The organism is Caulobacter sp. CCH9-E1, from assembly GCF_001556515.1.
In the GTDB taxonomy this organism is placed as follows: Bacteria; Pseudomonadota; Alphaproteobacteria; order Caulobacterales; family Caulobacteraceae; genus Caulobacter.
Genome location: NZ_LSJA01000130.1, coordinates 1 through 55,614, shown reverse-complemented (window position 1 = coordinate 55,614; position 55,614 = coordinate 1). Strand labels below are relative to the sequence as shown.

Annotated in this window: 57 protein-coding genes, 1 tRNA gene and 1 pseudogene (1 of these 59 only partly in view); 46 read left to right on the top strand and 13 right to left on the bottom strand. The window is 68.5% G+C overall.

Annotated features, from left to right (window positions below; genetic code table 11):
* Positions 1-957: the 5' portion of a cytochrome P450 gene (locus AX690_RS09160; RefSeq protein ID WP_066682273.1), read on the bottom strand. It extends 312 nt beyond the left edge of the window; only the first 957 of its 1,269 coding nucleotides appear in the window; it begins with the start codon at positions 955-957; the stop codon falls past the left edge of the window.
* 120 nt (positions 958-1,077) lie between these two features.
* On the opposite strand from AX690_RS09160, the gene AX690_RS09155 reads away from it, so the two are divergent.
* The 14 genes from AX690_RS09155 (at position 1,078) to trmB (ending at position 12,725) form a co-directional block, all read left to right on the top strand.
* Positions 1,078-1,650: a NifU family protein gene (locus tag AX690_RS09155; RefSeq protein ID WP_066682276.1), complete on the top strand. Its 573-nt coding sequence runs from the start codon at positions 1,078-1,080 to the stop codon at positions 1,648-1,650.
* A gap of 75 nt (positions 1,651-1,725) precedes the next feature.
* The gene (locus tag AX690_RS09150; protein WP_066682280.1) at positions 1,726-2,313 is read left to right on the top strand and encodes a malonic semialdehyde reductase; all 588 of its coding nucleotides are present in this window, start codon (positions 1,726-1,728) and stop codon (positions 2,311-2,313) included.
* Positions 2,314-2,389: 76 nt separating this feature from the next.
* On the top strand, positions 2,390-3,019 hold the full coding sequence (locus AX690_RS09145) for a DUF1131 family protein (RefSeq protein WP_066682282.1): 630 nt from the start codon (positions 2,390-2,392) through the stop codon (positions 3,017-3,019).
* A gap of 3 nt (positions 3,020-3,022) precedes the next feature.
* Positions 3,023-3,658, top strand: coding sequence for a tRNA (adenosine(37)-N6)-threonylcarbamoyltransferase complex dimerization subunit type 1 TsaB (gene tsaB, locus AX690_RS09140; protein ID WP_066682285.1), 636 nt, complete (start codon positions 3,023-3,025; stop codon positions 3,656-3,658).
* A gap of 5 nt (positions 3,659-3,663) precedes the next feature.
* A complete protein-coding gene (locus AX690_RS09135; protein WP_066682288.1) occupies positions 3,664-4,116 on the top strand; it encodes a GNAT family N-acetyltransferase in 453 nt (150 codons plus the stop codon).
* Positions 4,117-4,160: 44 nt separating this feature from the next.
* A complete protein-coding gene (locus AX690_RS09130; protein ID WP_013077224.1) occupies positions 4,161-4,568 on the top strand; it encodes a Fur family transcriptional regulator in 408 nt (135 codons plus the stop codon).
* 177 nt (positions 4,569-4,745) lie between these two features.
* Positions 4,746-6,092 carry a tRNA (N6-isopentenyl adenosine(37)-C2)-methylthiotransferase MiaB gene (miaB, locus tag AX690_RS09125; RefSeq protein WP_066682291.1) on the top strand — a complete coding sequence of 449 codons (1,347 nt, stop codon included), beginning with the start codon at positions 4,746-4,748 and terminating at the stop codon, positions 6,090-6,092.
* On the top strand, positions 6,089-7,033 hold the full coding sequence (locus AX690_RS09120; RefSeq protein WP_066682293.1) for a PhoH family protein: 945 nt from the start codon (positions 6,089-6,091) through the stop codon (positions 7,031-7,033). The genes miaB and AX690_RS09120 overlap by 4 nt, the downstream gene beginning before the upstream one ends.
* Before the next feature lie 31 nt (positions 7,034-7,064).
* Positions 7,065-7,532, top strand: a complete 468-nt coding sequence (gene ybeY, locus AX690_RS09115; RefSeq protein ID WP_197426818.1) for an rRNA maturation RNase YbeY — start codon at positions 7,065-7,067, stop codon at positions 7,530-7,532.
* 8 nt (positions 7,533-7,540) lie between these two features.
* Positions 7,541-8,461: a hemolysin family protein gene (locus AX690_RS09110; RefSeq protein WP_066682300.1), complete on the top strand. Its 921-nt coding sequence runs from the start codon at positions 7,541-7,543 to the stop codon at positions 8,459-8,461.
* Entirely contained in the window at positions 8,458-10,050 is a 1,593-nt protein-coding gene (lnt, locus tag AX690_RS09105) for an apolipoprotein N-acyltransferase (protein WP_066682303.1), read from the top strand. The genes AX690_RS09110 and lnt overlap by 4 nt, the downstream gene beginning before the upstream one ends.
* A gap of 34 nt (positions 10,051-10,084) precedes the next feature.
* Positions 10,085-10,504 (top strand): helix-turn-helix transcriptional regulator, encoded by a 420-nt coding sequence (locus AX690_RS09100; protein ID WP_066682308.1) that lies wholly within the window; start codon positions 10,085-10,087, stop codon positions 10,502-10,504.
* A 108-nt stretch (positions 10,505-10,612) separates the two neighbouring features.
* Positions 10,613-11,836, top strand: coding sequence for a methionine adenosyltransferase (gene metK, locus AX690_RS09095; RefSeq protein ID WP_066682317.1), 1,224 nt, complete (start codon positions 10,613-10,615; stop codon positions 11,834-11,836).
* Positions 11,837-12,044: 208 nt separating this feature from the next.
* Entirely contained in the window at positions 12,045-12,725 is a 681-nt protein-coding gene (gene trmB / locus AX690_RS09090; RefSeq protein WP_066682319.1) for a tRNA (guanosine(46)-N7)-methyltransferase TrmB, read from the top strand.
* 37 nt (positions 12,726-12,762) lie between these two features.
* Here the strand turns inward: trmB and ppa are convergent, their stop codons facing one another.
* Positions 12,763-13,296, bottom strand: coding sequence for an inorganic diphosphatase (gene ppa, locus AX690_RS09085; RefSeq protein ID WP_066682321.1), 534 nt, complete (start codon positions 13,294-13,296; stop codon positions 12,763-12,765).
* Between the two features lie 246 nt (positions 13,297-13,542).
* On the opposite strand from ppa, the gene rimP reads away from it, so the two are divergent.
* From rimP to pnp, 13 genes are all read left to right on the top strand, one after another.
* A complete protein-coding gene (rimP, locus tag AX690_RS09080; protein WP_066682324.1) occupies positions 13,543-14,118 on the top strand; it encodes a ribosome maturation factor RimP in 576 nt (191 codons plus the stop codon).
* 2 nt (positions 14,119-14,120) lie between these two features.
* A complete protein-coding gene (nusA, locus tag AX690_RS09075) occupies positions 14,121-15,773 on the top strand; it encodes a transcription termination factor NusA (RefSeq protein WP_066682326.1) in 1,653 nt (550 codons plus the stop codon).
* Between the two features lie 69 nt (positions 15,774-15,842).
* Positions 15,843-16,526 carry an RNA-binding protein gene (locus AX690_RS09070; RefSeq protein ID WP_066682329.1) on the top strand — a complete coding sequence of 228 codons (684 nt, stop codon included), beginning with the start codon at positions 15,843-15,845 and terminating at the stop codon, positions 16,524-16,526.
* Between the two features lie 257 nt (positions 16,527-16,783).
* Entirely contained in the window at positions 16,784-19,819 is a 3,036-nt protein-coding gene (infB, locus tag AX690_RS09065; RefSeq protein ID WP_197426816.1) for a translation initiation factor IF-2, read from the top strand.
* Between the two features lie 124 nt (positions 19,820-19,943).
* On the top strand, positions 19,944-20,207 hold the full coding sequence (locus tag AX690_RS09060) for an AbrB/MazE/SpoVT family DNA-binding domain-containing protein (protein ID WP_066682333.1): 264 nt from the start codon (positions 19,944-19,946) through the stop codon (positions 20,205-20,207).
* Entirely contained in the window at positions 20,204-20,617 is a 414-nt protein-coding gene (locus tag AX690_RS09055; protein ID WP_066682342.1) for a type II toxin-antitoxin system VapC family toxin, read from the top strand. Before AX690_RS09060 ends, AX690_RS09055 begins: the two co-directional genes overlap by 4 nt.
* A 45-nt stretch (positions 20,618-20,662) precedes the next feature.
* The gene (locus AX690_RS09050) at positions 20,663-21,178 is read left to right on the top strand and encodes a DUF2939 domain-containing protein (RefSeq protein ID WP_066682343.1); all 516 of its coding nucleotides are present in this window, start codon (positions 20,663-20,665) and stop codon (positions 21,176-21,178) included.
* Positions 21,175-21,741 (top strand): hypothetical protein, encoded by a 567-nt coding sequence (locus tag AX690_RS09045; RefSeq protein WP_066682345.1) that lies wholly within the window; start codon positions 21,175-21,177, stop codon positions 21,739-21,741. Before AX690_RS09050 ends, AX690_RS09045 begins: the two co-directional genes overlap by 4 nt.
* 57 nt (positions 21,742-21,798) lie before the next feature.
* A complete protein-coding gene (locus AX690_RS09040; RefSeq protein ID WP_066682347.1) occupies positions 21,799-22,584 on the top strand; it encodes a dienelactone hydrolase family protein in 786 nt (261 codons plus the stop codon).
* 240 nt (positions 22,585-22,824) lie between these two features.
* Complete coding sequence (gene rbfA / locus AX690_RS09035; protein ID WP_066682350.1) at positions 22,825-23,271, top strand: 30S ribosome-binding factor RbfA; 447 nt, start codon at positions 22,825-22,827, stop codon at positions 23,269-23,271.
* Between the two features lie 2 nt (positions 23,272-23,273).
* Positions 23,274-24,206: a tRNA pseudouridine(55) synthase TruB gene (truB, locus tag AX690_RS09030; protein WP_066682353.1), complete on the top strand. Its 933-nt coding sequence runs from the start codon at positions 23,274-23,276 to the stop codon at positions 24,204-24,206.
* Between the two features lie 14 nt (positions 24,207-24,220).
* Positions 24,221-24,490, top strand: coding sequence for a 30S ribosomal protein S15 (rpsO, locus tag AX690_RS09025; RefSeq protein ID WP_013077242.1), 270 nt, complete (start codon positions 24,221-24,223; stop codon positions 24,488-24,490).
* A 247-nt stretch (positions 24,491-24,737) separates the two neighbouring features.
* Positions 24,738-26,879: a polyribonucleotide nucleotidyltransferase gene (pnp, locus tag AX690_RS09020; RefSeq protein WP_066682355.1), complete on the top strand. Its 2,142-nt coding sequence runs from the start codon at positions 24,738-24,740 to the stop codon at positions 26,877-26,879.
* A gap of 75 nt (positions 26,880-26,954) precedes the next feature.
* On the opposite strand, the gene AX690_RS09015 is transcribed toward pnp, so the two are convergent.
* Positions 26,955-27,320 carry a hypothetical protein gene (locus AX690_RS09015; RefSeq protein ID WP_066682357.1) on the bottom strand — a complete coding sequence of 122 codons (366 nt, stop codon included), beginning with the start codon at positions 27,318-27,320 and terminating at the stop codon, positions 26,955-26,957.
* Positions 27,321-27,519: 199 nt separating this feature from the next.
* Between AX690_RS09015 and AX690_RS09010 the strand changes: the two genes are divergently transcribed.
* Entirely contained in the window at positions 27,520-28,356 is an 837-nt protein-coding gene (locus tag AX690_RS09010; protein ID WP_066682359.1) for an alpha/beta fold hydrolase, read from the top strand.
* Here the strand turns inward: AX690_RS09010 and AX690_RS23620 are convergent.
* Positions 28,343-28,482, bottom strand: a pseudogene (locus AX690_RS23620) (hypothetical protein). The gene AX690_RS09010 and the pseudogene AX690_RS23620 overlap by 14 nt on opposite strands.
* A 13-nt stretch (positions 28,483-28,495) precedes the next feature.
* A complete protein-coding gene (locus AX690_RS09005; RefSeq protein ID WP_066682422.1) occupies positions 28,496-29,209 on the bottom strand; it encodes a ribonuclease T2 in 714 nt (237 codons plus the stop codon).
* Positions 29,210-29,388: 179 nt separating this feature from the next.
* On the opposite strand from AX690_RS09005, the gene AX690_RS09000 reads away from it, so the two are divergent.
* From AX690_RS09000 to AX690_RS08985, 4 genes are all read left to right on the top strand, one after another.
* A complete protein-coding gene (locus AX690_RS09000) occupies positions 29,389-31,695 on the top strand; it encodes a TonB-dependent siderophore receptor (RefSeq protein WP_066682362.1) in 2,307 nt (768 codons plus the stop codon).
* Between the two features lie 150 nt (positions 31,696-31,845).
* Positions 31,846-32,529, top strand: coding sequence for a Fe2+-dependent dioxygenase (locus tag AX690_RS08995; protein ID WP_066682424.1), 684 nt, complete (start codon positions 31,846-31,848; stop codon positions 32,527-32,529).
* Positions 32,530-32,619: 90 nt separating this feature from the next.
* Entirely contained in the window at positions 32,620-35,352 is a 2,733-nt protein-coding gene (locus AX690_RS08990) for a PAS domain S-box protein (RefSeq protein ID WP_082769580.1), read from the top strand.
* Between the two features lie 65 nt (positions 35,353-35,417).
* Positions 35,418-37,070: an MFS transporter gene (locus AX690_RS08985; protein WP_066682365.1), complete on the top strand. Its 1,653-nt coding sequence runs from the start codon at positions 35,418-35,420 to the stop codon at positions 37,068-37,070.
* A 107-nt stretch (positions 37,071-37,177) separates the two neighbouring features.
* Here AX690_RS08985 and AX690_RS08980 read toward each other — a convergent pair whose 3' ends face one another.
* Together AX690_RS08980 and AX690_RS08975 are read right to left on the bottom strand one after the other, a co-directional pair.
* Positions 37,178-38,074 carry an NAD(P)-dependent oxidoreductase gene (locus tag AX690_RS08980; protein ID WP_066682367.1) on the bottom strand — a complete coding sequence of 299 codons (897 nt, stop codon included), beginning with the start codon at positions 38,072-38,074 and terminating at the stop codon, positions 37,178-37,180.
* 12 nt (positions 38,075-38,086) lie between these two features.
* Complete coding sequence (locus AX690_RS08975; RefSeq protein ID WP_066682370.1) at positions 38,087-38,398, bottom strand: MliC family protein; 312 nt, start codon at positions 38,396-38,398, stop codon at positions 38,087-38,089.
* A gap of 153 nt (positions 38,399-38,551) precedes the next feature.
* Here AX690_RS08975 and AX690_RS08970 point away from each other — a divergent pair, with 153 nt between their 5' ends.
* The 3 genes from AX690_RS08970 to AX690_RS08960 all read left to right on the top strand — a co-directional run bounded on the left by AX690_RS08970 (position 38,552) and on the right by AX690_RS08960 (position 41,468).
* Positions 38,552-39,007: a (2Fe-2S)-binding protein gene (locus AX690_RS08970; RefSeq protein WP_066682379.1), complete on the top strand. Its 456-nt coding sequence runs from the start codon at positions 38,552-38,554 to the stop codon at positions 39,005-39,007.
* Complete coding sequence (locus AX690_RS08965) at positions 39,004-41,178, top strand: xanthine dehydrogenase family protein molybdopterin-binding subunit (RefSeq protein ID WP_066682382.1); 2,175 nt, start codon at positions 39,004-39,006, stop codon at positions 41,176-41,178. Before AX690_RS08970 ends, AX690_RS08965 begins: the two co-directional genes overlap by 4 nt.
* Positions 41,179-41,249: 71 nt before the next feature.
* Complete coding sequence (locus AX690_RS08960; RefSeq protein ID WP_066682429.1) at positions 41,250-41,468, top strand: hypothetical protein; 219 nt, start codon at positions 41,250-41,252, stop codon at positions 41,466-41,468.
* On the opposite strand, the gene AX690_RS08955 is transcribed toward AX690_RS08960, so the two are convergent.
* Positions 41,440-42,060 (bottom strand): NTP transferase domain-containing protein, encoded by a 621-nt coding sequence (locus AX690_RS08955; protein WP_369798189.1) that lies wholly within the window; start codon positions 42,058-42,060, stop codon positions 41,440-41,442. The genes AX690_RS08960 and AX690_RS08955 overlap by 29 nt on opposite strands.
* A gap of 53 nt (positions 42,061-42,113) precedes the next feature.
* Here AX690_RS08955 and moaA point away from each other — a divergent pair, with 53 nt between their 5' ends.
* From moaA to moaC, 5 genes are read left to right on the top strand one after another with little or no spacing between them, the layout of a single operon-like run.
* Entirely contained in the window at positions 42,114-43,157 is a 1,044-nt protein-coding gene (gene moaA / locus AX690_RS08950; RefSeq protein WP_066682386.1) for a GTP 3',8-cyclase MoaA, read from the top strand.
* A gap of 2 nt (positions 43,158-43,159) precedes the next feature.
* Complete coding sequence (locus AX690_RS08945; RefSeq protein ID WP_066682388.1) at positions 43,160-43,399, top strand: MoaD/ThiS family protein; 240 nt, start codon at positions 43,160-43,162, stop codon at positions 43,397-43,399.
* Positions 43,396-43,839 carry a molybdenum cofactor biosynthesis protein MoaE gene (locus tag AX690_RS08940; protein ID WP_066682390.1) on the top strand — a complete coding sequence of 148 codons (444 nt, stop codon included), beginning with the start codon at positions 43,396-43,398 and terminating at the stop codon, positions 43,837-43,839. The genes AX690_RS08945 and AX690_RS08940 overlap by 4 nt, the downstream gene beginning before the upstream one ends.
* Positions 43,840-43,851: 12 nt before the next feature.
* Entirely contained in the window at positions 43,852-44,406 is a 555-nt protein-coding gene (gene moaB / locus AX690_RS08935) for a molybdenum cofactor biosynthesis protein B (RefSeq protein ID WP_066682400.1), read from the top strand.
* Positions 44,407-44,419: 13 nt separating this feature from the next.
* A complete protein-coding gene (gene moaC, locus AX690_RS08930) occupies positions 44,420-44,890 on the top strand; it encodes a cyclic pyranopterin monophosphate synthase MoaC (protein WP_066682402.1) in 471 nt (156 codons plus the stop codon).
* 7 nt (positions 44,891-44,897) lie between these two features.
* On the opposite strand, the gene AX690_RS08925 is transcribed toward moaC, so the two are convergent.
* From AX690_RS08925 to tsaD, 5 genes are all read right to left on the bottom strand, one after another.
* A complete protein-coding gene (locus tag AX690_RS08925) occupies positions 44,898-46,697 on the bottom strand; it encodes a methyl-accepting chemotaxis protein (protein WP_066682403.1) in 1,800 nt (599 codons plus the stop codon).
* Between the two features lie 122 nt (positions 46,698-46,819).
* Complete coding sequence (locus AX690_RS08920; protein ID WP_066682405.1) at positions 46,820-47,185, bottom strand: Rieske (2Fe-2S) protein; 366 nt, start codon at positions 47,183-47,185, stop codon at positions 46,820-46,822.
* 4 nt (positions 47,186-47,189) lie between these two features.
* A complete protein-coding gene (locus AX690_RS08915; RefSeq protein ID WP_066682407.1) occupies positions 47,190-47,471 on the bottom strand; it encodes a YciI family protein in 282 nt (93 codons plus the stop codon).
* Positions 47,472-47,486: 15 nt separating this feature from the next.
* Positions 47,487-48,485 (bottom strand): NAD(P)H-dependent glycerol-3-phosphate dehydrogenase, encoded by a 999-nt coding sequence (locus AX690_RS08910; protein WP_066682408.1) that lies wholly within the window; start codon positions 48,483-48,485, stop codon positions 47,487-47,489.
* A complete protein-coding gene (tsaD, locus tag AX690_RS08905; RefSeq protein ID WP_066682410.1) occupies positions 48,482-49,585 on the bottom strand; it encodes a tRNA (adenosine(37)-N6)-threonylcarbamoyltransferase complex transferase subunit TsaD in 1,104 nt (367 codons plus the stop codon). Before tsaD ends, AX690_RS08910 begins: the two co-directional genes overlap by 4 nt.
* Before the next feature lie 71 nt (positions 49,586-49,656).
* On the opposite strand from tsaD, the gene hemC reads away from it, so the two are divergent.
* The 6 genes from hemC to AX690_RS08875 all read left to right on the top strand — a co-directional run bounded on the left by hemC (position 49,657) and on the right by AX690_RS08875 (position 55,433).
* Positions 49,657-50,625, top strand: coding sequence for a hydroxymethylbilane synthase (gene hemC / locus AX690_RS08900; RefSeq protein ID WP_066682412.1), 969 nt, complete (start codon positions 49,657-49,659; stop codon positions 50,623-50,625).
* A gap of 3 nt (positions 50,626-50,628) precedes the next feature.
* The gene (locus AX690_RS08895) at positions 50,629-51,315 is read left to right on the top strand and encodes a uroporphyrinogen-III synthase (protein ID WP_066682414.1); all 687 of its coding nucleotides are present in this window, start codon (positions 50,629-50,631) and stop codon (positions 51,313-51,315) included.
* A 43-nt stretch (positions 51,316-51,358) separates the two neighbouring features.
* The gene (locus AX690_RS08890) at positions 51,359-52,255 is read left to right on the top strand and encodes a COG4223 family protein (protein WP_082769579.1); all 897 of its coding nucleotides are present in this window, start codon (positions 51,359-51,361) and stop codon (positions 52,253-52,255) included.
* Positions 52,252-53,787, top strand: a complete 1,536-nt coding sequence (locus tag AX690_RS08885) for a heme biosynthesis protein HemY (RefSeq protein WP_066682418.1) — start codon at positions 52,252-52,254, stop codon at positions 53,785-53,787. The genes AX690_RS08890 and AX690_RS08885 overlap by 4 nt, the downstream gene beginning before the upstream one ends.
* Before the next feature lie 41 nt (positions 53,788-53,828).
* A tRNA-Thr gene (locus AX690_RS08880) sits at positions 53,829-53,904 on the top strand.
* Between the two features lie 317 nt (positions 53,905-54,221).
* Positions 54,222-55,433, top strand: coding sequence for a site-specific integrase (locus AX690_RS08875; protein ID WP_066682420.1), 1,212 nt, complete (start codon positions 54,222-54,224; stop codon positions 55,431-55,433).
* The last annotated feature ends 181 nt before the right edge of the window (positions 55,434-55,614 follow it).

Below are 55,614 nucleotides of genomic sequence, written 5' to 3'. Positions count from 1 at the left end.
GAGCTCGTAGTCCTCCAGCGCCGTGCGGCGCATGTGGGCCAGCGGCGTCTGCCAGCGGATGATCTCCGAGACCATGTTCGGGATCAGGCTGGGATCGGCGCGCAGCTTGGCCTCTTCCTGCGGGTTCTTCGACAGGGCGTAGAGGCCGCCGGTGATTGAGTTGCGGGTCGTGTCGTTGCCGCCGACGATCAGCAGGATGACATTGCCCAGGTACTCCATCGGCGGCATGTCGCGGGTGGCCTCGCCATGGGCCAGCATCGAGATCAGGTCGCTGCCGGGCTCGGTCTGGTTGACCCGCTCGTTCCACAGATTGGTGAAATAGGCGAGGCACTCCAGCAGCTCGGCGCGGCGGGCCTCCTCGCTCTCGACCAGACCGCTTTCCGGCGAGGCGGTGGCGACGTCGGACCAACGGGTCAGCTTGCGGCGCTCTTCCCAGGGGAAGTCGAACAGGGTGGCCAGCATCTGGGTGGTCAGCTCGATCGAGACCCGGTCGACCCAGTCGAACGGCTCGTTGATCGGCAGGTCGTCCATGATGCGCTGCACGCGCTCGCGGATGATGCCTTCCAGCCGAGCCAGGTTTTGCGGCGAGACGATCGGGCTGACCGTCTTGCGCTGGATGTCGTGCTTGGGCGGGTCCATCGCGATGAACATCGGCAGGACGAAGTCCTCGTCGAAGTTCCGGATGGTGATGCCGCCGAGGTGGGCGTCGGACGAGAACACCTGGTGGGTCGTGTCCACCGTCATGATGTCGTTGTAGCGGGTGATCGACCAGTAAGGCCCGGTCTCCTCGTCGCCCTTGGAATAGTGGACCGGCGCTTCCTTTCGGAGGCGCTCGAAATAGGGCCACATGGCGTCGGCCTGGAACAGGGCCGGGTCTGCCACGTGCATGTCTTCCAGCGGCGTGGCGTAAGCCCGCGCGCGCGCGGCGTCCTTCAGGTCGACCGAACCGTCGCTCATGTGATCCTCCCGCAGATCGTTGTTCCGCGTATCACGCCAGAAAATGACGCCTGTGTCACTTTCTTTGTTGGCGCATGACCCGGTCTTGCGTCACGAGGCCGCGAGGTCCATTTCAGGCGCATGTTCATCCAGACCGAAACCACGCCCAATCCCGAGGTGCTGAAGTTCCTGCCCGGCCGCGAAGTGCTGGGGGAGGGCGCGCGCGAGTTTCGCACGGCCGAGGAGGGCGAGGTCTCGCCCCTGGCCAAGGCGCTGTTCGACCTTGGCGACGTCACCCGCGTGTTCTTCGGCCCCGACTTTCTCACGGTGACCAAGGGCGAGGCCGCCCAGTGGCCGCACCTGAAGGCGCCGATCCTGGCGGCCATCATGGACCACTTCACCAGCGGCCGGCCGCTGCTGCTGGACGCCGAGCAGGCCGGCGGCCACGACGAGGGCGACTATGACGAGGAGACCTCGCAGATCGTCGCCGAGATCAAGGAGCTGCTAGACACCCGCATCCGTCCGGCCGTGGCCCAGGACGGCGGCGACATCGTCTTCTCGCGCTTCGAGCCCAAGACCGGCGTCGTCTGGCTGCATATGCGCGGCGCCTGCTCGGGCTGCCCGTCCTCGTCGGCGACCTTGAAGTCCGGCGTCGAGAACATGCTCAAGCACTATGTGCCGGAAGTGACCCGCGTCGAGCAGACCCTGGGCTGATCGCCGGCTTGCGCCGGGCCGGGGAAGGTCATATTGTAACTGTCAAAGTTGCAAATAGCCTTCTGAGGATCGCTGATGTCCAAGCTCGACACGCCCGCGCTCGCCCAACTGTTCACCGAAGCTCGCACCCGTAACGGCTGGAAGACCGATCCCCTTCCGGAGAGCCTGCTGCGCGAGCTTTATGACCTGGTGAAGTTCGGCCCGACAGCGGTGAACTCGACGCCGGCGCGCTTCGTGTTCGTGACGAGCCCCGAGGCGAAGGCCAAGCTGGCGGCGTTGTCGTCGGGCTCCAACGGCAAGAAGATTCTCCAGGCGCCGGCGACCGTGATCATCGGCTACGACCTGGATTTCCCGGAAACCCTCGACACTCTTTTCCCGCACGCGCCCGGCGCCAAGGACTGGTTCGGCGACGCGGCGGGCCGCGAGGCGACCGCCTTCCGCAACAGCTCGCTGCAGGGCGGCTACTTCATCCTGGCGGCGCGCGCCCTGGGCCTGGATACCGGTCCGATGTCTGGCTTCGACAACGCCGCCGTCGACGCTGAGTTCTTCGCGGGCGCGAACATCAAGAGCAACTTCATTGTGTCGATCGGCTACGGCACGGACGAGGGCCTATTCCCGCGTAATCCGCGTCTCGCCTTCGACGCGGCGGCGAAGATCCTCTAGTCCAGTAAGCACGTCCCGTCGCCAGCTCGCGACAGGCGAGGTGGCGACGGGCGCGCTTGCGCGGTAAAAGGGCGTCATGACCCTGCGCCTCACCTTCCTCGCCCTGCCGCTCGTGCTGCTGGCCGCCTGCGGCCCGGCCAAGAAGAGCGCGGACGATCCGAAACCCGAAGCCAAGGCGCCCGTGGCGGTCGCCGTCGCGCCCTATGCTGGCGGTCCTTTGACGGTGACCAAGGCCGGCGTCGGTCCGATCAGCGGCTCGACCGCCTTCGACCCGCCGACGCTGCAAGCGCTGTTCCCCAAGGCCAAGGTCGAGCAGGCCTTCCTGCATTTTGGCGAGGGCCCAGCCCAGCCGATCATCACGATTGAGCAGGACAACACCCCGCTGCTGGAGATCGGCAAGACCGACGAGGGCGCGATCGCCTATGTGGCGGCTTCGGGAGGCGATATCCGGGGCCCCAAGGGCGAACAACTGCTGGCCAAGTGGAGCGATCTTGGCTTCACGGTCGACCAATGCCGCGCGGGCCAGGGTCGCGAGATCAACCAGGTGATCTGCGTCCGCCCGGAAGCGGCGACGGTCTCTTACGTCTTCGGCGTGCCCGGCTGGACCGAGGGCGGCGTTCCGCCAGAGGCCGTGCTGAAGGCCAAGGGCCAGCTGAACGCCCTGGTCTGGCGTCCCGTCGAAGGCGCGGCGGTCGGCGCGGCCTAAGCCATGATCCTCTCGATCGACACCTGCCTCGGCGCCAGCTCGGTCGCCGTTCTCGACGGCGAGCGCGTGCTGGCCGCGCGCAGCGAACCCATGACCCGAGGCCATCAGGAGCGGATCGGGATCATCGCCCGCGAGGCGGCGACCGAGGCAGGCGTGGCTTTCACGGACCTCGACCGGATCGGCGTGACCGTGGGGCCCGGCTCGTTCACCGGCCTGCGCGTGGGCCTGGCCTTCGCCAAGGGCCTGGCGACGGCGCTTTCGATCCCGTGCGTGGGCGTCACCACGCTGGAGGCAATGGCCTTCGGCGTCGAAGGCTTCGTCGCGTCCGTGCTCGATGCGCGGATGGAGCAGGTCTACATCCAGGTCTTCGCCGGCGGCGTGGCCCTAATGGCGCCGGACGCCCTGAGCGTGGGCGAAGCCGCCGCGCGGCTGGGAGAGCTCTATTCCGGCGGCCCGGCGACGCTGGTCGGCTCGGGCGCGCCCCTGCTGGCCGACGTGCTGAGCGGCGCCAAGGTGCTCACCCCCGCCGCGCCGGATCCTGTCGCCATCGCCAGACTGGCGGCTTCGCGGCCCGCGCCCACCCATTCGCCCCGGCCGCTGTATCTTCGCGCCCCCTACGCCACCCTGCCGGCGGCCTAGACGTCATGAACCTGCGTCCTGTCGGGGCCGAGGCCTCGTTCGATCTCGCCGACCTGCACGACAAGGCCTTCGACCGGCCCTGGACGGCGCTGGAGTTCGAGGACCTGCTGAAATCGCCGGGCGTCTTCGCCATCCTGGGCGAGGCGGGCGAGCCGGCGGAGGCCAAGGGCTTTGTCCTATGCCGCTCGATCGCCGGCGAGGCCGAGATCCTGACCATCGCGGTAGATCCCGCCGCCCGTCGCCGGGGCTGGGGCGCGGCCTTGGTCGAGGTCGCGGCCGGCGTCGCGGCCGAGACCGGCGCCGAGGCCCTCTTCCTGGAGGTCGCGGTCGACAACACCGCCGCCATCGCCCTCTATCAGGCGACGCGTTTCGCCAAGGTGGGCTTGCGGAAAGGCTATTATCCCCATCCGGATGGCGCCAAGGACGCGGTGGTCATGCGGCGAGCGCTTAACACTTAAGGGCTGATTGCCTATCTTGCCGCGACTCAGACGGAGGCTCCGCCTTGGATCGACTCGAAAAGGCCTGCATCGAAAAGGGCATGCGCATGACGGACCAGCGCCGCGTGATCGCGCGCGTGCTGTCGTCGGCCGAGGATCATCCCGATGTCGAGGAGCTGCACCGCCGCGCCCACGCCATCGATCCGCACATCTCGATCGCCACGGTCTATCGCACCGTGCGCCTGTTCGAGGAGAGCGGCATCATCGAGCGCCACGACTTCCGTGACGGCCGTTCGCGCTACGAAGAGACCCCGACCCACCACCACGACCACCTGATCGACATGAAGACCGGCAAGGTCGTCGAGTTCGTGGACGAGGAGATCGAGGCTCTTCAGAACGCCATCGCCCGCAAGCTCGGCTACAAGCTGGTGGACCACCGGCTCGAGCTCTACGGGGTGCCGCTGGAGGAGTAGGGGGGCATAAATCCTCTCCCCCAAGGGAGAGGTGTCGGCGCAGCCGACGGAGAGGGAAGTTTCAGCCGAACGTCCGCTTCTCTTCCCCCTCCGATCGCTTCGCGATCACCTCCCCCTTCAGGGGGAGGATCCCGCCGCCCTTGCGGAACGGGCCTCTCGACCCCATAACCTCGCCGGATGAGCGAGACCCCGCAAAAGCGTCTTTTTATCAAGACCTACGGCTGTCAGATGAACGTCTATGACAGCGAGCGCATGGCCGATGTCCTGCGCCCGCTGGGCTATGGCGTCGTCGATGACCCCGAGGGCGCGGACCTGGTGGTGCTGAACACCTGCCACATCCGCGAGAAGGCCACCGAGAAGGTCTATTCCGAACTCGGCTACATCAAGCAGATGAAGGACCGGAAGGCCGAGGCCGGCGGTCGCATGACCATCGCCGTGGCCGGCTGCGTGGCCCAGGCCGAGGGCAAGGAGATCATGCATCGCCAGAAGGCGGTCGATCTGGTGGTGGGGCCCCAGGCCTATCACCAGCTGCCCGAGCTGATCGCCCGCGCCCACCGCGCGACCGGCGAGCGCCTGGCCGCCGACTTCGCCGCCGACGAGAAGTTCGACGCCCTGCCGACCGAGCGCCACGTGACGGGCGTGACCGCGTTCCTGACCGTGCAGGAAGGCTGCGACAAGTTCTGCACCTTCTGCGTGGTGCCCTATACGCGCGGCGGCGAATGGTCGCGGCCGGTCAACGACATCGTCGAGGAGGCCAAGCGCCTGGCCGATCAGGGCGTGCGCGAGGTCACCCTGCTGGGCCAGAACGTCAACGCCTATGACGGCGACGGCTCGACCCTGGCCAAGCTGGTCCGCCAGCTGGCCAAGATCGATGGCCTGGATCGCATCCGCTATACGACCAGCCACCCGCGCGACATGGGCGATGACTTGATCGAGGCCCACGGCGAGCTGCCGGAGCTGATGCCCTATCTGCACCTGCCGGTGCAGGCGGGCAGCGATCGAATACTCAAGGCCATGAATCGCGACCACACGGCCGAGAGCTATGTGAAGCTGATCGAGAAGATCCGCGCCGCGCGGCCCGACATCGCCATGAGCGGCGACTTCATCGTCGGCTTCCCCGGCGAGCGGGACGGCGATTTCGAGAAAACCCTGGATCTCGTCCGCGAGGTCGGCTTCGCCAGCGCCTTCTCGTTCAAATATTCGCGCCGCCCGGGCACCCCGGCCTCGGCCATGCCCGGCCAGGTCGAGGAGGACGTGAAGGCCGAGCGCCTGGAGCGCCTGAACCAGCTGCTGGACGACCAGCAACGCGCGTTCAACGCCGCGCAGGTCGGCAAGGTCCTGCCCGTGCTGTTCGAAAAGCCCGGCCGTCATCCCGGCCAGATCGTGGGCCGCAGCCCCTATCTGCAGGCCGTCCACTGCGAGGGCGGCGAACAACTCATCGGGAAGATCGTTCCCGTCCGTATCGAGAGCGCCGCCAAGATGAGCTTGGGCGGGGTTCTCGAGCCTGTCCTGGAGACCGCTTGAGCCGCACGCCTGAGTTCCTGCCGCTGTCGGATGACGCCGTTCACGCCGTCTCCGGTCCGTCCGGCCGCCACGCCGCCCTGATCGAGGACGCCTTCAAGGTGCTGATCGAGACGCCGGGCGGCGGCGTCACCATCACCGGCGACGCACGCGGCCGCACGGGCGCCAAGCGGGTGCTCGAGGCCCTGGCTCACCGCGCCGACGCGGGCGAGGAAGTGGTCGAGGCCGATGTCCGCATCGCGCTGGGCGCGGCGCATCAGGCCGGCGGCCAGGCCTCGTCCCGCGCGGTGCGCAAGGGCAATGTCTCGCCCAAGACCAAGGGCCAGGCGAAGTACCTGGAGGCCATGGCCAGCCATCCGCTGGTGTTTGGTCTCGGCCCCGCCGGCACGGGCAAGACCTTCCTGGCCGTGGCCCATGGCGCGGGCATGCTGCTGCGCGGCGAGGTCGATCGTTTGATCGTCACCCGCCCCGCGGTCGAGGCCGGCGAGAAGCTGGGCTTCCTGCCGGGCGACCTGAACGAGAAGGTCGACCCCTACATGGCGCCGGTCTGGGAGGCCCTGACCGACATCATGGGCGCCGACCAGCTGCGCCGGCGTCGCGAGAAGCTGGAGATCGAGGTCGCCCCGATCGCCTTCATGCGCGGTCGCACCCTGAGCCACGCCTTCGTCATCGTCGACGAAGCCCAGAATTGCTCGCGGCTGCAGATGAAGATGGTCCTGACGCGTCTGGGCGAAGGCGCGCGCATGGTGGTCACCGGCGACCCGACCCAGGTTGATTTGCTGAACCCGCGCGACTCGGGCCTGGCCCACGCCGTCTCGATCCTGGAAGGGGTCGAGGGGGTGGCGGTCTCGCGCTTCACCGCCGCGGACGTCGTGCGCCACCCGCTCGTGGAGCGGATCGTCAAGGCCTATGACGCGGACGCGGCCCAAAACACCCCGAGATGATACACCGCGCTAGATGACCATCACCGTAGATATCGAGATCGAGGACGAGGCCTGGACCAGGGCGGCCGAGGACGCCGAGGCCCTGGTCTGGCGCGCCGCCCAGGCCGTGCTGGACGCGCACGAGGACATCGAGGGGCAGGGGATCGTGATCCTGCTGACCGACGACGACAGCGTGCGGGCCCTGAACCGCGACTTCCGCCAGAAGGACTATGCGACCAACGTCCTGTCCTTCCCCTCGGCTCAAGACCCCATTGGCAATCCGGAAGGCCAGATCGGCGACATCGCCCTGGCCTATGGCGTCTGCGCCCGCGAGGCCCAGGAGCAGGGCAAGCCGCTGGCCCACCACCTGCAACATCTGGTGGCGCATGGCGTGCTACATCTCTTAGGATACGACCACGAGGGCGACGACGAGGCGGAAGCCATGGAGGCGCTCGAACGCGAGATCCTGGCGGGGCTGGACGTTCCTGACCCCTACGCCAGTGACGAAGAGGGACGCTGACCAGGGCCATGCCCAGCGACGAGCCTAGTCAACAGCCCGCCGCGCCGGCGCGAAGAAGCCGGGGCGTGCGGGCGTTCCTGAGACGTATGCGCAAGCGGCTGACCGTCGGCGGCGGCGAGTCTCCGCGTCCGCCCGAGCCGCACGCCCAGAGCGGCGAGGTCGACCTCGTCGACCAGGCCGAAGCCTTCCAGACCTTGCGGGTCGCCGATGTGATGACGCCCCGCGCCGACATCGTCGCCGTCGAGCTCTCGACGCCGTTTGAGGCCCTGGTCGCCCAGTTCGTCGAGGCCGGCCACTCGCGGATGCCGATCTATCGCGAGACGCTGGACGATCCCGTCGGCGTCATCCACGTCAAGGACGTCTTCCGGCTGATGGCCGAGGACGAGAAGCGCCCCAGCGGCGCCGACCTCGTGTTGAACAAGCTGCGCCGTGAGGCGTTGTACGTGCCCGCCTCGATGAAGGCCGCGGACCTCTTGCTGCGCATGCGCACCAGCCGGATCCACATGGCCCTGGTCATCGACGAGTTCGGCGGCACGGACGGCCTGGTGACGATGGAAGACCTGATCGAGGCGGTGGTCGGCGAGATCGACGACGAGCATGACGACGCCGCGGCCGCGTCGATCGTGGCCCGGCCGGGCGGGGTCTACGACGCCGACGCCCGCGCCCCGCTGGAAGAGCTCGAGGCCGCCCTCGGTCGCGAGCTGGCGCCCTCCGACATGGAAGAGGACATCGACACGGTCGCGGGCCTGGTCGTCGCCCTGGCGGGCCGGGTGCCGCAGCGAGGCGAGGTCATCGCCCATCCCGACGGCTATGAGTTCGAGGTCGTCGAGGCCGATCCGCGCCGGGTGCGTCGGGTCCGGGTGCGCGGCGGTCCCGCGCCTCAGACGGAGGAGGCCGAGACGGTTTCCGAAGGCCTCGGCGCTTCGTGACCGCCTGGAGCCGTTTTCGCCAGCGCGCCTGGAGCGGGCCGTTGCTGGCCTTGGTCGCTGGCCTCGCGGCCGCCTTGGCGCATCCGCCGTTCGGCCTATTGCCCGGCTTGCTGGGCTACGCGCTGCTGCTCTACCTGTTGGACGTCGTCGACGGGTCCAAGCCGTTGCGCTCGGCCTTCTGGCGCGGGTGGCTGGCGGGCGTGGGCTATTTCGGCCTCGGCACCTGGTGGATCGGCGAGGCCTTCCTCGTGGACGCCGCCAGCCAGGGCTGGATGGCGCCGTTCGCGATCGCCGCCATGGCGGCGGGCTTGGCGCTGTTCTGGGGACTGGCGGCGCTGCTCTATCGCCTTCTGCGTCCGGCGAGCGCCTGGCGGGTCCTGACCTTCGCCGGCGCGTTCGCGGCCCTGGAGTGGGCTCGCGGCCATGTCCTGACCGGCTTTCCGTGGAACCTGCCCGGCGAGACCTGGCGCGCGGGCTCGGCCCCCTCTCAAGCCGCCGCTCTGGTCGGCGCCTACGGCCTGACCTGGATCACCCTGGCGATCGTCGCCGCCCCGGCGGTCTGGCGCGAGCAACGCGGCGGCCGCATCGCCCTGGCGTCGGCGGCGGCCGGCCTGGCCGGCCTCTACGGGTATGGCTCCATGGCCCTGCACAAGCCGTTGCGCCAGGAGTCGCCGGTTTCGGTCCGGATCGTCCAGGCCGACATCCAGCAGGACGCCAAGTGGGACGCCGCCCGCTTCGCCCAGATCGTCCAGGCCTATGTCTCGCTGACGGCGCAGCCCTATGCGGGCAAGCCGGCCGATCTGGTGATCTGGCCCGAGGGCGCGCTGCCGGCCGCGGTCAATGACTATCTGGCGCCGGGGACCTGGGTGCGCCAGGCGATCCTCGACAGCGTCCGCCCCGGCCAGACGCTGCTGATCGGCGGCTATCGCTACGAAGGGCCGATCGACAAGCAGGTCTACTACAACAGCCTGATCGCCCTGCGCCGGACCGACAGCGACCTGGAGGTCGTCGGGGTCTACGACAAGCACCGGCTGGTGCCGTTCGGCGAATACTTGCCCGCCGAGGCGTTTCTTACCCAAATTGGGTTCAAGAGCCTGGCCCATCTCGGGGACGGGTTCGCCACCGGCCCGCGTCCCGCTCCGCTGTGGGTCTTGCCCGGCCTGCTGACGCAGCCCCTGATCTGCTACGAAAGCCTGTTTCCGGGATTGTCCAGGCAAAACAACGACGTCCGGGTACTGATCAACATCTCGAACGACGCTTGGTTCGGCGTCACGTCTGGGCCGCTTCAGCACCTTAATCTGGCGAGTTATCGCGCGATCGAGCGGGCGACACCCATACTCAGGGCCACACCGACAGGTGTTAGCGCTGTCATACGTGCAAATGGTCAAGTTGCCGACGGCGCACGCCTCGGGCTAGGACAACGCGGAGTCATCGATGCGCAAATACCAGGCCGAGGCCAGGTCACGCCCTTCGATGACTTCGGGGATTTCCCCTTTTGCGTGCTTCTGTTGATATCTATGGTTGCGTCAGCTCGCCTGCGAGCAGGTAAATCCTTGTGGACTATTGCGCCATCGAAAGACTCGGGCTGAATTAAAACCGCAATTTCAGCTATCAAGCGTGGGTATGAGCGATTTGTCGGGCGCCGAACGCCATCCCAATCCGGTCGATCTGCACGTGGGTGCGCGCATTCGAATGCGCCGCAAGATCCTTGGCGTGAGCCAGGAGCGTCTCGCCGAGGACCTTGGCCTCACCTTCCAGCAGATCCAGAAGTACGAGCGCGGCGCGAACCGGGTCAGCGCCAGCAAGCTCTATGAGATCGCCAAAAGCCTGCAGGCGCCGGTCGCCTATTTCTTCGAGGGCCTGGAAGCGACGACCGACGGCGTGTCCGAAGGCGGCGAGCCGTTCGTTCACGACTTCCTGATGACCTCGGAAGGGCTCGAGCTGGCGACCCAGTTTCCACGGATCACCCGGTCCAGGGTTCGTCGCCGCATTCTCGAACTGGTCCGGTCGATGGCCGAAGAGGAGGCGAGCGAAGACGATTGATCGTCAGGTTCGCTTGCCCGCATAAACATATCTTTATATGGTTTCGGTCTAACTGAACGCCGAATGGCGCGCGTGTAGCCGCGCGCCTCCCATGGCCGGAGCTGTCTCTTGACCCGTTCGTCCTACATCTTCACCAGCGAGAGCGTTTCCGAAGGCCACCCCGACAAGGTCGCTGATCGCATCAGCGACACCGTCGTCGACGCCTTCCTGAGCGCGGATCCCGAGGCTCGCGTCGCGTGCGAGACCCTGGTGACCACCAATCGCATCGTGCTGGCGGGCGAGGTTCGCGCCGGCAAGCCGGGCGGCGACAAGAAGGCCAACAAGCAGCTGACCAAGGACATCCTCGGCTCGCTGGAGCCGAAGGTCCGCGCCGCCATCAAGGACATCGGCTACGAGCAGAAGGGCTTCCACTGGCAGAAGGCGAAGTACGCCAACTACCTGCACGGCCAGTCGGCGCACATCGCCCAGGGCGTGGACGCCACCGACAAGAAGGACGAGGGCGCCGGCGACCAGGGCATCATGTTCGGCTACGCCAGCACCGAGACCCCGGAGCTGATGCCGGCCACCCTGCAGTACAGCCACAACATCCTCAAGCGCCTGGCCGAGCTGCGCCACTCGGGCGAGCTCCATGAGCTGGAGCCTGACGCCAAGAGCCAGGTGACCCTGGAGTACGACGGCAACGGCCGCCCGCAGCGCGTCGTCTCGATCGTCGTGTCGCACCAGCACAAGAAGAAGATCGACGGCAAGGCCGCGACCTCCAAGCGCGTGCTGGACCTGGTCAAGCCGCACATCCTGCCGATCTTCCCGGACGGCCTGATCACCAAGAAGACCCAGTGGCTGGTCAATCCGACCGGCCGCTTCGAGATCGGCGGCCCGGACGGCGACGCCGGCCTGACCGGCCGCAAGATCATCGTCGACACCTACGGCGGCGCGGCTCCGCACGGCGGCGGCGCCTTCTCGGGCAAGGACCCGACCAAGGTCGACCGTTCGGCCGCCTATGCCTGCCGCTACCTGGCCAAGAACGTCGTGGCCGCGGGCCTGGCGGACCGCTGCACGATCCAGATCGCCTACGCGATCGGCGTGGCCCAGCCGGTCTCGTTCCACGTCGACCTGCATGGCACGGGCAAGGTGGACCCGGCGGTGCTGGAAAAGACCCTGCCGCAGCTGATCGGCGGCGCGACGCCCCGCGCCATCCGCGAGCACCTGCAGCTGAACCGTCCGATCTACGCCCGCACCGCGGCTTACGGTCACTTCGGCCGCACGCCGGACAACGAGGGCGGTTTCTCGTGGGAGAAGACCGATCTCGTCAGTGAGCTGAAGGGCCTGGCGTAAGCGCTAGACCGTTTCGCCACCTAAATTGCCTTCCTAGGCCTTGTGCCTAGGACCCATCATTCCGCCGGCGTAGCGCTCGACAGAGATCCGCAACGCCGGCGGTTTGTTTTCTGGGTCTCCACCTCTCGCCCGGCCATGGGTCCTAGGCACAAGGCCTAGGAAGGCAATGATTTTGAGTTTTTGAACGCAGCCTCTAAGACCCCCGCCCATGACCCATCCGCAACAACCCCACGGGCCGCTGCGCTCGTTCGGCCGTCTGAAGTCGCGCCCGGTGAAGCCGCGTCAGCAGGCGCTGCTGGACACGCTGCTGCCGCGCATCGCGGTCCCGCAGGGCCCATTCCAGCCTCTGGACCTGATGCCGCAGGCCAAGGCCGTCTGGCTTGAGATCGGTTTTGGCGGGGGCGAGCACATGGCCGCCCAGGCCGGCCGCCATCCCGAGACGCTGGTCATCGGCGCCGAGCCGTTCGTCAACGGCGTCGCCAGCGCCGTGCGCCACGTCGAGGAGCAGGCGCTGGAGAATGTCCGCATCCACGAGGGCGATGCGCGCGATGTCGTCGACTGGCTGCCCGACGCGTGCCTGGACCGCGTCTTCATCATGTTCCCCGACCCCTGGCACAAGGCCCGGCACAACAAGCGCCGGCTGATCCAGCCGGCGTTCGTCGCCAAGCTGGCGCGGGTGATGAAGCCGGGCGCGGCCCTGCGCTTCGCCACCGACTGGGCCGACTACGCCGAATGGACGACCGAGCGGGTTCTGGCCGATCCCAGCTTCCGCTTCGCCGACGAGACGGCGGACCGCAACGCGATCCCGGCCGACCACGTCACCACGCGCTACGAGGAGAAGAAGCTGGGCGACTGCGCGCCGGTGTTCCTCGACTTCGTCAGGGCCTAAGGAAAAGGGCCGGCGTTTCCGCCGGCCCTTCTCAAATTCAGTAGCTCTCGTTGTAGCGCTTGATCGCCGCGCGGATGATGTCCGCGGTTTCCTCGATGTCGGCCCAGCCGGTGATCTTGGTCGACTTGCCCTTTTCCAAGTCCTTGTAGTGCTGGAAGAAGTGGGCGATCTGCTCGGTCAGGATGGTCGGCAGGTCGCGCCAGCTGGAGACGCCCGTGTAGAACGGGTGCAGCTTGTCGACCGGGACGGCCAGGATCTTCTCGTCCGAACCGGCTTCGTCGACCATCATCAGCGTGCCGATGGGGCGGCAGCGGATGATCGCGCCGGGCACAACCGGGGTCGGGCCCACGACCATGATGTCGGCGGGATCGCCGTCGTCGGCCAGGGTGTGCGGGATGAAGCCGTAGTTGGCCGGGTAGAACATGGCCGTGTGCAGGAAGCGGTCGACCATCAGGGCGCCGCTTTCCTTGTCGATCTCGTACTTCACCGGCTCGCCGCCCTGCGGGATCTCGATGATGGCGTTCAGATCGTAAGGCGGATTGGCCCCGGTCGGGATCTTGGAGAGGTCCATCGTGACTCTTTGCTTGTGTTGGTCCGCGGGGAGGCGGCCTGCGCGGACGGGCTTATAGGCCCAAATTGCTGCGGCGCGGAAGGGGCGAGCGTCGTCGGAGTCGACAAGCCACCCCAATTCGCCTATAAACCATCCCACATCGTCCGTTAGCGCTAGATGGCGCTTTCGAGCGGCGGCCCAAAAGGCTGCCGCTTTTTGTTTGGCCGAAGGGGCGCGCTCCTTCCGGCCCATCGAGTTGAGAAGAACGTGCGCGGTAAGACGCAGGAAGACCGAGAGCTGATCGAGATGCTCGATCCCGTCGCCGAGAGCCTCGGCTACGAGATCGTCCGGCTGCGCCTGATGGGCGGCGCCGAGCAGCGCCGTCTGCAAATCATGGCCGAACACCCTCTGCTGGAAGACGGCACGGGCGGCGACATGAATGTCGAGGACTGCGCCCGCCTCTCGCGTGCGATTTCCGAGGTGATGGACGCGGCCGATCCGATCGCCGGCGAATATACGCTGGAGGTCTCCAGCCCTGGCGTCGACCGCCCCCTGACCCGCCTGAAGGACTTCGAGGACTATGCGGGCCTGGAAGCCCGCATCGAGCTCGACCGCGTGGCCGAGGGCCGCAAGCGCTTCAAGGGCGAGCTGGCCGGGATCGAGGATGACCAGGTCGGCCTTAATATCGAGGGCGAGGATGACGTGACCGTCTACTTCCCCTTCGCCTGGATCATCGACGCCAAGCTCGTCATGACCGACACCCTGATGAAGCGGGGCGCCGAACAGCGCGCCGCTCGTTTGAAATCCGACAACGACGACCTGTCCGAAAGTGAAGAGGACTGACCATGGCCATCGGCATCGCCGCCAACCGGCTTGAACTCCTGCAGATCGCCGACGCGGTCGCCCGGGAAAAGGGCATCGAGAAGGAAGTCGTCATCGAGGCCATCGAGGACGCTCTGCAGAAGGCCGCCCGCGCCCGCTACGGCGCCGAGCACGACATCCGCGTCAAGATCGACCCGCGCACGGGCGAGACGACCCAGAAGCGCGTGATCGAGGTCGTGGCCGACGACGCCGAGCTCGAAGGCGAGATTGGCAAGATGCAGCTTTCGATCGCCAAGCGCGCCTGGCGCGACGCCGAGATCGGCAAGGTCTACGAGGAGGTCCTGCCGCCGTTCGAGATCGGCCGCGTCCAGACCCAGATGGCCCGCCAGGTCGTCATGCATAAGGTTCGCGAGGCCGAGCGCGAGCGTCAGTACGACGAGTACAAGGATCGCGTCGGCGAGATCGTCAACGGCAGCGTCAAGCGCGTCGAATACGGCAACGTCATCGTCGACCTGGGCCGCGGCGAAGGCATCATGCGCCGCGACCAGTCGATCCCGCGCGAGAACTTCAACGTCGGCGACCGCATCCGCGCCTACATCTACGACGTCCGTCGCGAGACCAAGGGCCCGCAGATCATGCTGAGCCGCGCGCACGGCGGCTTCATGGCCAAGCTGTTCGCCCAGGAAGTGCCGGAAGTCTATGACGGCGTCATCGAGATCCGCGCCGTGGCCCGCGACCCTGGCTCGCGCGCCAAGATGGCCGTCATCTCGAACGACTCGAGCATCGACCCCGTCGGCGCCTGCGTCGGCATGCGCGGCTCGCGCGTGCAGGCGGTCGTGGCCGAGCTGCAGGGCGAGAAGATCGACATCATCCAGTGGTCGGAAGACGAAGCCACCTTCATCGTCAACGCCCTGGCTCCTGCGGAAGTCTCCAAGGTCGTCATGGACGAGGAAGACGAGCGCGTCGAAGTCGTGGTGCCGGACGAGCAGCTGTCGCTGGCCATCGGCCGTCGCGGCCAGAACGTCCGCCTGGCCTCGCAGCTGACCGGATGGCAGATCGACATCATGACCGAAAGCCAGGAGAGCGAGCGCCGTCAGCGCGAGTTCACCGAGCGCACGGCCCTGTTCCAGGAAGCCCTGGACGTCGACGAGGTCATCGCCCAGCTGCTGGTCACCGAAGGCTTCGCCGCGGTGGAAGACGTCGCCTATGTCGAGCCGCACGAGATCGCCGCGATCGAGGGCTTCGACGAGGAGACCGCCGAGGAGCTGCAGGCGCGCGCCCGCGAATACCTCGAGAAGGAAGCCGCCGAGCTGGACGCCAAGCGCAAGGCCCTGGGCGTCCAGGACGAGGTCCTGGCCATCGAGGGCGTGACCCTGGCCATGGCCGTCGCCCTGGGCGAAGGCGACGTGAAGACGGTCGAGGATCTCGCCGGCCTGGTGCCCGACGACATGCGCGGCTGGTTCGAGACCAAGAACGGCGAGCGCGTGCGCGAGCCGGGCATCCTCGAAAGCTTCAACCTGTCGCCGGAAGACGCCGAAGCCCTGATCATGCGCGCTCGCGTCGCCATGGGCTGGGTCGAGGCCCCGCCGGAGCCGGAATACGAAGAAGCCGAAGGCGAGTTCGAGAGCGAGGGTGAAGCCGTCGCCGAGGAAGCCGTCTCGGAAGAAGAGGCCTAAGGCCCTTTCGATGTTTGAAACGACGGCCTCGTGGAGCGATCCGCGAGGCCGTTCGCTGTTCCAGGAACCATGACGGACCCAGCGCCCAAGACCCACGCCGAAGCCAGCCGCCAGCGCAAGGACATCGTCCTGGGCGAGGCGACCGACGAGGCGCGCCTGATCCGCTTCGTCGCGGGGCCGGACGGGGCGGTGGTCCCGGACCTGGCCCGCAAGCTGCCGGGCCGGGGGATCTGGGTCGGCGCCGACCGCGACTCCGTCGCGACCGCCGCCAAGAAGGGTCTGTTCTCGCGCGCGGCCAAGGCCAAGCTGACCGCCGCGCCGGATCTCGCCGATCAGGTCGAGGCCTTGCTGGCCCGTCGCGTTCTGGACGGCCTGGGCCTTGCGCGGAAGGCCGGCGGCATTATCTCGGGATACGAGAAGGTGGTCGCCGCCCTGGCTACGGGCAAGGTCGCCTGGCTGATCGAGGCGTCGGACGGCGCCGAGGACGGTCGCCGCAAGATTCTAGCCGCCGCTCGAAAGGCCGCTACAGCACCCCGTTTGCTGGGCGCGTTCAATTCAGACGAATTGGGTTTGGCCTTGGGTGGGGAGAATGTGATACACACCGCTCTCCTTGCCGGGCGCGGCATCGATCGCTGGACACAGGATGTCGAGCGTTTGTCAGGCTTCCGCCCGCTTTCGCCGCCCGAATGGTCGGTGAACGGACGCGGGGAAAGCGAGAGATCTTCCGCCTTCGGCGATCAAGAAGACCTCTAGGCAAAAGGGCGAGCCTGTTCGCCTTGATCGGCGCGCCGATCAAGTCAGGCTCTAGAGCTTTTGCATCTCACCGGAGCCCTCCGGTGGAATGGAAAAGCTCTAGAATCTTTGAAGTCGGGCGCGGCTATTCGGGTCGCGCTCGTGAGTGAAGGGTCGGGAAACGCGCCTCCTCTTTGGGGGTACGTCCAGGCCCCTTTCTCACATGGAAACATCGGTTTTTTAGCCAGGTACCGCCTGGCGGAAGTACAAGCGAGCGCATGAGCGACGAGAACGAAAACGGCCGACCCGGCGGACGAGCCCCGATCACGCTGAAGCCCCGTCAGGGCTCGGTGAGCGCCGGGGTCGTGAAGCAAAGCTTCAGCCACGGCCGGACCAAGACGGTGGTGGTGGAAACCAAGCGGACGCGGCCTCACGCGCCCGCGGGCGGCAATCTCGCCGCGCCGTCTTCGGCGGAACGTCGTCATACGACCGACGCGCCAGCGCCCCGTTCGGCTCCGTCGCAAGGCGGTGGCGGTTCGACCGGCGGCCTGTCGCAGGAAGAGCTGCGCGCTCGTCAGCGCGCGATCGAGAGCGCCCAGGCCCGCGCCGCCGAGCAGGCGGCCGCCGAAGCCCGCGCCCGTCAGGCTCAGGAAGCCGCCCAACGCGAAGCCGCCGCCAAGGCCGCCGCCGAGCGCGCGGCCCAGGAAGCGGCCCGCGCGGCTTCAGCGCCGGCGCCCGCGCCGGCTCAGCCCGCCGCGCCGCCTCCGGTCGCTCAGGCCCCTGTGGCTCCGGCCCCCGCGGCTCCGGCGCCCCAGGCTCCGGTCAGCGCCGCTCCGGCCGCGCCGCGCGCCGAGGCGCCGCGTCAGGACGCCCCGCGTCCGGCTCAAGGCCAGACCCGCACCTACGAGCCCAGCCGCGACCGCCGCGACGATCGTCCGACCACGACGACCTATCGTCCGGCCCCGCAAGGCGACCGCCCGTTCAACCAGCGCGCTCCGCGTCCCGACGCCGGCGCCAACTTCGGTCAGCGCGCCCCGCGTCCGGAAGGCGACCGCCCGCGCGGTCCGCGTCCCGACGGTGATCGCCCGCAAGGCGATCGCGGCGGCTATCGCGGCGACCGTCCGCAAGGCGATCGTCCGCAAGGCGACCGCCCGCAGCAGACCGTCCGCTACTCGGCCCTCGCGCCGCGTCCGGCGCCGGGCGCTCGCGGTCCCGGCGGCCCGCCGCGCGGTCCGCGCCCTGGCGTTCCGGCCTCGGCTCCGGCCACCCCGGAAATCCAACGCGCCACGCGCTCGGCCCCGCGTCCCGGCGGCAGCGTCATGGATCGCCGTCCGGACGAGGACGACGATCGTCGCAAGAGCGCCGCGCCGAACAAGGCCGTGTCACGCGTCAAGGGCGCTCCGCAGCGCCGCGAAGGCCGCCTGACCATCCAGGCCGTCGCCGGCGACGGGGATTCCGCCGACCGCATGCGTTCGCTCGCCTCGGTCCGCCGGGCCCGGGAGCGCGAAAAGGAAAAGCGTCGCGGCGGCGTGACCGAACAGGCCCGCGTTTCCCGCGAGGTCGTGATCCCGGACGTCATCACCGTGCAGGAGCTGTCCAACCGGATGGCCGTGCGCGGCGTCGACATCATCAAGTTCCTGATGCGTCAGGGCGTGATGCTGAAGATCAACGACGTGATCGACAACGACACCGCCGAACTGGTGGCCACCGAGTTCGGCCACACCGTCAAGCGCGTGTCGGAGGCCGACGTCGAGGAAGGCTTCATCGGCGCGGACGATCACGACGATCACATGGAGGCGCGTCCTCCGGTCGTCACGATCATGGGCCACGTCGACCACGGCAAGACCAGCCTGCTCGACGCCCTGCGCTCCACCGACGTGGCGGCGGGCGAAGCCGGCGGCATCACCCAGCACATCGGCGCCTATCAGGTTCGCCTGAAGGACGGTCAGCGCGTGACGTTCCTCGACACGCCCGGCCACGCCGCCTTCTCGCAAATGCGCGCTCGCGGCGCCAACATCACCGACATCGTCGTGCTGGTGGTGGCCGGCGACGACGGCGTGATGCCCCAGACGATCGAGGCGATCAAACACGCCAAGGCCGCCGAGGTGCCGATCATCGTCGCCGTCAACAAGATGGACAAGCCCGGCGCCGACGCCACCCGCGTCGTCAACGAGCTGCTCCAGCACGAGATCGTCGTCGAAAGCCTGGGTGGCGACACCCAGCTGATCGAGGTCTCGGCCAAGGCCCGCACGGGTCTGGACGATCTGCTGGAAGCCATCCTGCTGCAGGCCGAAGTGCTCGACCTCAAGGCCAACCCCGACCGCAGCGCCGACGGCGTCGTGATCGAGGCCAAGCTGGACAAGGGCCGCGGCGCGGTCTCGACCGTGCTGGTCAACCGCGGCACGCTGAAGCGCGGCGACATCGTCGTGGCCGGCAGCCAGTGGGGCAAGGTCCGCGCGCTGCTCAACGAGCGCAACGAACAGCTCCAGGAAGCGGGTCCCGCCACCCCGGTCGAGATCCTCGGCCTGGACGGCGTGCCCTCGCCGGGCGACGCGTTCGCCGTGGTCGAGAACGAGGCCCGCGCCCGCGAGCTGACCGAGTACCGCATCCGCCTGAAGCGCGAGAAGTCGCTGGCCCCGGTGGGCGCCGGCGCTTCCATGGCCGACATGATGGCCAAGCTGCAGGACAAGAAGCTGAAAGAGCTGCCGCTGGTCATCAAGGCCGACGTGCAGGGTTCGGCCGAGGCGATCATCGGTTCGCTGGACAAGATGGCCACCGACGAGGTCCGCGCGCGGATCATCCTGTCGGGCGCCGGCGCGATCAGCGAAAGCGACGTCATGCTGGCCAAGGGCGCCGGCGCGCCGATCATCGGCTTCAACGTCCGGGCCTCGGCCCAGGCGCGAGCCCTGGCCGAGCGCGAAGGGGTCGAGATCCGCTACTACGCGATCATCTACGACCTGCTGGACGACATCAAAGGCGTGCTCTCGGGCATGCTGGCCCCGATCCAGCGCGAAACCTTCCTTGGCAACGCCGAAGTCCTGCAGGCCTTCGATATCAGCAAGGTCGGCAAGGTCGCCGGCTGTAAGGTCACCGAAGGCGTGGTCCGCAAGGGCGCCAAGGTCCGGATCATCCGTCAGGACATCGTGGTCCTGGAACTGGGCACCCTGCAGACGCTCAAGCGCTTCAAGGACGAGGTCAACGAAGTCCCCGTCGGCCAGGAATGCGGCATGATGTTCGCCGGCTTCCAGGACATCAAGGTCGGCGACGTGATCGAGTGCTTCACCGTCGAGGAGATCAAGCGCCAGCTCGACTAAGGGCTGAACGCAAGATCGGAAATGCCGAGGGGCGCGGATCGCAAGGTCCGCGCCCTTTGTCTTGGCCCCAGGTGGACCTTGCCGGTGGAATATGCCAGCATATCTCCTGATAACGGAGGCCGTTGTGACCAGCATCACTGTCGGAACCTGGGGCAAGAGCCTGGCCGTTCGCGTGCCGCAGGAGATCGCCCGCGCCACCGGTCTCGTCGAGGGCGAGCAGGTCGACATCGAAATTCATGACGGCGATATCGTGCTCCGTCGATCAAGCGCTCAGGCCGATGCTCGTCATCGGGCGCAAGCGGCTTTGGAGCGGATGGTCGAGCTATCGAACGCCGTGTCGCTTGAAGGCTTGTCCATTCGTGACCTCATCGATGAAGGCCGTCGTTGAAGGTCGTTCTAGACGCCTCGCTGGCCATCGCCGCGTTTACGCGGGAGGAGCGCACCGAGGCGGCGCAGGCGGTCATGCGGGAGATCGCGCTTCACGGAGCCATGGCTCCGTCTCTCTGGCGGCTTGAGGTCGCGAACGTTTTGCGCACGCTCGTCATCCGAGGCCGCGCCTCGGGTGAATTCGCCGACGAGGTGCTTCGGACATTGAGCGCCTTCCCCATCGCGATCGATCCGGAGACGGATCAACGCGCCTGGAGCGAGACTCTCGCTCTTTCGAGGGACTTGGGCCTTACATCATATGGCGCCGCCTATCTGGAACTGGCCATTCGGCGCGAGGCTAAGCTGGCGACGCTGGACAAACCCCTGGCCGCCGCCGCTCTTCGGTGCGGTGTGGAAGTCTGGCCTGACTGACGCCCAGACTGGAAATCGCCCCAATCCGGCGCTACGCCTTTCACCATGCGTATCAAGGCTCTCCTCGCTCTGACCGCCGTCGCCGCCTCGCTGACCGCCTGCGCCACGGCCGATCGCTATGACGCCGCCGGCGACGTCCACGACCTGCTGGTGGCGATCCGCGACAACGACCGCGCGCGGTTCGACGCCCATGTCGATCGCCGGGCCCTGAAGGGCCAGATCGAGGCGCGATTGATGGACGAGGCGCGCCGGCGCGGTGGGTCCAGCGACGCCCTCGCGGCCCTGACCGCCCTGGCGGCGGGACCGATCGCCGACGTGGCGGGCGAGGCCCTGATCCGGCCCGAGACGTTCCACGCGGCCGCGACCTATTACGGCTACACGCCCGACCGTCCGATCCCAGGCCGGGTCGCGATCGCCAGCACGCTTCGGCCCATGGGCGACGGCCGCGTCTGCGCGGCGAAGAAGGACGGCCCCTGCCTGCTGACCTTCACGCGCGAGGGCGCGACCTGGCGCCTGACGAGCTTCGATCCGCAGGCGGCGAACCTGCACCTGCGGCGATGATCAAGCTGGGCTGGGCGGCCGCCGCCGCCGTTGCGATCCTGTCGGCTTCAGTCGCACGCGCCGAGACGCGGATGTTCTCCTACGATCCGATCTCGCCGGACGCCAAGCGGCTGACCGGCGCGGGGGTGACCATCCTGTTCAATCAAGGCCTTCTGGGCGGCGGCAAGCCGATCAAGGTGTTGGCCACCGGCGTCCCGGCCGAGGCGCGGCTGAAGGACGGCCGTCAAAAGGACTTGGGTCCCGGCGGCCTGTCGGCCATGGACGGCGTCGACACCGACGTCATGCTCTACGAGGTCGACGCCAGCGCCGCCCAGGGCAAGATCTATGTCCGTGCGTTTTGTCCGGGCTCCACGCGGCTCTGGCTGTCGTTCAGCACCATCGTCGTGCGCCGCGACCTGCGCATCCAGGCGTTCGGCGATGATCCCAAAGCGGCCGGCAAGGCGCGTCTCTGCGGCACGCTGGACTTTTCCTACCGAGGCGAGTGGCGCCTGCCAAAGGGGCGCGCGCCAAACCCGATGGAAGACTGGACCGACAATCCCCAGCATCCCGACACGTCGAACTGATCTGGCCGTCCCGACCTTTCCAGTCTAGCCTTTGATCAGGGCAGGGAGGGCGACAGGATGCCGAACGATCCGCTTGCGGGGTTCGAGCGCTTCGACTTCGACGACGGTCGCTGGACGCGCGAGGTCTATCGCATTGGCGCGGGGCCCGCCGTGATCGTCATCCACGAGGTTCCCGGCCTGCATCCCGGCGTGCTGGCCTTCGCGCGGGACCTGGCCGACGCCGGTATGACCGCCTTCTGCCCCAGCCTGTTCGGCAAGCCGGGCAAGACCGTGACCCAAGGCTATGCGGTCGGCGAGATCCTCAAGAACATGTGCGTGCGCCGCGAGTTCAGCGTCTGGAAGGGCGGTCGGTCCAGTCCGATCGTCGACTGGCTGCGGGCCCTGGCGCGCGAGGTCCACGCCGAGTGCGGCGGCGAGGGCGTTGGGGCCGTGGGCATGTGCTTCACCGGCGGCTTCGCCCTGGCGATGATGACCGAGCCCGTGGTCGTGGCGCCGGTGATGTCCCAGCCGTCGTTGCCTTTCGCCGATAGAGGAGGTCTCGACTGCTCCGCGAGCGAGCTGGCCTGCGCCAAGCGGCGGTTCGTCGAAGAGGATCTGTCGCTGCTCGCCCTGCGCTTCAAGTCCGACAAGCTGGTTCCCGGCGCCCGTATCGCGCGCCTGAAGGCCGAGTTCGGCGACAAGGTCGAGGTGATCGAGCTGGAGGATCACGACGCCGCGCCGGGCGTGCCGATGGCCCCGCATTCAGTCCTGACCCTGCACCTGCACCGCTCGGTTCCCGACTGCGGGACGATGAAGGCGCGGGATCGTGTGATCGCGTTCTTCCGGGAGAGAACGGGAGCTTAATCCCCTCTCCCCTTGCGGGAGAGGGTGGCTCGCGAAGCGAGACGGGTGAGGGGTTGAAAGGCTTGTCCGACGAGCCTGCGCGACCCCTCATCCGGCCCTTCGGGCCACCTTCTCCCGCAGAGGGGAGAAGGATACCGTACTGGACTTCTCCCATTTCCAGGCCTAGACACCGCGCCTTCCGATTTTCCCCCGCGCACCGGCGTTCGATCCGCCGGCCGGGCCGCAAGGACATACCGCGCCATGAAGCGCCACACCGACACCAAGAAGGGCGCCGCCTCTGGCCCCTCGCAACGCCAGCTCCGCGCCGGCGAACTGATCCGCCACGCCCTGGTCGAGATCCTCCGCGAGGAGGAACTGCAGGACGAGGCTTTGCACAACATCTCGGTCACCGTCTCCGAAGTGCGGATGAGCCCGGACCTCAAGCACGCCGTCTGCTTCGTCGAGCCGCTGGGCGCGGGCCTCACGGGCGAGGACACGACCGAGGTGATCAAGGGCCTGAACCGGGTCGCGAAGTTCCTGCGCGGCCGCCTGGGGCGGAACATCGACATGAAGTTCACGCCGGACCTGAAGTTCATCCACGACGAAAGCTTCGGGACCGCCGCCTATATGGACAAGCTGTTCCTGGACCCGAAGGTCCAGCAAGACACGCGTCGCCTTTCGGACGTCCTCGACGAAGACGAGGACTAAGCATGGCCCGCCGCAAGAAGGGCGAGGCCGTCTCGGGCTGGATCTGCCTGGACAAGCCCTACGACCTGACCTCGACCACGGCCGTCTCCAGGGTCCGTCGCGCGTTCAACGCCCAGAAGGGCGGCCACGCCGGCACGCTGGACCCGCTGGCGACCGGCATCCTGCCGATCGCGCTCGGCGAGGCGACCAAGACGGTCCCGTTCCTGATGGACGCCGACAAGGCTTACCGGTTCACCATCGCCTGGGGCCGCGACACGACCACGCTCGACCGCGAGGGCGAGACCACGGCCAGCTCCGACGTTCGTCCGACGCGCGAGCAGGTCGAGGCGGCGTTGCCGGCCTTCATCGGCGAGGTCGATCAGGTCCCGCCGAACTTCTCGGCCATCAAGGTCGACGGCGAACGCGCCTATGACCTGGCCCGCGACGGGGTGGAATTCGAGCTGCCGACCCGCAAGGTGACGATCTTCGACCTCAAGGTCGTGGACCAGCCGGACGCCGATCACATCACGCTGGAGATGGAATGCGGCAAGGGCACCTATGTCCGCGCCGTGGTCCGCGACCTGGCCAAGGCGCTCGGCGCATGCGGTCACGTCGCCGATCTGCGCCGCACCCGCGTGGGGGGCTTCTCGGAGGCCGGGGCGATATCGCTGGAAACTCTCGAGAATTTGAGCTATGAGGCCCGGCTGTCGGAGGCATTGCTTCCGGTCGAGACCGCGCTGGACGACATCCCGGCGTTGGCCGTGACCGATGAAGACGCCTTCCGGCTTGCACAGGGACGCGCCATCGTCCTGCTCCCACGGCAAGTGGAAACGCTGAAAGCCGAGCTTCCGCCCGGCGATCGCACCGTTTCCGCCATGTCCGGCGACAGGTTGGTGGCCCTGTGCGAGATGCGCGCCGGGCGGCTCAATCCGGTGCGGGTCTTCCAACTCACCTGAGCGGAGACTTACCGATGTCGATCACTATCGAGCGCAAGGCCGCTCTCATCGCCGAACACGCCCGCGGCGCGGGTGACACCGGCAGCGCTGAAGTCCAGGTCGCGATCCTCTCGGAACGCATCTCGAACCTGACCGAGCACTTCAAGACGCACAAGAAGGACAACCACAGCCGTCGTGGCCTGCTGAAGCTGGTTTCCCAGCGTCGCCGGCTTCTCGACCACCTGAAGAAGTCCGACGCCGGTCGCTATCAGTCCCTGATCGAAAAGCTGGGTCTGCGTCGCTAAGGCATCCAGGTCCGCCGCCCCGCGAAAGCAGGGCGGCGGATCGCGTATTTGGGGCCTGGCGGCCGAGACAGGCCGTACGCCAGGTTCCGTGGGACGCCCGCTCCAACCGGGCTGTTCTTTGTCCGAGGGTTCACGTCCTCAAACCCGCCTGTCACACTGGATGAGGATCATCGGGCCGGCTTCCGTTAGCCGTCCGCCCCTGTCCGCCCCCGACGGGAATCCGCCCGCGGGAACCGAAAGAAGAAAAATGTTCGATATCAAGCGCAAGACGATCGAGTGGGGCGGCAAGACGCTGGTCCTCGAGACCGGTCGCATCGCCCGTCAAGCCGACGGCGCCGTCCTGGCCACCATGGGCGAAACCGTCGTCCTGGCCACCGCCGTGTTCGCCAAGACCCAGAAGCCGGGCCAAGACTTCTTCCCGCTGACGGTCAACTATCAGGAAAAGACCTTCGCGGCCGGCAAGATCCCCGGCGGCTACTTCAAGCGCGAAGGCCGTCCGTCGGAAAAGGAGACCCTGGTCTCCCGCCTGATCGACCGTCCGATCCGCCCGCTGTTCGTCAAGGGCTTCAAGAACGAAGTCCAGGTCGTCGTGACCGTGCTGCAGCACGACCTCGAGAACGATCCCGACGTCCTGGCCATGGTCGGCGCCTCGGCCGCCCTGTGCCTGTCGGGCGCCCCGTTCATGGGCCCGATCGGCGCGGCCCGCGTCGGCTGGATCAATGACCAGTACGTGCTGAACCCGACGCTCGACGAGCTGAAGGACAGCAAGATGGACCTCGTCGTGGCCGGTACGTCCGACGCCGTGATGATGGTTGAAAGCGAAATCCAGGAGCTCTCGGAAGAGATCGTGCTGGGCGGCGTCAACTTCGCCCACAAGGAAATGCAGCCGGTGATCGACGCGATCATCGAGCTGGCCGAGCACGCCGCCAAGGAGCCCTTCGCGTTCGAGCCGGAAGACACCGACGCGATCAAGGCCAAGATGAAGGACCTGGTGGGCGCGGACATCGCCGCCGCCTACAAGATCCAGAAGAAGCAGGACCGCTACGAAGCGGTCGGCGCGGCCAAGAAGAAGGCGGTCGAGGCCCTGGGCCTGTCGGAAGCCAACCCCACCGGCTACGACCCGCAAAAGCTGGCGGGCGTCTTCAAGGAACTGGAAGCCGACGTCGTGCGTCGCGGCATCCTCGACACCGGCCTGCGCATCGACGGCCGTGACGTGAAGACCGTGCGTCCGATCCTGGGCGAAGTCGGCATCCTGCCGCGCACCCACGGTTCGGCCCTGTTCACCCGCGGCGAGACCCAGGCTATCGTCGTGGCGACCCTGGGCACCGGCGACGACGAGCAGTTCATCGACGCCCTGGAAGGCACCTACAAGGAATCCTTCCTGCTGCACTACAACTTCCCGCCCTACTCGGTCGGCGAGACGGGCCGCATGGGCTCGCCGGGCCGTCGCGAGATCGGTCACGGCAAGCTGGCCTGGCGCGCCGTGCGTCCGGTGCTGCCGACCAAGGAAGAGTTCCCCTACACGATCCGCCTGGTCTCCGAGATCACCGAGTCGAACGGCTCGTCCTCGATGGCCACGGTCTGCGGTTCGTCGCTGGCCATGATGGACGCCGGCGTGCCGCTGAAGCGTCCGGTCTCGGGCATCGCCATGGGCCTGATCCTGGAAAAGGACGGCTTCGCGGTCCTGTCGGACATCCTGGGCGACGAGGATCACCTCGGCGACATGGACTTCAAGGTGGCCGGCACCAGCGAAGGCATCACCTCGCTGCAGATGGACATCAAGATCGCCGGCATCACGCCCGAGATCATGAAGCAGGCCCTGGCTCAGGCCAAGGAAGGCCGCGCGCACATCCTCGGCGAGATGAACAAGGCCATGGACGCGCCGCGTGAAGACGTCGGCGACTTCGCCCCGAAGATCGAGACCATCACCATCCCGACCGACAAGATCCGTGAAGTGATCGGTTCGGGCGGCAAGGTGATCCGCGAGATCGTCGCCACCACCGGCGCCAAGGTCGACATCAACGACGAAGGCACCGTGAAGGTCTCGGCCTCGGACGGCGCCAAGATCAAGGCCGCGATCGACTGGATCAAGTCGATCACGGACGAGGCGGAAGTCGGCAAGATCTATGACGGCAAGGTCGTGAAGGTCGTCGACTTCGGCGCCTTCGTGAACTTCTTCGGCGCCAAGGACGGCCTCGTCCACGTCAGCCAGATCAGCAACGAACGCGTCGCCAAGCCGTCGGACGTGCTGAAGGAAGGCCAGATGGTCAAGGTGAAGCTCCTGGGCTTCGACGACCGCGGCAAGACCAAGCTGTCGATGAAGGTCGTCGACCAGGAAACCGGCGAAGACCTGTCGAAGAAGGAAGCCCCGGCCGCTGAAGAGGCGTAAGCCTTCAGAAAGCGATCGGTCCTTCCGAAGCGAATAAAGGCGGGCGGCTCCGAAAGGGGCCGCCCGCTTTGCGTTTCACGATGTGGTTTTGAAGGCGTAGGCGAGGGCCAGGTAAGCGGCGATCCCGAGGCCCAGGTGACCTATGAGAAGCGCCGCGACGGCGACGCCAATCATTCCGGTCCAGCACCCCATGACTGGATGGAGTAGCTTTGCGAGCAACAGCCCCGAAGCGCTCTGGAAGAGAGCAATCGCCACGAAATTCACGGCGATGAATAAGGCGACCGAGGCCTTCACGGCGATCCCCACGCCTCGCGGCGGTTGGATCTTGTCGACAACGAAAGACTTCATCAGCGCGATGAGGGTGGCGCCATAAAAGCCCCACATGGCGCCGGTGGTGGTTAGAAGTATCTTGGCGAGCTCAAGGTCCGGCTTTTCCGACATGCTCCCTCCCCTGGATGCGAGCGCAGCCATAGTTGGCGCTCTATGTCATATACCCGTCAAGCGTGCGCTTAATGGGCTCAAAACGGAAACAATAGATTTCAATCATTTCCGTATCGTGGGCCATGCCGCTCCGGCATTCTCTCCTCATCGGCACAACGGGACGGGCCAACGCGGCCTTCCAGCAGAGGGAATGACGGACATGAGCAGCGGCTTCTTCACCACCAACGACGGCGCGCAGATCTTCTTCAAGGACTGGGGTTCCAAGGACGCGCAGCCGGTCGTCTTCCACCACGGCTGGCCCCTGTCGTCGGACGACTGGGACGCCCAGATGGTGTTCTTCCTGCTGAAGGGCTATCGGGTCATCGCCCATGACCGCCGCGGCCACGGCCGATCCAGCCAGACCGACACCGGCAACGAGATGGACACCTATGCCGCCGACGTCATCGCCCTGGCCAAGCATCTGGACCTCAAGAACGCGGTCCACATCGGCCACTCGACCGGCGGCGGCGAGGTCGCCCGCTACGTCGCTCGCGCCGAGCCCGGCCGGGTCGCCAAGGCGGTGCTGATCGGCGCGGTGCCGCCGATCATGCTGAAGACCGAGGCCAATCCGGGCGGCCTGCCGATGGAGGTGTTCGACGGCTTCCGCGCCGCCCTGCTGGCCAACCGCGCCCAGTTCTTCCACGACGTCGCGGCCGGGCCGTTCTACGGCTTCAACCGCGAAGGCGCGAAGGTCTCGCCGGCCACGGTCGAGAACTGGTGGCGCCAGGGCATGATGGGCGGGGCCAAGGCCCACTACGACTGCATCACCGCCTTCTCGGAAACGGACTTCACCGACGACTTGAAGGCCATCGACGTCCCGGTGCTGATCCTGCACGGCGAGGACGACCAGATCGTGCCGATCGCCGACAGCGCCGAACTGGCCATCAAGCTGGTCAAGAACGGCAAGCTGATCACCTATCCCGGCTTCCCGCACGGCATGGCCACCACGGAGGCGGAAACGATCAACCGCGACCTGCTGGCCTTCATCGAGGGGTAGGGCTGGCGAACCTTCCCTCTCCCCACGCGGGAGAGGGTGGCCCGCGAAGCGGGTCGGGTGAGGGGCGCTCGGGAATGGTCGGCGCGACCCCTCATCCGTCGCTTCCAGCGACACCTTCTCCCACAAGGGGAGAAGGACTCTACCCCCGTTTTGGCGTCACCTTGACGACCGCCATGTCCGGCGCGCCGTTGCCGCCTCGGCAGGCGGCCCACTTGAACTTCAGGTCCATGCAGACCCAGACCTCGGTCAGCCGCCCGTCCTTGACCCGGACATTGAGGTCCTCCGGCGCGAGCTTGCGGTTACGCTCGAGGAACGCCTTGCGGATCTCGCCCGCCGTCATGACGCCGTCCGCGCCGGGATCGAGGTCCGGGACGTCCAGCTTCTCGCGGATCTTGCGGGCTTTCTTGAAATAGGCCTCGGGCGTGTCCCACTTGCAGGTCCCGTGCGCCTGCCATTCGTGCTGCAGCAGCCAGGGCGAAGGCGTCATGCACAGATTGGCCTTCACGGTGGCCGGGCTCATCGGCGGGCTGGGGCGGCAGTAGCGGGGATGGACCTTGTCGGGCCCGTTCGGCCACAGGCCATGCACCGTGAAGCCGAAGTTGTTGGCCTGGCACTGGATGGCCTTGTCCGATTCCGGGATGTTGGCGCGGCACGACTCCGGCGACCAGAACAGCGCCAGCAGATAGGCGGCGGTCGGCACGTCCGTGTGGATCTCGTTCGGCGGCGGAACTTCCGACGGGGCCGGCGTCACCGCCACGGGGACCGCGCACGACTTCAGGTTGGAGGCCTGGGCGCCGCTTGCCAGGGCCAGGAATGCGGCGGCGACGACGACGGATTTCATAAGCAACTCCAAATGGAGGGGCGATAGGAAGCGCGGGCCGTCGTCGCCGTCAAGCAAACCCCTGAAGCCAAGGTTTTTGGGCCTCTCGCGCAGCTGCGAACGATTATCATTGCGACTGCGTCTCAAGGTCGCTAATAACGCCTCGCAATTTCAGGAAGGGCGAGTGAGCGCCCTCTGGGGACAAGATCAAGATGCGTAAACCGACCTTCGCCGGCATTGCGAGCCGGCCTCGTCGCGCCCTGGGCGCCGCCGCCGTCGCCGGCCTCGCGGGCCTGAGCCTGACCCAGGCCGCTAGCGCCGCCGAGCGCGACGCCGCCCCGATCGCCACCGCGCCCGCCGACAGCACCGAGGTTTCGTCGGTGAAGATCGACGCCAAGCGCGTGGCCGATCCGTCGTCGAGCAAGTTCACCGCGCCGCTGCTGGACACGCCGCGGTCGGTGACGGTCATTCCCTCCACGATCATCGAGCAGACCGCCGCGACCTCGCTGCAGGATATCCTGCGCACCTCGCCCGGCATCACCTTCGGCGCGGGCGAGGGCGGCCAGCCGCTGGCCGATCGTCCGTTCATCCGCGGCCAGAGCTCGGGCAACAATGTCTTCGTGGACGGCGTGCGCGACACGGGCGGTCAGACGCGCGAAGTGTTCAACCTCGAACAGGTCGAAGTGATCAAGGGGCCGGACTCGGTCTATAGCGGCCGCGGTTCGGGCGGCGGCAGCATCAACCTGTCGTCCAAGACCCCCAAGGCCGACAGCTTCGTGGGCGGCTCGGCCGCCGCCGGCACGGACCAGTATTATCGCGTCACCGCCGACGGCAACTACGCCTTCGCCAAGAACGCGGCCTTCCGCTTGAACCTGATGGCGACCGGCGGCGACGTTTCTGGCCGCGACAGCGTCTCGTTCAAGCGCTGGGGCGTCGCCCCCTCGCTGGCCTTCGGCATCGACACCGACACCCAGGCGACGCTGAGCTACTATCACCTCGATACCGACCAGGATCCGGACTACGGCATCCCGCTGGCCTCCAAGCGCACCTGGGGCGTCGCCGGCACGGACAGCCGCGCGCGCCCGGCCAGCGGCATCCTGGACGTCTCGCGCGACGCCTACTACGGCCTGGAGCGCGACTGGATGAAGACCAAGGCCGATATCGCCACGGTCGCGGTCCGTCATGAGATCAACGATGACCTCGCGATCCGTCAGGTGGTCCGCTACGGCAAGACGCGGAACGACTATCTGGTCACCAATCCGGGCGACGGCGGCGCGGCCCAGTTCGTGGCCGGCGAGTGGTGGATGAAGCGCGGGACCAAGTCGCGCTGGAACGAGACCACGACCACCGCCTTCGTGACCGACCTGACCGGCAAGTTCCTGCTGGCCGGCCTGAAGAACCGCTTCAACATCGGCGTCGAGCTGTCGCGCGAAGTCAACGACAACGCCTCCTACGTGATCTTCACCACGGCGGGCTCGGCCTGCCCGGCCGGCTTCACCGGCGCGGGAATGGGCGACTGCACGCGACTCTACGCGCCCAATCCGGGCGACGCCTGGACCGGCGTGATCAACCGCGGCCCGCTTTCGACCTCCAAGACCCGCAACGGCTCGATCTACGCCTTCGACACGATCGACCTGACCGACAAGCTGCTGCTCAACATCGGCGTCCGCTACGACGACTATTCGACCCAGGGCGTCAACGCCGCGGCCACCAGCGCCAACGGCGTCGTGACGGGCGTGACCTATACGAACCTGCCCAAGGGCGGCTGGGATTTCGTCAACTATCAGATCGGCCTGAACTACAAGCCGACGCCGTCGAGCAGCCTGTACGTCTCGTACGCCACCTCCTCGACGCCGCCGAACATCGCCGGCGGCGACCAGAACACCGCCGCCACCCCGGCCCAGGTCGTGCTGGACCCCGAGGACACCACCAGCATCGAGGCCGGCGCCAAGTGGAACGTCTTCAATGACAAGCTGGCGCTGTCGGGCGCGGTGTTCCGCACCGAGCGCAAGAACGCCCAGATCGCGCTCAGCGCGACCGAGGTCGCCCAGGCCGGCGAAGTGCGCGTGCAGGGCGTCGAGCTCGGCGTCTCGGGCTATGTGACCCGCGCCTGGCAAGTGTTCGGCGGCTATACCTACATGGACAGCGAACTGGTGAAGGGCCCCTACACCAGCGTCAACATCGGCGATCCGCTGGCCAACACGCCCAAGAACACGGTCAGCCTGTTCACGACCTACCGCGTCCTGCCGCAGCTATCGCTGGGCGGTGGCCTCTACTACGTGTCGAAGATGTTCGGCGGCAATCAGGGCGGCGCCGGCGGCGGGACCAACAAGGTCTTCGCGCCGTCGTACACCCGCTACGACGCGTTCGCCTCGTGGAAGCTGAGCGACAAGGCCAACCTGCAGCTCAACGTCCAGAACCTGACGGACGAGCGCTATATCCTGCGGACCAATGGCGTGCACCACGCCGATCCGGCGCCGGGTCGTCAGGCCATCCTGACCCTCAACGTGAAGTACTGATCCTCCCCTTGTAGGTGCTTCACCCCAACGCCCCGTCCGGCTTTCGTCGGCCGGGGCGTTTTTCCTTTTGATCCGGGCGATGATCTGATGCGGATCAAGGGAAAGGTCGGCCGATCCAGCTAGGAATGGTTCGCAAATAGGATGTCGCTCATGATGCTGCAGATTCCCGAAGTGCTGACCAAGGCCCAGGTCGCCGAGTGCCGCGCGATCCTCGACGCCGGTCCCTGGGTCGATGGCAATGTGACCTCCGGTTTCCAGGCCGCCATGGCCAAGAACAACGAGCAGCTGCCGCAGGAGAGCGCCGAGGCCAAGCACGTCGGGGCGATCATCGTCCAGGCGCTGGAAACCAACCCGCTGTTCGTGTCGGCCGCCCTGCCGCACACCATCCTGTCGCCGATGTTCAACCGCTATGGCGAGGGCATGGGCTTCAGGGACCATGTCGACAACTCGATCCGCCGCGATCCGGTGACCGGCCTGAAGCTGCGGACCGATCTGTCGTGCACGCTCTTCCTGGCCGAGCCGGAGGACTATGACGGCGGCGAGCTGGTCGTGAACGACCTCTATGGCGACCATGTCGTCAAGCTGGGGGCGGGGGACGCGATCCTCTATCCCAGCACCAGCCTGCACCACGTCACGCCGGTCACGCGCGGCGCGCGGGTCGCCAGCTTCTTCTGGATCCAGAGCCTGGTGCGCGACGACGTCAAACGCAGCCTGCTGCTGGACATGGACGTCGCCATCCAGCGTCTGTCGCGGAAGACCGGTCAGGACGAGGAGGGGATCCTCTCGCTGACGGGCGTCTATCACAACCTGCTGCGGCAATGGGCCGAGGTCTGATTTTACCGGACGGGGTTGCGAGAACGCCGGTATCGCGAACCTAAAGTTTACGGTTGCGCCGCACGATCCGCCAAACCTTGGGGAGATTGGATGCCGGAGCCGGCGAACAAGGGAATGGGTGTCGGTGCGACGGCTCAAGCGTCCTCGTCGTTTGACGAGGGCGAGGCGGCGCGCTGGTTCTTCGACAACGCCAGCGACCTCTTCGCCATCGTCTCGCCGGAAGGCCGCTTCGTCCGCGTGAACGGCGCCTGGACCACGCTCACCGGCTGGTCCGCCGACGAGCTGGTGGGACGTCCCACCATCCAGTTCGTGCATCCTGACAGCCACGCCGACCTGATCGGCTCCTCGCGCCGGCTGCGCGACGTGGGCTGGGCGATCAACGAGGTCCGCTTCCTCTGCAAGGATGGTCGCGCGGTGTGGCTGCAGGGCCGCTCCCGCCTTGGACCCAACGGCGAGATGATCGGGCTGATGCACGACGTCTCCAGCGACGTGGAGGCCCGGACCGAGCTGGAGACCGCGCGGCGAACGCGCGAGATGCTGGCCGAGGCCGCCGGGATCGGCGTCTGGACCTATGAGCCCGAAACGGGCCAGGTCGACTGGACCCCGGACGCTCTGGCGCAGCTGGGCCTCACGCCCGCCGACATCGCCACGACCGCGCTGTTCTTCGAACGTGTCGCCCCCGAGCAGCGCGCCAAGGTGAGCGACGCCTTCAAACGGGCCGTCGCCACGGGCGAGGGCGGAACGATGGAGTACCGGCTGCGGGGCGACCATGGTCGCTGGCTGACCTTCCGCAGCACCTACCGCACCGAGCCGCGCCCGGGCGGCATCTACGCGCTCAAGGGCATCTCGCAGAACATCACCGACGTGGCGCGCAGCCGCGACAAGGCGATCTGGAGCGAACGCCGCGCGCGCCGGTTGATCGAGGACGCGCCGTTCGCGGTGGGCGTCTACGACGTCGACATGCGTCTTCGCCTCGTCAGCCCCAAGCTCCTCGAGATTTTCAAGGCCTCCGAGGAGGACGTGATCGGCAGGTCGCTGGACGAACTGACCCACGGCGGCCGCCGCCGGTTCGTCGCCGGCGTGGCCCGGGCCTTGTCCGGCGAAACCGTGACCCGCCGCGAGGACCGTCTGCTCGACGCCGAGGGCGGCGAGCACTGCCTGCGCTGGGAGGCGCGGCCCTGGCGCGACGTGAACGGCGAGATCGTCGGCGTCATCACCTACATGGACGACGTGACGGCCCTGGCGGCGGCGCGGCGGGAGGCTCGCATCAATGCGCGGCGGCTGAAGGTCGCCCTGGGCGCGGCGCGGGCCGGCGTCTACGAGATCGACCACGAGCGCAAGACCTTCTGGGGCTCGCCCGAGTTCCATCGCATGATGGGCCGTCGGGTGGGCTACGAGGACGTGCGCGACGCCATCTGGCCGATGCTCCACCCCGAAGATCGCGCCAGGCTCTACGCGGCCGCCGCGCAGTGGAAGAGGTCGGGCGACCGCGGCGCCCACGAATACGACGTGCGCCTGTCGCCGTCGGAGGGCGAGACCCGCTGGATCCGCGTCTTCCACGAAGTGCGGCGCGATCCCAGCGGTCGTCCGCGCAAGGCGTTCGGCCTGGTGCTGGACATCGACGAGCACAAGCGGGCGGAACTGGCCCTGATGGCCGCCGAGCGCGCGGCCCAGGCGGCCAGCGAGGCCAAGGCGCAGTTCCTGGCCAATATGAGCCATGAGATCCGCACCCCGATGAACGGCGTGCTCGGCGTCCTGCACGTCCTCAGGCGCGAATTGCCCAATGGCGAAAACGCCGAGCTGCTCGGCGAGGCCCTGGCCGCGGGCCAGATGCTGTCGACGCTGCTCGACGACGTGATCGACATCTCCCGTATCGAGGCGGGGAGGCTTGAGCTGAACCGCGAGGCGGTCGATCCCGCCGAGCTGGCGCGCGGCGTCGTGCGTCTGCTGGCCGGACCGGCGTCCGAAAAAGGGCTGCGGCTGGAGCTCGACATCGTCCAGAACCTGGGCTGGATCGAGACGGACGCGACCCGGGTGCGTCAGGCTCTGTTCAACCTGATCGGCAATGCGGTGAAGTTCACCGTGAAGGGCTCCGTCACCGTGCGGGTGCGGCGGCTGGGCGCGCCGACCGACCAGCGGTTGGTGTTCGATGTGATTGACACCGGCATTGGCGTGCCGCTGGCGGCCCAGGCGCGGCTGTTCGACCGTTTCCAGCAAGCCGACGCCAGCACCACCCGTCGCTTTGGCGGGTCGGGCCTCGGTCTGGCGATCAGCCGCAACCTGGCGCGCATGCTGGGCGGCGACATCACCCTGGTTTCGAAGCCGGGCGTCGGCTCGACGTTCAGCCTGACCATCGCCGCGCCGCCGGCGGTCGCCCCCATCGGGACGGGGGGCGAGACCGAGGACCTGCTGGCGGGGCTGCGCGTGCTGGTGGTCGAGGACAATGCGACGAACCAGCTGGTGGCCCGGCGCATCCTCGAGCAGCTGGGCGCGGCGGTCTCGGTGGCCGATGACGGCGCCTCCGGCGTCGCCGCGGCGCGTGACGGCGCTTTCGACCTGATCCTGATGGACGTGCAGATGCCCGGCATGGACGGCCTGGAGGCGGCGCGCCGAATCCGCGCCTTGCCAAGCGAGGCCGGGCGCGCCCCGATCATCGCCTTGACCGCCAATGTCATGGCCCACCAGCGCGCCGCCTACCAGGCCGCCGGCATGGACGGGGTCGCCGCCAAGCCGATTTCGCCGGCCGCCCTCGTGACCGAGATTCTCCGCCTGTCGAATCGTGAACCGCCTGGCGCGAGCGCCGGCCAAGGCGCGCTGGCCTAACAGCGTTCGGCCTCTTTCCCCCGCGGCCTGAAGCACGCTAAAGCAGGAGAAAATCGGGGGAACATATGGCTGACCAGGGTCAGGAACGCGCCTCGATGCGCACCGTGGTGGCGGCGTCTTCGGCCGGCACGGCGTTCGAGTGGTACGACTTCTTCATCTTCGGCAGCCTGGCCCAGGTCATCTCCAAGACGTTCTTCGCCGGTCTTACCGAGACCGCGGGCTATATCGCCGCCCTGGCCCTGTTCGGCGTCGGCTTCGCGTTCCGGCCTTTGGGCGCCCTGGTGTTCGGCAAGATTGGCGACCAGGCCGGCCGCAAGGGCGCGTTCCTGGCCACCGTGCTGCTGATGGGCGGCGCGACCTTCGCCATCGCCTTCCTCCCGACCTATCAGCAGGCGGGGATCATCTCGCCGATCCTGCTGATCATCATGCGTTGCGTGCAAGGCTTCGCCCTGGGCGGCGAATATGGCGGCGCGGCCATCTACGTCGCCGAGCATTCGCCGCCGGATCAGCGCGGCTGGTCGACCTCGTGGGTGCAGACCTCCGCCGCCTTCGGCCTGTTCGGCGCCCTGCTGGTCATCCTGGCCACCCGCTGGATTCTCGGCGCTCACGTCGGACCCGAAGCCTTCGACGCCTGGGGCTGGCGGATTCCCTTCGCCGTCTCGATCGGCCTGCTGGGCATCTCGGTCTGGATGCGAATGAAGCTGACCGAAAGCCCGACCTTCGAGGCCATGAAGGCCGAGGGCGAACACTCCAAGGCGCCGTACGCCGAGGCGTTCGGCCAGTGGAAGAACCTCAAGCTCGTCCTGCTGGCCTTCTTCGCCATGATGTCGGCGCAGGGGGCGGTCTGGTACACCAGCTTCTTCTACGTCCAGACTTTCATGGAGAAGTTCCTGAAGGTCGATCCGGTCGACATCAACGGCCTGATGATGACGGCCACGGCGATCAGCGCCATCTTCTATGTCGTGTTCGGCTGGCTGTCGGACCGTATCGGCCGCAAGCCCGTGATGCTGGGCGGCATGACCCTGGCGCTGCTGTTCTACTTCCCGGGGTTCCACCTGCTGGAGAAGGCGGCCAATCCCGCCCTGGCCGAGGCCAGCGCCCGCGCCCCCGTCGTCGTGGTCGCCGAGCCGCAGGACTGCTCGTTGCAGTTCGACCCCGTGGGCAAGGCGGCCTTCGTGACCGCCTGCGACATCGTCAAGGGCGCCCTGGCCAACGCCGGCGTCTCCTACGTCAACCAGAAGGCTCCGGCCGGAACCGTGGCGATCATGAAGGTCGGCGGCGTCGAGGTGGCGTCGCAAAGCGCCAAGGGTCTGCCGAAGGCGCAGGCCAAGGCCGTGAAGACGGCGGTCGAGGCGAAGATCAAGGCCGCCCTGGCCCAGGCCGGCTATCCGACCAAGGCCGATCCGGCGCGGATGAACCGGCCGATGATGCTGGCGGTCCTTCTGGTGTTCGTCATCGGGGCCACGGCGCTGTTCGGCCCGCTGGCCGCGTGCTTGGTGGAGCTGTTCCCGACCCGGGTGCGCTACACCGCCCTGTCGCTGCCCTATCACATCGGCACCGGCTGGGTGGGCGGCTTCGTGCCCTTCTTCGCCTTCGCCATCGTCACCGCGGTCGGCGATATCTATGCGGGTCTCTGGTACCCCGTGGCCTTCACCCTGCTCAGCGTGCTGACCACGCTGTTCTTCCTGCCCGAGACCAGGGGGCGGCCGCTGGACTAGAGCGTGACGCCGAAAGTGGGGACCGGTTTCGGCAAGAGTCACGCCTAAGTGTTTGATTTAGAGCCTCGTTATCGCGTCAAAACGATTCCGTTTTGACGCGCGAGGCTCTAGTCCGCCTGGGCGACGGGCAGGATCTCCACGGCGACGCCCGCGCGCCGCAGGGCTTCCAGCAGGGCGGGCGCCGCGGGCCGCGCGTGCAGCCAGACGACCTGCCGTCCTTCGCGCGCCAACGCCGCCAGGTGATCCGCCTCAGCCTCGTCCGGCGCCAGGCGTTCGATGTCGCGCCGCGCCAGCTTGACCACCTCCGGATCGGCCTCTGGATCGATGACCGCGACATCGGCGGTTCCGAGGGCGCGGATCGCGCGCAGACTCAGCAGATCGACGGGGCCCGCCGCGGCGAGGAACTGGACGCCGCCCGCGCGTGTCACGCCCTTGGTCAGCGCCTCGCGCAGCAACGCCTCGGCCCGCGCCATGTCGCCGTCCAAGGCCGCCTGGGCCGCTTCGCCCCGCACCGCCGCGCGCAGGAAGGCCCGCCGCTCGTGCAGGACGGGCAGGGCGCGGCGCACCTCGTCCTGAAGGCGGGCCAGCAGGGCGGCGACGCGGCCCATGCCTTCGGGCAGTTGGGTCTCGATGGCGTTGCGCAGCAGGGTCGCCATCACCGGCGCCGAACCGCCCGTGCCGACCGCCGCCACCACCTGTCCCCGGTCAATGATGGCCGGCGTGTTGAAATCGCAGAGCGCTGGGCGATCGACCACGTTGAGCAGGGCGCCGGCCGCCCGCGCGGCCTTGACGGCGGCCTGGACGAAGGCCTCGTCGGCGTCGCCCACGAACACCAGGACCGCGCCCTCGTAGGCGGCGGGCGAGAACGCCTCGGGGGCCCGCAGGCGCACGATTGTCGCTGGAGACCCCTCGAACAGGCGCGCCTTGGCCTCGGCCGGTTCGCCCGAACCGGCGATCACGATCGTGCGCCCGGCCAGGGAGAAATAGGCGGGAAAGGAATCCACGCGGTCCTCGAGCTATTGCGAGCTGCAGTCCAGATAAGGGCCGCCAGGAAAGCCCTTGAGCGTGGCGGCGGGGCCCTTGCCCCAGATTTCCGCCTGTCCCGCCGTATAGCGCGCGCCGGAGCCAGAGCGCGCCAGTTTCAGCGTCCGGGTGATCCCGCCGGCGGTCACCACCACCCGCTTGCCGTGCAGCGCATAGGCGGCCGTGAAGCCTTTGCCCGCCTGGCAGCGATAGCGGATCGGCGCGTCGGTGGCGTCTGGCGCCAGGGTCGCGCAGCCCGCCGCGGTCAGGGACAGCAGGGCGAGAAGGATGAGCGCGCGCCGCATGTCGGAGCCTCCGGGTGGTCGAGGTCTCGACCATAGCGGGTTTGGGGCGCACCGATCCAGGCGATCGCGATTTACTCTGGTCAAGTCCAATGTGAACGGTGTTAGCTTTCGACGCGGGCGCGCCGCGTCCGTCTTCGAGGGAGGCGAAGGCGCATGGCTGTGACACTGGACATCAATGGCAAGCCGGTGACGGCGCAGGCCGCGCCGGATACGCCGCTTTTGTGGGTCCTGCGCGACGAGCTGGGACTGACCGGAACCAAGTTCGGCTGCGGCATGGCCCAATGCGGCGCCTGTACGGTGCATCTCGACGGTCAGCCGGTCCGCTCTTGCGTGACGCCGATCGCCGCCGTCGGCGCCGGCAAGATCACCACCATCGAAGGTCTGGGCGGCGTCCATCCGGTGCAGCAGGCCTGGGTTCGCCACGACGCGCCCCAATGCGGCTACTGCCAGTCCGGCCAGATCATGTCGGCGGTCGCCCTGCTGGCCGAGAAGCCCAAGCCCTCGGACGAGGACATCGATAGCGCCATGGCCGGGAACATCTGCCGCTGCGGCGCCTATCAGCGCATCCGCGCCGCGATCAAGGACGTGGCCGAGGGAGGCGTCCGATGAACGCTCCCTTCAAGCCCGAGGCGCCCAGCCGCCGGGACGTGGTCGTGGCGGCCTCTCTGGTCGGCGGCTCACTGCTGGTCGGCTGCTCGCCGGCCGACCTGATGAGCATGGGCTCCAAGGTCGAGGTCGGCGCCTTTGGCCCGTTCATCAAGATCGCCCCCGACGGCGCGGTGACGGTGATCTCCAAGCACATCGAGTTCGGCCAGGGCAATCACGCCGGCCTCTCGGCCATCGTCGCCGAGGAGCTGGACGCCGACTGGAGCCGTGTGCGGGTCGAGCAGGCCCCGGCCAACGCCAAGCTCTATGCGAACGGCTCCCTGGGGGCCCAGCTGACGGGCGGCTCGTCCGCGATCTCGAACTCGTGGGAACAGCTTCGTAAGGCCGGCGCGACGGCCCGCGCCATGTTCGTGCAGGCCGCCGGCAATCGCTGGAACGTCCCGGTCGGCGAGATCACCGTCAAGGACAGCGTGCTGACCCACGCCTCGGGCAAGACCGCCGCCTTCGCCGAGCTCTTGGCCGACGCCGCCAAGGTTCCGCCGCCCAAGGACGTCAAGCTGAAGGACCCCCAGGCCTTCGCCCTGATCGGCACGGACCGCGTGCGCCGCAAGGACTCCCAGGCCAAGAGCGACGGGACGGCGCGCTACACCCAGGACGTCCATCTGCCGAACATGCTGACCGCCATGGTCGCGCACCCGCCGCGCTTCGGCGCCAAGGTGAAGAGCTTCGACGCCGCCCCGGCCAAGCAGGTTCCGGGCGTGGTCGACGTCTTCCAGATCCCGTCCGGCGTGGCGGTGGTCGCCCAGAACACCTACGCCGCCAAGCTGGGCCGCGAGGCCCTCAACATCACCTGGGACGAGGCGGAGGCGGAAAAGCGCGGCTCGGCCGCCATCACCCAGCTGTTCAAGGACATCGCCGCCGGCAAGGACGCCTCGGCCAAGTGGGAGCCGTTCGACCAGCGCGGCGACGCTTCGTCCCTGGCCTCGGCCAAGGGCGACGGCGTGTTCGAGGCGACTTATGAGTTTCCGTACCTCGCCCACGCCACCATGGAGCCGATGAACTGCGTCGCCTCGGTGGACGGGTCCAAGGTCAGGCTGACGTTCGGCTCGCAGGGCCAGACCCTGGACCAACTGAACGCGGCCAAGATCGTGGGCTGCCTGCCAGGGTCGGTCGAGATCGAGACGCTGTTCGCCGGCGGCTCGTTCGGCCGCCGCGCCAATTTCCAGTCCGACTATGTCGCCGAGTGCGTCCACATCGCCAAGACGGTCGGCGACGGTCGGCCGGTGAAGCTGGTCTGGACGCGGGAGGACGACATGCGGGCCGGCTACTTCCGCCCGATCGTCGTCCACGCGGTCAAGGTCAAGCTGGACAAGGACGGTTATTCGGCCGCCTGGCGCCACCGGATCGTCACCCAGTCGATCATGAAGGGCTCGCCCATGCCGGCGGGCCAGGGGGCGGACCAGACGGCGGTCGAGGGCGCGGCGGGGTCGCCCTATCTCAAGGCCACGCCCGTGGTCGACGCCCAGGTCGCCTGCCCGGACGTCGGCGTGCCGGTGCTATGGTGGCGTTCGGTGGGCGCGACCCACACGGCCTTCGTCATGGAGCACACGATCGATCAATTGGCGCGCCAGGCCGGCAAGGACCCGATCGACTACCGTCGGGCGCTCTATCGCAAGGCCGGGGCGGATCGGCATCTGGCGGTTCTGAACCACGCGGTCGAGAAGGCCGGCCAGGCCGTGACGCCCGGCTGGACGCGCGGCGTCGCCGTGCACGAGAGCTTCGGCTCGGTCGTGGCCCAGATCGCCGAGGTCAAGGTCGAGGACGGGGTCCCGCGCGTCGGCCGCGTGGTCACCGCCATCGACTGCGGCGTGGCGATCTCGCCCGACCAGATCGCCGCCCAGATGGAGGGCGGGACCTGCTACGGCCTGTCGGCGGCGTTGTTCGGCGAGGTGACCCTGACGGACGGCAAGGTCGACCAGGGCAATTTCGACGCCTACCGCGTGCTGCGGATCAACGAGGCGCCGACGGTCGAGACCTACATCGTCCCCTCTGGCAACCCGCCGAGCGGCGTGGGCGAGCCAGGCACGCCGGTGATCGGTCCCGCGGTCGCCAACGCTCTTCTCGCGCTCGACCAACGCGCCACCCGCCGACTTCCCCTGATCCGGGGCGCCTGACGGCGCGGCAAGCTGGACGAAATCGACCTATCCGAGCATTGTGCGCCTGTTCGCCAATGCGTGGGGTGTTCATGGCCGAGCTGTCCGGGTCCTCGGAGGACGAGATCGAGGACGATATCGCGGAGTTCCGCGAAGCTCTGTCGCGCATCCGCGAGGATCATCGCAGGGTCTTGCTGGTCTTGGTGCCCCGGCTGGCGGCGATGCAGGAGCGCGGCGACACCGAAGGCGCTTTGGCCCTGGTCGCCAAGATCCAGGAAATCCTCAGCGATCCCGAGCGCCCGCTTCAGTAACGGGCCCGATCCGGGCCAGATCCTCGGGTCGATCGACGTCGAGCAGCACGCCGGGGTCTTCGACCTCCACGGGGCTGAGGCGTGGTCCGGCCCCGGCGATCAGCTCCCGCGCGCCCTCGTCGCCCTCGCGCGTCCTGAGGGCGGCCAGCCAGTTCGCGCCGAACAGCACCGGATGGCCGCGCCGTCCGTTGTGGACGGGAACGACGATGCGGTCGGGCCCATCCAACGCGGTCGCCAGGCGCGCCGGCGTTTCGGAGCGGATCGCCGGCATGTCGCCCAGAAAGACAAAGACGCCATCGACATCCTCCGACACGGCCGCCGCGACGGCGCTCAGGGACGCTCCCATGCCCTCGGCGGCGCCGGGCGCGGGGACGAGCACAAGGCGCTCCAGCGCTTCCAGGCGCATCGCTTCGGCCCTCAGCGCCGCGATCAGCCGCGGATCGTCTCCGACCGCGACCAGAACCCGGCGCGCGGGCGCGGCGAGGGCGGTCCGCAGGGCCCACGCGACCAGGGGCGCGCCCTTCAGATCGGCCAGCAGCTTGTCGCCGCCGAACCGCGCGCCGCGCCCGGCCGCCAAGACCAAAACGTCCAAGACTGGGCTTTGGCTTTGCGTCATCTGTTCCAGCGCCTATCTTCCGGCCAGACATGACGCCCTATGACGACAGCCCCGCGCAAGCGGTCTTGGCCACGACCAGCCCGCCCGCCTTGGTGGACGGCTTCGGGCGCGCCGTCACCTATCTGCGCGTCTCCGTCACCGACCGCTGCGACCTGCGCTGCGTCTATTGCATGGCCGAGCACATGACCTTCCTGCCGAAGGCCGACGTGCTGACCCTGGAGGAGCTGGATCGCCTGGCCTCGGCGTTCGTGGGGCTGGGCGTGCGCAAGCTGCGCCTGACCGGCGGCGAGCCGCTGGTGCGCAAGGGCTTCATGACCCTGGTCGAGCGCCTGTCCCGGCACCTGAAGTCCAGGGCTTTGGACGAGCTGACCCTGACCACCAACGGCGCCCAGCTGGAGCGCTACGCGGCCGAGCTCGCTTCTCACGGTGTGCGACGGATCAACGTCTCGCTCGACACCCTGGACCCGGTGACCTTCCGACGGCTGACCCGGGGCGGCGACGTCGCGCGGGTGATCGCCGGGATCGACGCGGCCCAGGCCGCCGGCCTGAAGGTCAAGATCAACGCCGTGGCGCTGAAGGACGACAACGCCGGGGTGCTGCCGGATCTGATCGCCTGGGCCCACGCCCGTGGCTGCGACGTCAGCCTGATCGAGACCATGCCGCTGGGCGAGGTCGAGCAGGACCGCACCGACCAGTTCCTGTCGCTGGCCGAGGTGCGTCGCGACCTGGCCTCGTTCTGGACGCTGCAGGACATCCCCCTCGTCACCGGCGGGCCCGCTCGCTACGTGCGGATCGCCGAGACCGGCGGACGGCTCGGCTTCATCACCCCGCTCAGCCACAATTTCTGCGACGCCTGCAACCGCGTGCGCCTGACCTGCACCGGCACGCTGCACACCTGCCTTGGTCGCGACGACGCCAGCGATCTGCGGGCCGTGCTGCGTTCGGGCGCCGACGAGGACGGTCTGCGCCAGGCGATCTTCGCGGCCATCGGCGCCAAGCCCCGGGGGCACGACTTCCAGATCGCCGCCGCCCGCCCAGCCGTGGCGCGGCACATGTCGACGACGGGGGGCTAGGCGTGGCGCGGGTGCTGCTGTTCGGACGCCTGGCCGACCAGGCCGGCTGGCGCGATCGGCCGATCGAGGCCGGCGATCTTTCCGCCCTGCGCGCGGCGCTCGCCGCCGAGGACGCGGCCCTGGGCGAGGCCCTCGCCGCGCCGGGCGTCCAGGTCGCCGTCGACAAGGTCCTGGTTCGCGGCGAAGCGGCGCTGGCCGCCGGGACCGAGGTCGCCTTCCTGCCGCCGATGAGCGGCGGATGACGGTCGCCCTGACCGACCGGCCTTTCGAGCCCGGCGCCCTGGTCACGGCCTTCTGCGCCGACCGCGCCGAGACCGGCGCCGTGGCGACCTTCGTCGGCCTGGCCCGCGCCGAGCAGGGCGCCGCCGCGGCGCTGGAGCTTGAGGCCTATCCCGGCTTCACCGAGGCGGCGATCAGCGAGGTCGCCGCCCAGGCCATGGCGCGCTTCCAGCTCCAGGACGTCCGGATCGTCCACCGCGTCGGCCGGATCGCGCCCGGCGAGGCCATCGTCTTTGTCGCCACCGCCGCCGCGCACCGTCGCGAGGCGTTCGAGGCCTGCGACTTCCTGATGGACTATCTGAAGAGCCGCGCGCCTTTCTGGAAGAAGGAGCACGGCCCGGACGGCGCGCGCTGGATCGAGCCGACGGACCGCGATAGGACCGACGCTCAACGCTGGGATTGAACGGAGAGACGGATGTCGGACGCGGGCCTGAAGCCGGGCGGCGGAATCAAGCCGGAGCTGCCGTTCAAGCCCGTGCGCGTGGCGGTGCTGACCATCTCCGACACCCGCGACGAGGCGACCGACACCTCCGGCCAGATCCTGGTCGAACGGATCACGGCCGCTGGCCATGAGCTGGCCGGCCGCGTCGTGGTCCGCGACGACATCGAGACGATCCGCGCCCAGGTCCGTGGGTGGATCGACAGCGAGAGCGTCGACGCCATCGTCACCACCGGCGGCACCGGCCTGACGGGCCGCGACGTCACGGTCGAGGCGCTGGAGCCGCTGTTCGACAAGAAGATCGACGGGTTCTCGGTGGTGTTCCACCTGGTGTCCTATGCGTCGGTGGGGCTCTCGACCCTGCAGTCGCGCGCCACCGCCGGCCTGATCGGCGGCGTCTTCGTCTTCTGCCTGCCGGGCAGCAACGGCGCGGTGAAGGACGGCTGGGACAAGGTGATCAGCGCCCAACTCGACAGCCGCCACAAGCCCTGCAACATGGTCGAGCTGATGCCCCGCCTGCTGGAACAATGAGGTTGCTTCAGCGATGAGCAAGCTCACCCACATCGACGACCAGGGCCGCGCCCGCATGGTCGACGTCTCCGACAAGCCGGCCACGGCGCGCGAGGCGGTCGCCGCCGGATTCGTGCGGATGAGCCCCGAGACCCTGGCGCTGGCGGTGTCCGGTTCGGGCCGCAAGGGCGACGTGCGCGCCGTGGCCGAGCTGGCCGGCGTCATGGCGGCCAAGAGGACCTCGGACCTGATCCCGCTGTGCCATCCCCTGGCGCTGTCGAAGGTCGAGGTCTCGGTCGAGCCGGCCGACGGCGGCCTCGCCGTCACCGCGCGGGTCAAGACCACGGGCCCGACGGGCGTCGAGATGGAGGCCCTGACGGCCGCCTCGATCGCCTGCCTGACGATCTACGACATGCTGAAGGCCGCCGAGAAGGGCATGGTCATCGAAGCCGTGCGCCTGCTGGAGAAAACGGGCGGCAAGTCCGGCGACTGGTCGGCGGGATAGTCGGTTCTTAAGCCGCCGCCGCGCTCCGCGCCTCGGCGCTGATGCGCAGCTCGCCCATGCGTTGGGCCAGGCGGGTGGCTTCCTGGGCCAGGGCGTGGCTGGCGGCGGTGGTCTGCTCGACCATGGCCGCGTTCTGCTGGGTGACCTGATCCATCTGGGCCACGGCGCCATTGACCTCGACCAGACCGCGCGCCTGTTCGGCGGCGGAGGCGGCCATGTCGCGCACCAGGCCGTCGATCTGCTGCACCTCGGCGGCGATGGCGCGCAGCACCTCGCCGGTGCGGCCAACCTGCTGGACGCCATGATCGACCTCGGCCGAGCTGGTGTCGATCAGGTCCTTGATCTCCTTGGCGGCGTCGGCGGAGCGCTGGGCCAGCGCCCGGACTTCCTGGGCGACGACCGCGAAGCCGCGACCGGCTTCGCCCGCCCGGGCCGCCTCGACCCCGGCGTTCAGCGCCAGAAGGTTGGTCTGGAAGGCGATTTCGTCGATCACGACGATGATCTTGCCGATCTGGGAGGAGGACTTCTCGATCGCCTCCATGGCCCCGACGGCCTGGTCGACGATGTCGCCGCTGGCGCTGGCGGCCTCGCGGGCGCGCTCGACCACCGAGCGCGTGCGGCCGGTCGTCTCGGCGGTCTGGCGCACCTTGGCCGTGATCTGGTCGAGCGCGGCGGCGGTTTCTTCCAGGCTGGCGGCCTGCTGTTCCGTGCGCCGAGCCAGGTCGTCGGCGGCCGAGGTGATCTCGCGCGAGCCGCCGTGGATCATGTTGGTGGCCTCGAGCGAGGCGGCGATGACGGCCGACAGTTTCTCGACGGCGGCGTTGAAGTCGACGCGCAGCCGCTCGTAGCCTTCCGGGAAGTGGCGGTCGATCCGATGCGACAGGTCGCCGTCCGACAGGTGATCCAGCGCCTCGGCCAGGCTGCTGACGACAGCGTTCTGCACGGCGTCGGCCTCGTCGCGACGGCGCTCGGCTTCGCGGCGCTCGATTTCCAGCGCCTCGCGCACATCGGCGGCCTCGAGGTCCTTCTGGCGCGCCTCGATGGTGTCGTGGAAGGCGCGCAGGGCGTGGGTCATCTCGCCGATCTCGTCGCGGCTCTTGATGACCGGCAGGACGACATTGACATCGCCATTGGCCAGGGCGCGCAGGGCCTTGGTCACCGACGTCAGCGGCAGGATCAGGCCCTGGCGGACCGCGACGATCAGCAGGCCGGCGAAGATGGCGGCGGTCAGCAGCAAGGCGCCCATCAGGCCCTGGCCCAGAAGGCCCAGCGACTTGGCGTCGTTGGCGTCGCGGGTGGCGGCGGCCTCGATCTTGCCCGAGGCCGCCTCCATCTTGCCTTCGAGCGCCGAGAACTGCGTCGCGAAGTCGGGCAGGCGGGCGCGGGCGCCGGCCGGATCGGTGTCGGCCACGGCGACGATGCCGTTGGCGGCGGCGATATAGGCGGCCAGCGGCGCCTTGACCTCGGAAAGCGCGGCGCTGATCGCCGGGTCTTGGGCCAGCTTGCCGCCCTCGGCGATGTCCTGCTTGAAGGCGGCGGTGTGCTCGGCCAGGTCGGCGCGGACGGCTTTCAGATCGACGCCAAGCGCCGGATCGCTGGACATGATGGCGCCCATGACATCGGCGCGCAGGGCGTCATGCATCATGTCGCCGTGCATGTGCAGGCGCAGGATGCGGGCGGAGGTCTCGGCGCGGACCAGGGCGGAGTCGAGGCTATGGGCCACCCAGAGGCCCGTTCCGGCCGTCGCCGCGCACAACAGGGCCGCGCCCGCCGCCGCACCCATGACTTTCCGCCCGAGGGACGCCATGTCGATATCTCCGCCTTCGCTTGAACGCGGGGAGGATGCGGGATGATTTGGCTAACGGTGCTTAACCCCGTCGCCCAACCGACAGTGGCATAGTGTCGCAAGGATCTCGGAATGGGTGTCGTTCAGGCGGCGAAGACTTGCCCGTCGCGAACCGCCACGGGCCATGGCGCCAGGGCCTGGTTCGGGCAAGGACCGGCGACGCAGGCGCCGTCCTCGATCTTGAACAGCGCCCCATGGCCCGCGCACAGGATGTAGTCGTTCTCGCGCGTCAGATAGCGACCCGCGAACCCCGCCAGCGGCCAGCCGGCGTGCGGACAGCTGTCGACATAGCCGACCAGCGTCTCGCCCTGGCGCACCACGAACCCGGCGAACAAGGCGTCGCCCTCGCGGAACCGGAAGCCCTTGGAGCCGGGCGAGGGGATTTCGTCCAGCGCGCAAAGCGGGGTTCCGGCCGCGGGGCGGGCGGGGTTGTCGGGATCGCCGCGCACGGCGTCAGAGCGAGCCGATCGCCACGCGCCAGGGCCGCACCTCGACGCTCTCGAACACGCCGGCGGCGGTGAAGGGATCGTTGTCGGCCTGGGCCTGGGCGGCGGCCAGATCCTCGGCCTCGACGATCAGCAGCGAGCCGATCGGATTGCCGTCGTCGCCCAGCAGGGCGCCAGCCAGCTTCAGGCCCTTGGACTGGTTCAGATAGTCGAGGTGCGTGGGGCGCGTCGCCAGACGGGTGTCCAGCGCGCCGGGCTTGTCCTTGCAGAGGATGGCGAAGAGGGCCATGCGGCGATCCTTGTTCTAGAAGCCTTCGGATTTCAGCGGGCGGGCCAGCAGGGCGGCGATGGCGGCGTCGACCGCCAGTTCGCCGTCGAGGATGGCGGCGACCGCCTCGCAGATCGGGGTCTCGACGCCCAGCTTGCGGGCCAGGGCGCGGACGGCGGGGGCCGAGGCGACGCCTTCCGCCACCGACAGCTTGCCGGCCAGCGCCTGCTCCAGGGTCAGGCCTTGGCCCAGAGCCAGGCCGACGCTCATGTTGCGCGACTGCGGGCTGGAGCAGGTCAGGACGAGATCGCCCAGGCCGCACAGGCCGTTCAGGGTCTCGGCGCGGGCGCCCAGGGCCACGGCGAAGCGGGTCAGCTCGGCGAAGCCGCGGGTGATGACCGAGGCGTGGGCGCTGCGGCCCAGGCCCTTGCCCTCGACGACGCCGCAAGCGATGGCCAGGACGTTCTTGACCGCCCCGCCGGCCTCGGCCCCGATCATGTCCCCGGCGACATAGGGGCGGAAGGTCGGGGTGGCGATGGCGTGGGCGATGCTGCGGGCCAGGACCTCGTCGTCGCAGGCCAGGGTGACGGCGGTCGGCAGGCCTCGCGCCACCTCGCCGGCGAAGCTGGGACCCGACAGCACCGCGATCGGCGCGCCGGGGATGGTCTCGGCCGCGACCTCGGTCATCAGCTTCAGCGAGCCTTGCTCGACGCCCTTGGCGCAGAGCACGACGGGGATGTTGGGCTTGAGGTGCGGCGCCAGGGCCGCCAGCGCCGAGCGCAGGTGCTGGGCGGGCGCGACGGCCAGGATCAGATCGCATGCGGCGAGCTCGGCCATGTCGGCGGCGGCGCGGATCGCCGGCTCCAGCGCCACGCCCGGCAGGAACAGGGCGTTTTCGTGGGTCGCGTTGATCGAGGCGACCACCTCGGTCTCGCGTGCCTGAAGCGTGACCTGGAGCCCGGCCCGGGCGCAGACCTGGGCCAGGGCCGTGCCCCAGGCCCCGGCGCCGATGACGCCCGCGTGGTGGAAGGTCATGCCTTGGCTCCCTTGCGGCCGTAAGCGTTGGCGGGATTGGCGAGCGCGGCGGCCTCGTCCAGCGGCCAGCGCGGACGGGCTACGGCGTCGAGGTCGTCGGAGATCCCCAGGGTCAGCCGCTCGGCGCCGGCCAGGGCGATCATGGCCGCGTTGTCTGTGCAATAGGCCAGGGGCGGCGCGGCGAACGAGAAGCCGTTCTTCTCGCAGTTGGCCAGCAGGGCCGCGCGCACCGCGCCATTGGCCGCCACCCCGCCGGCGACGACGAAGCGCAGGTCGTCCGCCCCGTGGGTCTCCTTGTAGAGCTTCATCGCCCGATCGACCCGCTCGGAGAGCTGGCGGGCGATGGCGGCCTGGACGCCGGCGGCCAGATCGCGGCGCTCGTCGTCGGTGGTCAGGGTCTCGGCGATCCGCGCCGCCGCCGTCTTCAGGCCCGAGAACGAGAAGTCGCAGTCCTTGCGGCCCAGCAGGGCGCGCGGCAGCGGATAGCGGTCGGGATTTCCGCCGACGGCCAGCTTCTCCAGCGCCGGACCGCCCGGATAGGGTAGGCCCAGGCTCTTGCCGATCTTGTCGAAGGCCTCACCGGCGGCGTCGTCGATCGTGGTGCCCAGGCGCTTGCAGGCGCCCACTCCAGCCACTTCCAGCAGCTGGCAGTGCCCGCCGGAGACCAGCAGCAGCAGGAACGGGTAGCCGACGTCCGCGCCCAGGCGCGCTGAGACCGCGTGGCCCTCCAGGTGGTTGACCGCCACCAGCGGCAAGTCCCGCGCCAGCGACACCGCCTTGCCGAACGCCAAGCCAACCATGACCCCGCCGACCAGGCCCGGGCCCGCCGTCGCCGCGACGCCGTCGAGGTCCTCGAAGCCGAGGCCAGCCGCGCGCATCGCCTCGGCCGCGATGGCGTCGATCGACTCGACGTGGGCGCGGGCGGCGAGTTCGGGCACCACCCCGCCGAACGGCGCGTGCTGTTCGAACTGGGTGCCGATGATCGAGGACAGCACCTCGACCGTCCCGTCCTCGGCCCGGCGCACGACCGAGGCCGCGGTCTCGTCGCAGCTGGTCTCCAGGCCAAGGATCGTGAGGCTTGAGGGCTTAAGGGCGGTCATTCGGTTGCGGGGCTTTCGCCGCTCCTGTAGCAGCGAGGATGAATTTCGCATCCGCAGGTAACGTTCCGACCGTGTCCCGGCAACCTCCCATCCGCATTGGCGCGCGCGGCTCCAAGCTCTCGCTGGCGCAATCTGGACTGATGCAGGCCCGCATCGCCGCCGCTCTCGGCGCGCCGGCCGGCGCTTCCAAGGACGAGATCGAGGCGGTCGCGCCGCTGATCCCGATCGTCACCAGCGGCGACCGCATCCAGGACCGCCGCCTGATGGAGATCGGCGGCAAGGGCCTCTTCACCAAGGAAATCGAGGAAGCGCTGCTGGACGGCCGCATCGACTGCGCGGTCCATTCGCTGAAGGACATGCCCGCCGAGTTGCCGCCGGGCCTGGTCCTGGCCGCGACGCCCGAGCGGGAAGATCCGCGCGACGCCTTCATCAGCCACATCTGCGAACGGCTCGAAGACCTGCCCAAGGGCGCGCGTCTCGGCACCGCCTCGCTGCGCCGCCAGGCGCAGGCGCTGCACGTCCGCCCGGACCTCGAGATCGTCATGCTGCGCGGCAATGTCGACACCCGCCTGGCCAAGCTGGAGCGCGGCGAGGCCGACGCCATACTGCTGGCGCAGTCGGGCCTGAACCGCCTCGGCCTGGGTCACCTGACCAAGAGCTGGATCGACCCCGACGCCTGCCCGCCGGCCCCTGGCCAGGGCGCCCTGGTCATCGAGACCCGGGCTGAGGATGTCGGCGCGCCGTGGCTGGACGCCATCCGCTGCCGTCCGACCACGATCGCCGTCGCCGCCGAGCGCGGCGCGCTGCTGGCCCTGGAAGGCTCGTGCCGCACCGCCATCGGCGCCCGCGCCACCCTGGACGGCGCGCGCCTGTCGATGATCGTCGAGGCCCTGACCCCGAACGGCGCCCAGCGCTTCCGTCGCCATGGCGAGATCACCCTGTCCGGCGCCGACGACGCCGGCGAAGCCCTGGCGCTGGGCCTCAAACTGGGCGGCGAGGTCCGCGCCGAAGGCGGCGACGCCATCCTGCTGCCGGAGTAGGCCGTGACGGAGGCCGCGCCGGTCTGGATCACCCGCGCCCGACCCGGCGCCGAGGCGACCGCGGCCAAGGTCGCGGCGCTCGGCTTCACGCCGGTCGTCGATCCGCTGCTGGAGGTCGCGCCGATCGCGGCGTCGATCGATCTGGCGGGCGTAGCGGCCCTGGCCTTCACCAGCGTCAACGGCGTCCGGGCCTTCTCGGCGCTTTCCGATGTGCGATCGTCGCCCGTCTTCGCCGTGGGGGACGCCACGGCGTCGGCGGCGCGCGAGGCGGGCTTCGCCCAAGTCGCCAGCGCCGATGGCGATGTCGATGACTTGGCTCGCCTGATCGTCGCCGCCGCGCCGGGCCCGATCCTCTGGACGGGCGCGCGGGAGCCGGCGGGCGATCTGGTCGCGACGCTGAACGAGGCCGGCGTCGGCGCGCGCGGCGTGGCGGTCTATGAGACGGTCGAGCGCGCGCCGTCCGACACCATCTTGGCCCTGATGGACCGGCCCCTGACCGTGCTGCTGCATTCGCCTCGCGCGGCGCGGCGCCTGGCCGAAATCCTGAGGCGCCGACCCGCTCCCGCCTTGCGGGCGCTCTGCCTTTCCAAAGCGGTCGCCGCGCCTTTGGAGGCGCTGGTCGAACCCGGCTCTGTGGCCTGCGCGCCGCGCCCGGACGAAACCACGCTGCTCTCCCTGCTGACAGCTTAAGCGCAAAGTTGCGCGGCGCGGCGGGGTGGGGCACGAATGGCGTATGAACGCCGCACCCGACCCCGCTGAAATCGTCGCCCCCAGCGATCCGGCGCTGTACGCGCGCAAGAGGGTGATGGGCCCCAGCGTGTGGGTCTGGCTGTTCCTCTGCCTGCTTTGCGCGGTCCTGGGCGCGGGCGTCGCATGGTTCGGACCGACCCTGTTCCCGGCCAAGGCCTCGCCGGCGGCGCCGATCCTGGCCGCGCCCAGCCCCAAGCCGATCGCCGAGCGCCTCGCGCCGGCCCCCGCACCCACCGTTGAGGCCAGCGTCGCCGCGCCCGTCGCGCCCGTCGCGCCCGCCGCGCCCGCCGCCGACGTGGAGCGCCTGGATGTCCGGGTCACCGCCCTGGAGACGACCCAGAAGAGCGTCGCGGACGCCGCCGCCGCCGCCCTGGCGGTCTCGACCATGGCCGAGGCGGCCAACAGCTCGCGTCCCTTCCCGGAGGAGCTCGCCGGCCTTCAGCGCGTCCTGCCCGGCTCGCCCAGCCTGCGAGCCCTGGAGCCGCTGGCGCGCCTGGGCGCGCCGACGCGCGCCGGCCTCGCCGTCCAGTTCGGCAATCTGGCGGGCCGCGCCGCCAGCGCCGCGCGCAATCCTGGCGCCGACGCCGACCTCTTCGCGCGCATCCGCTACGCGCTGTCCAGCATCGTCTCGATCCGTCACGTCGGCTCGATCAAGGGGTCCACGCCGGATGCGATCCTCGCCCGCGCCCAGGTCCTGCTGGACGAGGGCGATATCGAGGGCGCGGTGGCGGCGCTGGAAGCGCTGCCAGATCCGGCCCGCGAGGTGTTGGCCCCCTGGTTCGCCGCCGCCAACCGCCGCGTCGAGATCGACCGCCACGTGGCCTCGGTCCGCGCCGACGCCCTGGCGGCCCTGGCTCGCATCACGCAGACCGCCCCATGACCCGCGTCGTCTTCGCCCTTTTCCTGGTGGCCGCCGTGGCGGTCAGCGTGCTGGCCCTGACCGGCGAGCCCGGCCGCGCCTCGCTGGAATGGATGGGCTGGCGAATCGAAATGACGGCCGCCGCCGCCGCTCTGCTGACCCTGTTCTCGGCCCTGCTGTTCACCGTGCTGTGGCGCGGCGTGATCTGGATCGTCGAGGCCCCGCGCCGCGCCGCCCGCGCCCGGGCCGAGGCCAAGCGCAAGCAGGCCATCGAGGCCCTCACCCGCGGCTTCCTCGCGGTCGCGGCCGGAGACGGCTCCGAAGCCCGGCGCCTCGCCCAGAAATCCGCCGAGCTGGCCGAGGACGCGCCGGGCCTGGTCCGCGTCCTGGCCGCCCAGGCCGCCGAGACGGCGGGGGATCGCGGCGCGGCCGCCAGCGCCTACAACGCCATGCTGGGCTTTCCGGAGATGCGTCTGGCCGGCCTGCGCGGCCTGATGCAGGCGGCTCAGGCCGACGGCGACCGGCAGGCGGCGCTCCGCTACGCCGAGACCGCCTACGGCCTGGCCCGCACCGCCCGCTGGGCCTGGCGCGCCCTGCTGGAGGCGCGGCTGGAGGCTGGTGATTGGGCCGCGGCCCTGCAGCTGGTCCAGGGCGCCCTGGAACGCAAGATCGTCTCCCCCGCCGTGGCCGAGCGCAGCCGCGCCGCCCTGCTGGCCGCCTCGGCCGCCAGTCTCGAGGAGTCGCCGGACCCGAAGATCCGCGCCCAGGCGCTCGACTTCGCCAATCAGTCGGTGAAGCTGAAGCCCGACTTCGCCCCGGGCGTGATCATGGCCGCCCGCCTGCTGGCCGACGACGGCAAGACGGCCAAGGCCGGCCAGCTGATCGAGACCGCCTGGAAAGCTCAGCCCCACCCGGCGCTGTGGCTGGCCTATCGCGACCTAAAGACCAACGAGACGCCCAAGGCCCGCGCCCAGCGTCTGGCCGCTCTCGCCGCGATGCGCCCCGAGGTTCGTGAAAGCCTGATCCTGCGCGTCGAGGCGGCGCTGATCGGCGGCGACCCGATCGCCGCCCGCGCCGCGGCCCGGCTGCTGGACCAGGAGGCCCCGACCGCCCGGTTCGCCGGACTGATGGCCCGCGTCGCCGCCGCCAACGGCCAGCCTGACGAGGCCCGCGCGTGGATCGCGCGCGGGATCGACGCGCCGCGCGAGCCCGACTGGTCCGACCTCGACCCCGAGGGCCGCGCCTTCGCCTATCAGCGCGAGGACTGGGCGCGCCTGGCGGTCAGCTACGCCGAAACCGGCCAGCTGATCCATCCGCGCCACGAGCGCCGCGAGCGCACGATGAGCGACCTGCCCGAGATCCCGTCGGCCTACGTCGAATCGACGCCGTTCATTCGCGCGGCCGAGACCGGCGGCGCCCTGATGCCCATTCCGGACGATCCGGGCGTGTTCGACGCCCCGCCGCTTCCGGACCCGCCGGAACCAGCTCCCCCGCCCCGTCGCAATTCTAGTGCAAGACGGCGCTTGGCAAGCGGCTCGCGCCCCGCTAAATAGGCGCTCCCTCCGCTCCGGGATCGCTCCCGAAGCGTCCGTGGGCCGCCTTAGCTCAGCCGGTAGAGCGGCGCATTCGTAATGCGTAGGTCAGGTGTTCGAGTCACCTAGGCGGCACCACTTTTCCTCAATAAAATCAACACATTAACCCTTCGGTCGACGACCATTTGGGCGGGATTTAAGCTAGCACAGCGCTAGCACAACGCCTCTGCGCGTTCGGAAAATCCTTAGATTTCAAGGCCAATATCTGGACCCTGCGGCTGCGCTAGCACGATTTCAGCACAGCCATCCGAGTTCATAACGCCTTGGTGCATTACGATTTGAACGCCCCATACGCCCCTACAGATGCTCAAGCAGGGTCGAGGCCCGCTAGCACAGCTCCTAGCGCAGTCCTGCCCTTCCAACTGTTCCAGCGGGCAGGCAGCGCGAGCTGGTGGGTGCGCTTTTCGATCAAGGGCGAGGGGCAAATCCGGCGTAGCCTTGAAACCCGCGACAGGGCGGAAGCCGAGAGCAAAGCGATGGAGGTTTGGGCGGATGCCAAACATCGCGCCAAGCTGGGCCTTAGAAGCCAGGCGAAGCGCTTTGCCGATGTCGCGCAGGAGTTCTTGGACCATACGGCCCAGGCCGTTGCGCGGGGCGAGCGAAACAAGTCGCAGGCGCATAACTGGGCTCTCAAGGTCAACCGCTACCTGGTGGAGTTTTTCGGTGACCGCGACATCGACGCCATCGGTCAGCGAGAGATAACGCGATATCTGGAATGGCGGCGGAACTACTGGATCAGCGGTCCAGGGCAGAACGTCGAGCAGATCGCCTATCAACGGGGTGGGCGAACTGTCCGCCGACGCGTCCCTCCACAACTACGCAGACCTCCATCACCGGCCACCCAGCGGCACGAAGCCGTCGCTATCAAGGCGCTGTTTAGGCAGGCGGCTGAGTGGGGTTATGTCCAGCCTTCGGCGATACCGCACATCAACGTCCCGAGGGTGATCGCCAAGCCGCGTCCAAGCTTCGAAGCGAGCGAGTTTACGCGCTTGGAAGCCGCTGCTTTGGCGCGGTTGGAGGAAGAATTCCTGCATCCGTCGGTACGCCGTGACCGCCTCATCCTCTACTGCTACATCAAGGTCGCTGCGTTCAGTGGCATGCGTCCAACCGAGCTGAAGAACCTGAACTGGGGCGATATTCTCGACTACCGGGAACGGCGCCAACTTCCACTTCGTGACAGAGACATCCGTATCCGCGCCAGAGGGAAGGCCAAGAGCCGGACCTTCGTGGCGATGGAGGTCGTTCTTCCGGTGCTCGATATGCTGTGGTCGGATTGGGTCCGACTTCATGGCGGTGACCCTGCTGATAAGGATCCGGTCTTCGCCACGACCACAGGGGCTCGCCTTGGCTCGGTGAAGACGGCTCTAAACGGCTTGCTGGCCGCAACAGGCCTTGCCGTGGACCACAACGGTGTCCGCCGGACGAGCTATTCGTTCCGGCACTTCTATATCAGCCAGCAGATCATCGCCGGCGTGGATGTGTTCCTGCTGGCTCGGAACTGCGGTACGTCGGTCGAGATGATCGACAAATGGTACGCCGACGTGAAGCTTGAGCGCATGTCTAAAGAGCTGCGACCTGAATGGAAGCGGCTGGGGGGTGAAAATTGAACACGCTCAATTCCATCATGCGAGAAGTTGTTCTTCCGTGATGTCAAGCAACCAGTTCAGTCGACGCCTGCTTGGCTTTTGCAGCGAGATAGAGCCAAGCTCCAAGCCTATTTCGCTACCCTTCACCTGTCCGCCGTCAGCGCCTTTGAGACAGATTGAGGGTTCCGTTTAGAGGAGGGTT

Bases quoted from the DNA above. Each gene is read 5' to 3' on its own strand.
- AX690_RS08975 (WP_066682370.1), bottom strand. From the start codon at position 38,398: ATGCGGCGCGCGCTCATCCTTCTCGCCCTGCTGTCCCTGACCGCGGCG.
- rbfA (WP_066682350.1), top strand. From the start codon at position 22,825: ATGAAGCGCCACACCGACACCAAGAAGGGCGCCGCCTCTGGCCCCTCG.
- AX690_RS09100 (WP_066682308.1), top strand. From the start codon at position 10,085: ATGAGCGATTTGTCGGGCGCCGAACGCCATCCCAATCCGGTCGATCTG.
- AX690_RS09045 (WP_066682345.1), top strand. From the start codon at position 21,175: ATGATCAAGCTGGGCTGGGCGGCCGCCGCCGCCGTTGCGATCCTGTCG.
- AX690_RS08960 (WP_066682429.1), top strand. From the start codon at position 41,250: ATGGCCGAGCTGTCCGGGTCCTCGGAGGACGAGATCGAGGACGATATC.
- AX690_RS08885 (WP_066682418.1), top strand. From the start codon at position 52,252: ATGACCCGCGTCGTCTTCGCCCTTTTCCTGGTGGCCGCCGTGGCGGTC.
- AX690_RS09110 (WP_066682300.1), top strand. From the start codon at position 7,541: ATGCCCAGCGACGAGCCTAGTCAACAGCCCGCCGCGCCGGCGCGAAGA.
- trmB (WP_066682319.1), top strand. From the start codon at position 12,045: ATGACCCATCCGCAACAACCCCACGGGCCGCTGCGCTCGTTCGGCCGT.
- AX690_RS08925 (WP_066682403.1), bottom strand. From the start codon at position 46,697: ATGGCGTCCCTCGGGCGGAAAGTCATGGGTGCGGCGGCGGGCGCGGCC.
- tsaB (WP_066682285.1), top strand. From the start codon at position 3,023: ATGATCCTCTCGATCGACACCTGCCTCGGCGCCAGCTCGGTCGCCGTT.
- AX690_RS09000 (WP_066682362.1), top strand. From the start codon at position 29,389: ATGCGTAAACCGACCTTCGCCGGCATTGCGAGCCGGCCTCGTCGCGCC.
- AX690_RS09015 (WP_066682357.1), bottom strand. From the start codon at position 27,320: ATGTCGGAAAAGCCGGACCTTGAGCTCGCCAAGATACTTCTAACCACC.
- AX690_RS09155 (WP_066682276.1), top strand. From the start codon at position 1,078: ATGTTCATCCAGACCGAAACCACGCCCAATCCCGAGGTGCTGAAGTTC.
- AX690_RS08890 (WP_082769579.1), top strand. From the start codon at position 51,359: ATGAACGCCGCACCCGACCCCGCTGAAATCGTCGCCCCCAGCGATCCG.
- moaA (WP_066682386.1), top strand. From the start codon at position 42,114: ATGACGCCCTATGACGACAGCCCCGCGCAAGCGGTCTTGGCCACGACC.
- moaC (WP_066682402.1), top strand. From the start codon at position 44,420: ATGAGCAAGCTCACCCACATCGACGACCAGGGCCGCGCCCGCATGGTC.
- infB (WP_197426816.1), top strand. From the start codon at position 16,784: ATGAGCGACGAGAACGAAAACGGCCGACCCGGCGGACGAGCCCCGATC.
- AX690_RS09010 (WP_066682359.1), top strand. From the start codon at position 27,520: ATGAGCAGCGGCTTCTTCACCACCAACGACGGCGCGCAGATCTTCTTC.
- AX690_RS08995 (WP_066682424.1), top strand. From the start codon at position 31,846: ATGATGCTGCAGATTCCCGAAGTGCTGACCAAGGCCCAGGTCGCCGAG.
- AX690_RS09145 (WP_066682282.1), top strand. From the start codon at position 2,390: ATGACCCTGCGCCTCACCTTCCTCGCCCTGCCGCTCGTGCTGCTGGCC.
- AX690_RS09070 (WP_066682329.1), top strand. From the start codon at position 15,843: ATGACGGACCCAGCGCCCAAGACCCACGCCGAAGCCAGCCGCCAGCGC.
- moaB (WP_066682400.1), top strand. From the start codon at position 43,852: ATGTCGGACGCGGGCCTGAAGCCGGGCGGCGGAATCAAGCCGGAGCTG.
- AX690_RS09050 (WP_066682343.1), top strand. From the start codon at position 20,663: ATGCGTATCAAGGCTCTCCTCGCTCTGACCGCCGTCGCCGCCTCGCTG.
- AX690_RS08910 (WP_066682408.1), bottom strand. From the start codon at position 48,485: ATGACCTTCCACCACGCGGGCGTCATCGGCGCCGGGGCCTGGGGCACG.
- AX690_RS08915 (WP_066682407.1), bottom strand. From the start codon at position 47,471: ATGGCCCTCTTCGCCATCCTCTGCAAGGACAAGCCCGGCGCGCTGGAC.
- AX690_RS08970 (WP_066682379.1), top strand. From the start codon at position 38,552: ATGGCTGTGACACTGGACATCAATGGCAAGCCGGTGACGGCGCAGGCC.
- rpsO (WP_013077242.1), top strand. From the start codon at position 24,221: ATGTCGATCACTATCGAGCGCAAGGCCGCTCTCATCGCCGAACACGCC.
- AX690_RS09150 (WP_066682280.1), top strand. From the start codon at position 1,726: ATGTCCAAGCTCGACACGCCCGCGCTCGCCCAACTGTTCACCGAAGCT.
- AX690_RS09040 (WP_066682347.1), top strand. From the start codon at position 21,799: ATGCCGAACGATCCGCTTGCGGGGTTCGAGCGCTTCGACTTCGACGAC.
- AX690_RS08965 (WP_066682382.1), top strand. From the start codon at position 39,004: ATGAACGCTCCCTTCAAGCCCGAGGCGCCCAGCCGCCGGGACGTGGTC.
- nusA (WP_066682326.1), top strand. From the start codon at position 14,121: ATGGCCATCGGCATCGCCGCCAACCGGCTTGAACTCCTGCAGATCGCC.
- miaB (WP_066682291.1), top strand. From the start codon at position 4,746: ATGAGCGAGACCCCGCAAAAGCGTCTTTTTATCAAGACCTACGGCTGT.
- AX690_RS09135 (WP_066682288.1), top strand. From the start codon at position 3,664: ATGAACCTGCGTCCTGTCGGGGCCGAGGCCTCGTTCGATCTCGCCGAC.
- pnp (WP_066682355.1), top strand. From the start codon at position 24,738: ATGTTCGATATCAAGCGCAAGACGATCGAGTGGGGCGGCAAGACGCTG.
- truB (WP_066682353.1), top strand. From the start codon at position 23,274: ATGGCCCGCCGCAAGAAGGGCGAGGCCGTCTCGGGCTGGATCTGCCTG.
- AX690_RS08990 (WP_082769580.1), top strand. From the start codon at position 32,620: ATGCCGGAGCCGGCGAACAAGGGAATGGGTGTCGGTGCGACGGCTCAA.
- AX690_RS08985 (WP_066682365.1), top strand. From the start codon at position 35,418: ATGGCTGACCAGGGTCAGGAACGCGCCTCGATGCGCACCGTGGTGGCG.
- tsaD (WP_066682410.1), bottom strand. From the start codon at position 49,585: ATGACCGCCCTTAAGCCCTCAAGCCTCACGATCCTTGGCCTGGAGACC.
- ppa (WP_066682321.1), bottom strand. From the start codon at position 13,296: ATGGACCTCTCCAAGATCCCGACCGGGGCCAATCCGCCTTACGATCTG.
- AX690_RS08940 (WP_066682390.1), top strand. From the start codon at position 43,396: ATGACGGTCGCCCTGACCGACCGGCCTTTCGAGCCCGGCGCCCTGGTC.